This window comes from Psychroserpens sp. (assembly GCF_047633235.1).
Taxonomy (GTDB): domain Bacteria; phylum Bacteroidota; class Bacteroidia; order Flavobacteriales; family Flavobacteriaceae; genus Psychroserpens.
In genome coordinates this window covers 1-57,671 of the sequence record NZ_JBLIET010000005.1, presented here as the reverse complement: position 1 = coordinate 57,671, position 57,671 = coordinate 1, and the positions used below count along the sequence as shown (strand labels likewise).

General features: G+C 33.6%; 40 protein-coding genes and 1 pseudogene (1 of these 41 running past the window's edge). 14 read left to right on the top strand and 27 right to left on the bottom strand.

The genetic code is table 11. The annotated features are described in order from the left end of the window. On the top strand, positions 1-599 hold the 3' portion of the coding sequence (locus ACJAZK_RS02615; protein WP_415222471.1) for an arylesterase. The gene continues 157 nt to the left of window position 1, outside the view; the window shows 599 of its 756 coding nt (coding positions 158-756); its start codon lies beyond the left edge, outside the window; the stop codon is at positions 597-599. A gap of 278 nt (positions 600-877) precedes the next feature. Here the strand turns inward: ACJAZK_RS02615 and ACJAZK_RS02610 are convergent, their stop codons facing one another. From ACJAZK_RS02610 to dinB, 9 genes are all read right to left on the bottom strand, one after another. Beyond that, on the bottom strand, positions 878-2,269 hold the full coding sequence (locus ACJAZK_RS02610) for an FAD-binding oxidoreductase (protein ID WP_415222470.1): 1,392 nt from the start codon (positions 2,267-2,269) through the stop codon (positions 878-880). Between the two features lie 134 nt (positions 2,270-2,403). Beyond that, a complete protein-coding gene (locus ACJAZK_RS02605) occupies positions 2,404-2,904 on the bottom strand; it encodes a YybH family protein (protein WP_415222469.1) in 501 nt (166 codons plus the stop codon). A gap of 129 nt (positions 2,905-3,033) precedes the next feature. Next, positions 3,034-4,128 (bottom strand): nickel-binding protein, encoded by a 1,095-nt coding sequence (locus ACJAZK_RS02600; protein ID WP_415222468.1) that lies wholly within the window; start codon positions 4,126-4,128, stop codon positions 3,034-3,036. Between the two features lie 55 nt (positions 4,129-4,183). Next, a complete protein-coding gene (locus ACJAZK_RS02595; protein WP_415222467.1) occupies positions 4,184-5,497 on the bottom strand; it encodes a DEAD/DEAH box helicase in 1,314 nt (437 codons plus the stop codon). 1 nt (position 5,498) lies between these two features. Continuing rightward, positions 5,499-6,839 (bottom strand): DEAD/DEAH box helicase, encoded by a 1,341-nt coding sequence (locus tag ACJAZK_RS02590; RefSeq protein ID WP_415222466.1) that lies wholly within the window; start codon positions 6,837-6,839, stop codon positions 5,499-5,501. 313 nt (positions 6,840-7,152) lie between these two features. Beyond that, positions 7,153-7,758 carry a hypothetical protein gene (locus ACJAZK_RS02585; protein WP_415222465.1) on the bottom strand — a complete coding sequence of 202 codons (606 nt, stop codon included), beginning with the start codon at positions 7,756-7,758 and terminating at the stop codon, positions 7,153-7,155. A 203-nt stretch (positions 7,759-7,961) separates the two neighbouring features. After that, complete coding sequence (locus ACJAZK_RS02580; RefSeq protein WP_415222464.1) at positions 7,962-8,234, bottom strand: cold-shock protein; 273 nt, start codon at positions 8,232-8,234, stop codon at positions 7,962-7,964. Positions 8,235-8,507: 273 nt separating this feature from the next. After that, positions 8,508-11,465, bottom strand: a complete 2,958-nt coding sequence (locus ACJAZK_RS02575) for a DNA polymerase III subunit alpha (RefSeq protein ID WP_415222463.1) — start codon at positions 11,463-11,465, stop codon at positions 8,508-8,510. Further along, on the bottom strand, positions 11,465-12,679 hold the full coding sequence (dinB, locus tag ACJAZK_RS02570; RefSeq protein ID WP_415222462.1) for a DNA polymerase IV: 1,215 nt from the start codon (positions 12,677-12,679) through the stop codon (positions 11,465-11,467). The genes ACJAZK_RS02575 and dinB overlap by 1 nt, the downstream gene beginning before the upstream one ends. A gap of 52 nt (positions 12,680-12,731) precedes the next feature. On the opposite strand from dinB, the gene ACJAZK_RS02565 reads away from it, so the two are divergent. Continuing rightward, the gene (locus tag ACJAZK_RS02565; RefSeq protein WP_415222461.1) at positions 12,732-13,505 is read left to right on the top strand and encodes an XRE family transcriptional regulator; all 774 of its coding nucleotides are present in this window, start codon (positions 12,732-12,734) and stop codon (positions 13,503-13,505) included. After that, positions 13,502-14,860: an exonuclease domain-containing protein gene (locus ACJAZK_RS02560; RefSeq protein WP_415222460.1), complete on the top strand. Its 1,359-nt coding sequence runs from the start codon at positions 13,502-13,504 to the stop codon at positions 14,858-14,860. The genes ACJAZK_RS02565 and ACJAZK_RS02560 overlap by 4 nt, the downstream gene beginning before the upstream one ends. Positions 14,861-14,944: 84 nt before the next feature. Here the strand turns inward: ACJAZK_RS02560 and ACJAZK_RS02555 are convergent, their stop codons facing one another. Further along, on the bottom strand, positions 14,945-18,439 hold the full coding sequence (locus ACJAZK_RS02555; protein ID WP_415222459.1) for a T9SS type A sorting domain-containing protein: 3,495 nt from the start codon (positions 18,437-18,439) through the stop codon (positions 14,945-14,947). Positions 18,440-18,881: 442 nt separating this feature from the next. On the opposite strand from ACJAZK_RS02555, the gene ACJAZK_RS02550 reads away from it, so the two are divergent. From ACJAZK_RS02550 to ACJAZK_RS02540, 3 genes are all read left to right on the top strand, one after another. Then, a complete protein-coding gene (locus tag ACJAZK_RS02550; protein WP_415222458.1) occupies positions 18,882-19,451 on the top strand; it encodes a Crp/Fnr family transcriptional regulator in 570 nt (189 codons plus the stop codon). 259 nt (positions 19,452-19,710) lie between these two features. Beyond that, positions 19,711-20,460, top strand: a complete 750-nt coding sequence (locus tag ACJAZK_RS02545; RefSeq protein ID WP_415222457.1) for an acyl-CoA desaturase — start codon at positions 19,711-19,713, stop codon at positions 20,458-20,460. Positions 20,461-20,700: 240 nt separating this feature from the next. After that, on the top strand, positions 20,701-21,621 hold the full coding sequence (locus tag ACJAZK_RS02540; protein WP_415222456.1) for a glutaminase: 921 nt from the start codon (positions 20,701-20,703) through the stop codon (positions 21,619-21,621). Between the two features lie 128 nt (positions 21,622-21,749). On the opposite strand, the gene ACJAZK_RS02535 is transcribed toward ACJAZK_RS02540, so the two are convergent. Then, positions 21,750-21,959, bottom strand: coding sequence for a cold-shock protein (locus ACJAZK_RS02535; RefSeq protein ID WP_415222527.1), 210 nt, complete (start codon positions 21,957-21,959; stop codon positions 21,750-21,752). 268 nt (positions 21,960-22,227) lie between these two features. Here ACJAZK_RS02535 and ACJAZK_RS02530 point away from each other — a divergent pair, with 268 nt between their 5' ends. Then, positions 22,228-23,139: a peptidoglycan DD-metalloendopeptidase family protein gene (locus ACJAZK_RS02530; protein WP_415222455.1), complete on the top strand. Its 912-nt coding sequence runs from the start codon at positions 22,228-22,230 to the stop codon at positions 23,137-23,139. 3 nt (positions 23,140-23,142) lie between these two features. Here ACJAZK_RS02530 and ACJAZK_RS02525 read toward each other — a convergent pair whose 3' ends face one another. After that, complete coding sequence (locus ACJAZK_RS02525; RefSeq protein WP_415222454.1) at positions 23,143-23,772, bottom strand: hypothetical protein; 630 nt, start codon at positions 23,770-23,772, stop codon at positions 23,143-23,145. Between the two features lie 382 nt (positions 23,773-24,154). On the opposite strand from ACJAZK_RS02525, the gene ACJAZK_RS02520 reads away from it, so the two are divergent. The 6 genes from ACJAZK_RS02520 to ACJAZK_RS02495 all read left to right on the top strand — a co-directional run bounded on the left by ACJAZK_RS02520 (position 24,155) and on the right by ACJAZK_RS02495 (position 39,391). After that, positions 24,155-24,607 (top strand): hypothetical protein, encoded by a 453-nt coding sequence (locus ACJAZK_RS02520; protein ID WP_415222453.1) that lies wholly within the window; start codon positions 24,155-24,157, stop codon positions 24,605-24,607. 260 nt (positions 24,608-24,867) lie between these two features. After that, positions 24,868-26,181 carry a hypothetical protein gene (locus tag ACJAZK_RS02515; protein WP_415222452.1) on the top strand — a complete coding sequence of 438 codons (1,314 nt, stop codon included), beginning with the start codon at positions 24,868-24,870 and terminating at the stop codon, positions 26,179-26,181. Positions 26,182-26,248: 67 nt separating this feature from the next. Further along, positions 26,249-27,712: a gliding motility-associated C-terminal domain-containing protein gene (locus ACJAZK_RS02510; protein ID WP_415222451.1), complete on the top strand. Its 1,464-nt coding sequence runs from the start codon at positions 26,249-26,251 to the stop codon at positions 27,710-27,712. A gap of 1 nt (position 27,713) precedes the next feature. Continuing rightward, a complete protein-coding gene (locus ACJAZK_RS02505; RefSeq protein WP_415222450.1) occupies positions 27,714-30,071 on the top strand; it encodes a PorP/SprF family type IX secretion system membrane protein in 2,358 nt (785 codons plus the stop codon). 69 nt (positions 30,072-30,140) lie between these two features. Continuing rightward, positions 30,141-38,366, top strand: coding sequence for a T9SS type B sorting domain-containing protein (locus ACJAZK_RS02500; protein ID WP_415222449.1), 8,226 nt, complete (start codon positions 30,141-30,143; stop codon positions 38,364-38,366). 29 nt (positions 38,367-38,395) lie between these two features. Then, positions 38,396-39,391 (top strand): PorP/SprF family type IX secretion system membrane protein, encoded by a 996-nt coding sequence (locus tag ACJAZK_RS02495; protein WP_415222448.1) that lies wholly within the window; start codon positions 38,396-38,398, stop codon positions 39,389-39,391. 9 nt (positions 39,392-39,400) lie between these two features. Here the strand turns inward: ACJAZK_RS02495 and ACJAZK_RS02490 are convergent, their stop codons facing one another. The 6 genes from ACJAZK_RS02490 to ACJAZK_RS02465 form a co-directional block, all read right to left on the bottom strand. Next, on the bottom strand, positions 39,401-40,273 hold the full coding sequence (locus ACJAZK_RS02490) for a winged helix-turn-helix domain-containing protein (protein ID WP_415222447.1): 873 nt from the start codon (positions 40,271-40,273) through the stop codon (positions 39,401-39,403). A 307-nt stretch (positions 40,274-40,580) separates the two neighbouring features. After that, complete coding sequence (locus ACJAZK_RS02485; protein ID WP_415222446.1) at positions 40,581-41,210, bottom strand: hypothetical protein; 630 nt, start codon at positions 41,208-41,210, stop codon at positions 40,581-40,583. Positions 41,211-41,225: 15 nt separating this feature from the next. After that, positions 41,226-41,771 carry a DUF4251 domain-containing protein gene (locus tag ACJAZK_RS02480; RefSeq protein ID WP_415222445.1) on the bottom strand — a complete coding sequence of 182 codons (546 nt, stop codon included), beginning with the start codon at positions 41,769-41,771 and terminating at the stop codon, positions 41,226-41,228. A gap of 93 nt (positions 41,772-41,864) precedes the next feature. After that, positions 41,865-43,136, bottom strand: a complete 1,272-nt coding sequence (locus ACJAZK_RS02475; RefSeq protein ID WP_415222444.1) for an FAD-dependent oxidoreductase — start codon at positions 43,134-43,136, stop codon at positions 41,865-41,867. Positions 43,137-43,418: 282 nt separating this feature from the next. Then, entirely contained in the window at positions 43,419-44,972 is a 1,554-nt protein-coding gene (locus tag ACJAZK_RS02470) for a DEAD/DEAH box helicase (RefSeq protein WP_415222443.1), read from the bottom strand. Positions 44,973-45,217: 245 nt separating this feature from the next. Next, positions 45,218-46,339, bottom strand: a complete 1,122-nt coding sequence (locus ACJAZK_RS02465) for a DEAD/DEAH box helicase (protein ID WP_415222442.1) — start codon at positions 46,337-46,339, stop codon at positions 45,218-45,220. A gap of 81 nt (positions 46,340-46,420) precedes the next feature. On the opposite strand from ACJAZK_RS02465, the gene ACJAZK_RS02460 reads away from it, so the two are divergent. Further along, on the top strand, positions 46,421-47,233 hold the full coding sequence (locus ACJAZK_RS02460; protein ID WP_415222441.1) for a DUF1853 family protein: 813 nt from the start codon (positions 46,421-46,423) through the stop codon (positions 47,231-47,233). A gap of 356 nt (positions 47,234-47,589) precedes the next feature. Here ACJAZK_RS02460 and bshA read toward each other — a convergent pair whose 3' ends face one another. The 9 genes and pseudogenes from bshA to ACJAZK_RS02415 all read right to left on the bottom strand — a co-directional run. Beyond that, a complete protein-coding gene (gene bshA / locus ACJAZK_RS02455; RefSeq protein WP_415222440.1) occupies positions 47,590-48,726 on the bottom strand; it encodes an N-acetyl-alpha-D-glucosaminyl L-malate synthase BshA in 1,137 nt (378 codons plus the stop codon). Positions 48,727-48,833: 107 nt separating this feature from the next. Next, a complete protein-coding gene (locus ACJAZK_RS02450; protein WP_415222439.1) occupies positions 48,834-51,788 on the bottom strand; it encodes a glycoside hydrolase family 3 N-terminal domain-containing protein in 2,955 nt (984 codons plus the stop codon). A 287-nt stretch (positions 51,789-52,075) separates the two neighbouring features. Beyond that, a complete protein-coding gene (gene serB, locus ACJAZK_RS02445) occupies positions 52,076-53,299 on the bottom strand; it encodes a phosphoserine phosphatase SerB (protein ID WP_415222526.1) in 1,224 nt (407 codons plus the stop codon). Between the two features lie 68 nt (positions 53,300-53,367). Beyond that, the gene (locus ACJAZK_RS02440; protein WP_415222438.1) at positions 53,368-53,853 is read right to left on the bottom strand and encodes an ABC transporter ATPase; all 486 of its coding nucleotides are present in this window, start codon (positions 53,851-53,853) and stop codon (positions 53,368-53,370) included. Positions 53,854-53,998: 145 nt separating this feature from the next. Then, positions 53,999-55,492 carry a PH domain-containing protein gene (locus ACJAZK_RS02435; protein WP_415222437.1) on the bottom strand — a complete coding sequence of 498 codons (1,494 nt, stop codon included), beginning with the start codon at positions 55,490-55,492 and terminating at the stop codon, positions 53,999-54,001. Next, positions 55,479-55,994 carry a PH domain-containing protein gene (locus tag ACJAZK_RS02430; protein ID WP_415222436.1) on the bottom strand — a complete coding sequence of 172 codons (516 nt, stop codon included), beginning with the start codon at positions 55,992-55,994 and terminating at the stop codon, positions 55,479-55,481. The genes ACJAZK_RS02435 and ACJAZK_RS02430 overlap by 14 nt, the downstream gene beginning before the upstream one ends. Positions 55,995-56,313: 319 nt before the next feature. Continuing rightward, complete coding sequence (locus ACJAZK_RS02425) at positions 56,314-57,105, bottom strand: (Fe-S)-binding protein (RefSeq protein WP_028870824.1); 792 nt, start codon at positions 57,103-57,105, stop codon at positions 56,314-56,316. Between the two features lie 75 nt (positions 57,106-57,180). Then, entirely contained in the window at positions 57,181-57,522 is a 342-nt protein-coding gene (locus ACJAZK_RS02420; RefSeq protein ID WP_415222435.1) for a hypothetical protein, read from the bottom strand. Continuing rightward, positions 57,523-57,671, bottom strand: a pseudogene (locus ACJAZK_RS02415) (Fe-S oxidoreductase); the annotation flags it as partial.

Genomic DNA, 57,671 nt, shown 5'->3' with positions numbered 1-57,671 from the left:
ATTCTGCGCAAACGGAACAAATACCAGTGACGATCAATAAAATCAAGACCATTTTGTGTTTTGGAGATAGTATAACTGCGGGTTATGGATTGGATGATACTAATAATGCTTTTCCTGCCTTGCTGCAACAAAAAATAGATTCTTTAGGAGTTAATTACACAGTGATTAATTCTGGTTTAAGTGGCGAAACAAGTGCAGGTGGAAAAAGTAGAATTGATTGGATTTTAAAACAGGATATTGCTATTTTCGTCTTAGAGCTTGGAGCTAATGACGGCTTACGCGGTGTGGCGTTATCTGAAACACGCTCTAATTTACAATTCATTATAGATGTAGTACAAGAAAAAAGCGAAGACACCACTATTGTGCTTGCTGGTATGGAATTACCGCCTAATATGGGACAAGCATATACGAAAGAATTTAGACAGATATATGCAGAATTAGCGCAAGAAAATCAGTTGGAGTTCATTCCATTTATCTTAAAAGACGTTGGAGGCATTGCGTTACTCAACCAAAGCGATGGCATTCATCCAACAGTAGAAGGGCATCAAATTGTAGCCAATACGGTTTGGGAAGTTTTGAAGCCTTTGGTTAAGGAGTAGTTTATTCTTTGAATTTTATCAATTTCCGAAAAAAAAAGGTCAAACTATTAGCCAAAACAGCTGAACAAAGCGTGAATATGCTTTTTTTATTTGCTTAAGTTATTCTTAAATAGTGATCATAGCGCACTAAACAATAGATTAGAATTATTGTATCTAGAGATATAGTGCCTTAGTGTATAAGCAATAAAGATAGATTGCCCACACCCTATCATTTTATAAAAATAACTATACTACACTGTAATGCAATTAAATATCATATTAATGCGGTGAAAAGCGTATTAATTTTTAGGTCTTATATTCTGATTCACTCTAAATAAATTTTTAGGATCGTAGGTTGATTTGATGGAAACTAATCTTTGATAATTGTGTTTATAACTAGCTTTTATGCGGTCTTCTCCCTCTTCCATCATGAAATTAGAATAAGCACCACCTGCCGAATACGGGTGTAAAGCGTCCCAATAATCCTTACACCAGCTGGTGATTTTATCAGCATTTTTAGGATCAGGGTCAACACCAACTATTACACCAGCATAATTGGAATCTCTATAGGCCCATGGTGTCTCTTTTGGTCCAACTCTGCTTGCTGCACCACTAATTGGGTATAAGTGCATTTGAGATAATGGTGTTGGAATCTTTGAACCAAATTTTAAATGTTGTGCTCTCACTTCAGGCCCTAACGCTTTAAAGAAATCAGCTCTCCAATACCATTGTAAACCACGCGGCATCAAACCATCAAATAATGTTTGAATGGATGGATAAGGCATTGTACCAACATGTTCAAATAAAGGGTTTAAATCTCTAACGGGCTTAAAGAGTTTATCAAATTTAATAGGATCACCAACATAGCACCAAACTATTCCACAAAATTGCTTGTTGTGCAACTGTTCTGGAAATGGAGGTCCCGGTATAATCATAGTGGCTATAAACCCATTTAATTCGTCTGGAGCATTAAGAAGGAATTCATGATACCATTCCATAATTTCTTCTGTTTTTTCAACAGGCCACAAGGTTGGTCCTCCAATAACATTTTTAACTGAATGTGCTTGGAATTTAAATGAAGTTACGATACCGTAGTTTCCACCACCACCTCGAATAGCCCAAAATAAATCGGTGTTTTGTTGTGCATTTACCGTTAGAAACGAACCATCTGCTAATACCATATCTGCTTCTAATAAATTATCTATGGTTAATCCGTATTTCCTTGATAAATGTCCAACACCTCCGCCAAGTGTTAGTCCTCCAACGCCTGTTGTAGAAATTATTCCAGCTGGAACAGCTAATCCAAAAGGATAGGTAGCATGATCTACTTCTCCCCAAAGGTTTCCTCCACCTACTCTAACAGTATTATTTGAAGTCTCTACTCTTATAAATTTAATTCCGGATAAGTCTATAACTAAGCCATCATTACAAAGTCCTAAGCCGCCTCCGTTATGACCTCCACCTCTTATAGCAATTAGTAAATTATTTTCTCGTCCAAAATTTACAGATGCTATAACATCCGCAACATCGACACATATGACAAATAATCCTGGTTTTTTATCAATCATCGCGTTATACACCTTTCGTGTTTCGTCGTAGTCCGCATCTGATGGTAAAATAAGCCTGCCTCTTAATTGTGATTTGAAAGTGTTAATAATGTCTGGAGCAATATCTTTTATTAAATTTTTCATGTTTTAAATTTTTTAGTTTTTCAATAAATAATTGAATATGACAAATTATAAATGCAGAAAGCAATACAATTATTTAGTGAATTACTGATATTGTATTCTGCATTACACTCATAGTAAGTCTTACAAATTACTTCTTAATTCAAAGGTGAATGGTGTTCGTGAACCATTTTCCAACCATCACTAGTCTTCACAAATAATAGCGTTATTTGGTCATTTACAACCACTAAATCATCTCCAAATCTTAATTGAAAATCAGAGTGAAAGGTTAAATTAGCAACATCACCATACACCGCAATTTTTAAATCGTTTGCATCAAACTTAACGACTTCGGTTACAGAACCAAAAACACTTCGTTCGTGAAGTTCGTTTGCTTCACTACCATTTCTTGGTTCTCCATTTTTAAATTCAGTAAACTTCGAACTATAAGCGTGGAACGAAATGAGTTGATCCATATCGCCATCCATAATACTTTGTGCAATAGCACCGAATGTTTCCGTCACCTCTTGTTTTGCTTCAGGAAACTCATTGTTTATTAAATCGATTTGAATGTCATTTGTTTCTTGAGCTTGTTTGTCACACCCAGGGACTACGATTGTAAAAATCATAATCAATACGACCGTTAAATTTGTCTTCATAATTTTATATGTATTTGGTTTTTATCAAATGTAGAATAGAATATTTTTCTATTATTCTACATTTAGACCAAATAAAAGGACTTTTAGACCAAGAGGGAATTTACTTATAACTAGCTTTAATACAGTCTTTTAATTGTTGTAAACAAAAGTAGAAGGTAGAATACCATATTTTTTATGGAAACATTTTGAAAAATAAGCCGGACTACTAAAACCTGTTTGATACGCCACTTCAGAAATATTACAGTTTTGTTCTTCTAGTAATTTTAAGGCTTCATTTAAACGATACTCTTTTAAGAATGTATTGGGGGATTTATCAATAAGATTCATCATAGTGCGGTACAATTTAGATTTACTATAACCTAGATTTTCTTGAAAATCATTAACAGTTGTAGACGTATGTGACCATATCCTTTCAGTATATTCCATTAATTGCATCAAAAACTCTTCATTTTGACTATTTAAAACAGTAATTCCATCCTTTTCATGTAATGGCTTATTTTGGTTTTCTCCTTCGAAGAGATTATTGACTTTTGCAGTAATAGAAAAATCACCTTTAGCGATATCACTTAGATAATCAGAAGTTTTTATAGTGTCCTCAAAAATACTATCTTTTTCAGAAACAGGAATCCCAGCACTTATTCCTATCTTAAGTCCTAAATCTGGGATAATACCAGAATGATATGATTCTTGAATTTTTATACCACATAAAATGGCATCTGTAACCGAGACAAATGATATTAAAAATCTGGAAACGGCCTGCTCAACGATACGTCCATTGTATTGAGAGGCCAAATTACTAATAGATACGGAATAGCTTCTAATGGCGGCTTTTACTGTGTTTATATCTTTTGCTCTAAGCGTTTTATGCTTTAGCTTAACAACCATTAGGGTTCTAAAAGCTTGGTTGTTGATTATGTTGAGGCTGACGTTCTTTGATTTTTCAGGATCTTCAATACGTCCTAAAAAAGATTCCACAATTGTATCATTAACCTCAATAATACTTGTGGGAATAGCGCCATGAGCATTTTGATGTAAATCTATAAGCGCTTGTTTATTTGGCGCTTCTATTAAACAAAATGCTGTTTTTCTTTTTTCATCACACCAGTAGGTCAGTCCACGACAATTGTATTTGTGCTCAATATCTAAATCGGCTTGATGCATTTCTGCGACATGTTGCGCTGTAATACCTTCGGGAAGATCATGCAAATCTAAAAATAGTGGCATAGGATTGATTTTGAGTGTAATTTACATTAATTTTATGTAACTCACTCATTATCAATTACAGAACAGATATACGCACCTTTTTCTTTTTCAAACGACTATTATTCAATGTACCCACTAACTGATTTGCAAGTGCAAAAGGAACAGCTACAAACGCACAATCTGGTTTGAGTTCAATGGCGCCTAATTGGTCTTTTTTTAGACCTCCTATTTTAAAAAACAAACCTGCGATATCACCTTTAGAGATTTTATCTTTTCGTCCGCCGGAAATGAATAAGGTTTCCCAATATTGCTTTTTATGTGGAGCTCTTTTAGATATGTCAATTGGTGCTGAAGCTTTAATAAAGTCTGGTAGTAATTGATCTTTCCATTTTAGAACATAAGACGTGCCTGCTGCATTCACGCGAGCAGTCCTACCATTTCTATGAATAAATTCTTCTTCATGAACTGGCAATTCATAATGAATAATAAATTTCATTTCAGGAATATCAATACCTCTGGCTGCTAAATCTGTAGCGACTAATAACTGACATGTTCCGTTTCTAAACTTTATGAGTGCACGTTCTCTATCTTTTTGTTCCATACCTCCAGAAAAGCAGGCATGGCCAATATTCTGTTTGTTTAAAAACACACTCACTTGATCAATGCTCTCTCTAAAATTACAGAAAATAATACCGGGTTCATTACCAATATGTTTTACTAATTCTATCAAGGTAACAAGTTTGTTTTTGTCTGGAGAAACAACAAGTTTCAAAGCTAGTCTAGATTCGGTTTTATCTTTTAAATAGTTAATCGTAGTTGGCGCGTTGAATTCCACAAATTCTGGTATATCAACTGCTTGTGTTGCAGAGGTTAGAATGCGGTTACTTAAATTAGGTAAATAATGTAAAATAGCCTTCATTTCCTCTTCAAAACCATTTTCTAAAGACTTATCAAACTCGTCTAAAATGAGCGTTTTGATATGGGTTTTTGAGAATCTATCGTTGTCAAAATGATCGAGTAGTCGCCCTGGAGTTCCAACTAAAATAGCTGGATTATGTTTGAGCTCAATTTTATCTTTAGACATAGGTCGACCTCCATAAACCGCATTCACTTTATAACCAGAACCCATAGAACGAATCACTTGTTCAATTTGAATGGCTAATTCTCGTGAGGGCACTATGATTAAGGCTTGTATTTCTGAAGATTCAGAATCTAACAAATCTAAAAGCGGTAATGAAAACGCTAGGGTTTTCCCTGTACCAGTTGGCGATAAAATAACAGTATTTGTATTAGCTTCAATAAGTAGAACTGCTTCTTCCTGCATAGGATTTAAAGCTTCAATATTCAATTTAGCCAGGATATCCTGCTGATTTTTTATATCATTTGCCATGTTATTTCGTTTTAGCCTTTTTTGAATCTTCAGATTTTGCTTTATCTGTGCTGTTTTGAGCTAGATAATCAGCGAGTATTTTATCAACGAGTTCTTCTTTTGTTAGATGATGAAAGATTGTTTTGATTTGAGATTTAAAATCTTCAGAAATAGCACGATTTGGTTTCGCTTTAAATATCTTTTTGGCCCATATGAGGCCATTATTTTCTTCAATACTTTGAGCATCTGCTTTTTTGAATTCAGTAAAAACAAGACCTAATTCAGCTTCAAATTCAGGAATTTCTTCTACTTCTTCTTTCTGGATGACACTTAACGATAGGCCCTTTGCTCCTGCTCTAGCTGTTCGTCCACTTCTATGTACATACGCATCATAGGTGTCAGGTAAGTGATAATTAACGACGTACGACACGTCTTTGACATCAATACCACGGGCTGCCAAATCTGTAGCGACCAAAATATCGATATAACCTTCTCTAAATTGCCCCATGATACGATCACGAATCCCTTGTGTTAAACTACCGTGTATGGCACCAGATGAGAATTTATTAATGGCTAGTTTTTTTGCCAATTTATTAACTGCTGCTTTGGTTTTACAAAATATAATGCCGCGTTCTCCTTCTTTAGAATTTAAAAAATGAAGTAACACTTCTAGTTTTTCTATGGGTTCTACAACTACATATTGATGATCGATGCCTTGATGACCAACTGTTTTCATATCGGCTTCTAGATGCATCACCTGATTTGACATGTAATTTTGAACGACTTGTTTGATGGTTCCAGACATCGTTGCTGTAAATAATAATGTACGTCTCGTTTTTGGAATGCCCTTTATAATGGAATCTACTTCGTCTTTTAAAGCAGTGACCATTTCATCAGCTTCATCCAATACTAAATACTTTAAGTTTTTAATATCAACAGCGCCGCGTTTCACTAAGTCGACCAAACGTCCAGGCGTTGCGACCACAATATGTGTCGTCACTTTTAGACGTTCCATTTGAGGTTTTATAGGAATCCCTCCACATACAGATGCGATAGAAATATTAGGACTGTACTTAGAGAATTCTACTAAATTGCTGTAAATTTGTTGTCCTAGTTCTCTTGTTGGTGCTAATATTAAACCTTGAATAGTAGTGTTATCTAAATCAACCAACTGCAATAAAGGCAAGCCAAAAGCTGCAGTTTTTCCTGTACCGGTTTTAGCTAAAACGACAAGGTCTTCAGTTTGATTGAGGACTACAGGTATAGCCTTTTCTTGAATATCTGTAGGCAAAGAGATTTGTAAGTCTGCTAAAGCCTGTTGTAACTCTTCGTTAATTCCTAATTCTAGAAAACGTTTTGACATAAAAAATAATTTTGGCAAAGGTAAGAATACTGCGCTTGGGAACCCGATAAATCGTTGCCATTACTATTCAGACAAGAAACTGATTTTAGAAGAGGTGAATTTCTACTTATAAATCAATAAAAAGAACTGTTTTTTCTGGATTAAACACAAGCAATATCGAAGCTTTGGTATTAAATTTTACTCATTATTTTATTTTTAAAAATTTGTTTTTCTAATGATCGAGATAAAAATTTAGCGCCTTTCTGAAAATGACCAAATCTTTTTGTTAGTGCGGGTTTATCCTTTACCTTATAGAGGTTGTCGCTGCAAATTTTTAATTCCGTACGATGTATTTTGATTCTTTTGCTTGATTTTCTAAAACATGTAATATCTCTGGGTGTTCCAATAAATTATTTAGTTCAAACGTTCCATTTCTAACTCGTGTATAATCTTTCTCGTAATCATTTTGTCCCTTATAAGTCAATTCATAAAGCTCATTATTGATAATATCAAAAAGAGCGAATGTGTGACTTGCTTTATCGGTTGAATCATCACCAGCCATATACTCAAAGTGAACGTATTTGGTTTTTTCAGTATTCAGGAATTTTAATTCTTTATAAACTTGTCCATATTCAAACTTCTTTTGATTAACAGGTTGCCAGGTGTCTGCAAAATTTAAATAAGTAACAATAAGATTAGCAGCTCCATTGGGTTCTCCGAAAAAAAACGCCACCAACATTGTTCGGTCATGGTGTTTAAATTCGTAACTCATTTCAGGATTTGCATTTGTGAAAGTCACCTTTTCCCAGATGTAAGTCTCACTATTCCTAACTTCATTTTCATAAGTTAATTCCAAGTTTGGGAATTCAGTCGAAATCATCTCTTGTGAGAACAGAAGATTAATTTTAAAAAATAGTAGTATTAATAATAAGTATTTCATAATGTATAGCGCTTTTTATTCCTTTTGATTTCACAACAATAATATAGTCCAAATTGTTACTATTACAAGCAACTTGATAGCCTTATTGTTCTTTCTTTTTTACCTAAATATAATGAATTTTTTCCATAAAAAAAGCCCCCAAATAGTGTCTAACTTTTTGGGAGCAGTTCAATTAAGAAGGCTTTTTATGCTATTGGGATGTCCTATTTTTTGACTACACGAACGTTTGTAGCAATGGGTCCTTTATCACTTTGTTCGATATTGAAAGTGACTTTATTTTTATCCTTAATCTTGCTTTTGAGGTTTGTTTTATGAACAAAGATCTCTTCTTCAGAATCTTTAAGCGTTATAAATCCAAATCCTTTTCTAACATTAAAAAATTTCACGGTACCTTCTTGTGCTCCTTTTGAACTCGCTCCTTTGCTTGAACTCGAACCTTCGCTAGATCCAAATAAGCTTTTTATCCATTTAATCATTACTTCTGTTTTGTGTTTGTACTATCTGCTACACTAATTTATTAGCTTAATGTATTACTACAGCTCATTAATAGTACAAAAATAACAAATAAAAGAGTTTGTGAAAATTGTAGGACCTTTTAGTTGATTTTAAATGTCATTTTTTAAGCAGTTGGATTTTTTATTGTTTTTATTTCTACTTCGGAAATAGGCTAAACACCTACGTTATCGAAGTGTTTTAGTCATTGAGTTCATCAACTTAAAAACCTAATAATTAGCTAATTAAATCATAAATCAAGCCACCCTCGGATTCTCTAAAACCTTAACCTTTCTACTTTTAGAAATAATCATACTACAAAACCCAAACTTTTCAGTAATAAAACCTAAGCACTTATAAACGCCTAAACCATGGATTGGATATTGGTGAACCGTATCTGTAAAATGAACCGCATCAAAGTAATGACCCTGCTTATCCACAAAGGTGCTGAGTCGCATTAATTTACCTTGAGAGGTTTTGTTATGTCTAGTATTGACCAAATTACCGAACATAATCACTTCTTTTTTAACATGTTCACACATTTGCTTAGCGGTGATATCATGTGATATCTGTTCATCGATTAACTCAAAATAACCACATATTGGAAACCCTAGTAACTCGAGTTCATCAAAAGCATTTTCAACGGCATTGGTTGTTAATTCTGGTAATTCAAAATGTTTGTGTTTGGGTTTGAACAATTTAGGTTGCTTGTTTTTATCTTTAGTCGCATTGAGTTTAAAGATAGCGTGCCATAACAATTGCGTTTTTGATTTTTTCGTAAAGCGAAAACAACCTATTCTAACCAAAATGGTGAGTTGTTCAATGCTAATCGTCACGCGATCTATAAAATCTTCTAGCGATGCATAAGGACCATTTAACTGACGTTCACTTAGAAACCGCTGAATCACTAGTTTTTCTAAATTTCGTAGATAGCCAAACCCTAAGTAAATAGCTGTTCCTTCCACTCTGTTGGGATGATCACTGGTATTAATACAGGGCAACTCAATAGTAGCACCTTGCATTTTAGCTTCATGAATATAATGCTCTGCGCTGTAAAAACCACCTCCATTATTCAATACTGCGACCATGAATTCTATAGGGAAATAGCATTTTAAAAACAGACTTTGATAACTTTCAACTGCGTAAGAAGCCGAGTGTCCTTTAGCAAATGCATAACCCGCAAAACTTTTAATCTGGTTCCAAACTTCAAATATCAAATCCTCTGTGTAGCCCTTTTTCTTGCAATTAGAAATGAATTTTTGCTCAACCGCCTCAAACTCTTTGCGAGATCTAAACTTACCACTCATACCACGTCGCAATACATCAGCTTCTCCCAAGGTTAAATCTGCAAATTGACTGGCGACTTTCATCACATCTTCTTGATACACCATCACACCGTACGTATCTGGCATAATTTCTAAAAGAATAGGATGTGCGTCTTTTCTATGCTCTGGAAAACGGTGTCGTTTTATGAATTCTTCTTTCATACCTGAGCCAGAAACACCTGGTCGTATAATAGAACTTGCAGCGACCAAGCCTAAATAATCTTGGGTTTGTAGTTTGGTCATTAAGCCTCGCATGGCAGGAGACTCTACATAATAAGCACCAATAGCACCACCACTTTTAAGTAGATTATTAACATTTTTATCAGTTTTAAAGCGTGCTAAATCATGAATATCGATTGGAGGTAATTCTGGTCTGTTTTCTGCGATAATATCTAAAGCATCTTTGATTTTCGCTAAACCGCGCTGTCCTAGAATATCGAATTTAAATACACCTACATCATCAGCAATAATCATATCAAACTGCACTGTTGGAAATCCCTTTGGTGGCATAAATGTTGCCGAATACTTATGAATAGCGGCATCGAGAATGAGTATTCCTGCAGAATGCACGCTCACATAATTCGGGAATCCGTCAATTAATTGTCCATATTTTAAGACCAATTGCGCCACATCATCTAGCTGATTGTGTGGTACATTTCCTTTACTCAACTTATCAATCTCTTCTTTTGGTAAGCCGAATACTTTTCCTAATTCTCTAACAACTGCGCGATATTTGAAGGTATTATAAGTGGCCAAAAGTGCTGTGTTTTTAAATCTTCGGAAAATATAATTAGTCATATCCTCTCGGTCTTTCCATGAGAAATCGATATCAAAATCTGGTGGTGAGGCTCTAAATGGATTTATAAATCTCTCAAAGTAAAGGTCTAATTCAATAGGGTCAACATCTGTAATTCCAACAATATAGGCGACAATACTATTAGCGCCACTCCCACGACCAACATGAAAATAACCTTGACTTTTGGCATAGGATACAATATCGTGATTGATGAGAAAGAAACTCACAAAATTTAAGTCTTCTATTGTATCCAATTCTCGTTGTAAACGCTCATAAACTTTCGCTGTCGGATGTTTATAGCGTTTTGGCAAACCTTCTTTGCAGAGTTGTTTCAGGAGTTGTAAATCGTTTTCGGCAGAATTGGTGTACAACTTCAAGTTTTGTGATTGTCGCTCATTTCCGAAGTTAAAATGAATCTCACATTGTGACATCAAATCAAGGGTATTGTTTATGATATGAGGGAAATCAGCGAACGCAAGTTTCAAGTCTGCTTTAGATAGCATTTTCTCGTCTTGTTTGCACTCTTCAGATTTTGGGAGCTTGCTCAACAAACAGTTGTTATCGATGGCTCTTAATAATCGATGTGCATTAAAATCGCGCTTGTTTCTAATAGTAACGCTTTGGAGAATGACAAGTTTACCTTCAAGTTCTTTTAATTTCGAAAAGCGGAGTTTTCTGATTTCCGCAGTAGAAATACCTATAAATTCGTAATCCTCAAAAACCTCTATTTCAAGTTCTAAAACTTGTTCAAACGGATAAATAATAAATGAGTTTAATAGTTTTGGAGCTTTATCTGGAATCTTAATCTTATGTTCTAAATGCTGTGATAAAAATCCATTTAACTCTGTAAAACCGTCATTACTCTTAGCGATACCTACAAACTGTTGTTTGGCACCATTTCTAAAGTCAATACCAATTATGGGTTTGATATCCTGTTTTTGGGACTGTCTAATAAAATTTAAGCATGCAGAGGTGTTATTTATATCTGTCAAGACCAAACAAGACATGCCATTGTCTTTGGCAAGTTCCAGGAGGTCTAATTCTGAAAACGTCCCATAACGCAATGAATAATATGTGTGACAATTGAGATACATTATTGTTTTCTGTGTGCTAATAAAACTGGGGGTTCACCGTTAAAAGGATTTTGAAAACGCCCTATCGTTTTTGCTCCCATTGAAGAAGCTCTCATGATACTTAACTCACCATATTTTTCTCTCACATGATCCATTGCGCTGTATAGGTTTAAGAGTTCTTCAGTATCATCAAATAGGTTGATTTGGTAGTTCCCACTAACGATATCTGTAAATTTCACACCAACCAATCGCACCAATAACCGTCGGTTATACAGTTTTTCAAATAACTCTAACGCTTTTGGAATAATAGTGTGATCTGCACTAGAATAGGTGATTTTAACCTGTTTGCTATAGGTATTGAAATCTGAATATCTGATTTTTATACTTAGTGTTCCTGCTAATTTATCTGCTCTTCGTAATTGAAATGCTAGATTTTCTGCCATGGCAAAGACGGTCGTTCTAAGTAGTGTTGTATCGATAGTATCTTTATTAAAAGTGCGTTCTGTCGAAATTGATTTCCGTTCGTGAAACGGGATTAATGGTGCATTGTCAATACCTTGAGATCGTTTCCAGATTGTCATCCCGTTAGCACCCAAGGCACTTACCATTAGTTCTACTGGCATTTGCTGAACGACACTCACTGTATCAACCCCTAAATTTCTAAGAATTTGATATGTTTTTTCTCCTACGGAAGGAATTTTACGAATAGATAAAGGTGCTAAAAATGACTTTTCAAATCCGGAATCTATCTTTAATTGGTTGTTTGGTTTTGCTTCTCCTGTCGCGACTTTAGAAACAATTTTATTACAAGACAACCCAAAAGAAATAGGAAGCCCAGAATCTTTCATGATTTTTTGTCTTAGCTCTGACGCATATTTATAAGTGCCATGAAATTTATCCATACCTGTTAAATCTGCATAAAATTCATCAACACTTGCTTTTTCAAATACTGGCACATGCTCTTTAATGATTTCAGTAACCAAATGGGAGTATTTAGTATAAATTCCAGAGTTGCCTTTGATGACTACTGCTTGCGGACATAAACGTCTTGCAACGGTCATGGACATGCCAGAATGAACGCCATATAGACGCGTTTCATAACTACAAGCAGCGACAACACCTCTATCTCCTGTGCCACCAACTAATAGCGGTCTATTTTGTAATCGACTATCAATGAGTCGTTCACAAGAGACAAAGAAGGTGTCTAGATCAAGATGTAAAATATTTTTTTGCATTTGGTAAATTTAACTCAAAATTGTAGCTTTGTTAACTCAAAATTTTAGTTTTATGTCAATTGTTCAAAAAAATATTCAATTCATAAGAAGCCAAAAAGGATTTTCTCAAAGTCAGTTTGCTGACGAGTTAGGTTGGTCTAAGTCTCAAATAGGTGCTTACGAAGAAAACAGAGCATTACCGTCTATTGAAAAATTGATTCAGCTATCTGATTATTCAAAAATACCTGTTGATATTTTGATTCGGCACGATTTAAAAAAGTCTGGTAGCTCCTCTTTTATTGAAATTGGAAATCAGCGGGTTTTGTTTCCAATTATGGTTGACAGTGATAATGAGAATCTTATTGAGGTAGTACCTGTAAAAGCTTCTGCTGGTTATTTGTCTGGTTATGATGATCCAGAATATATTGAACAACTCCAAAAAATAAAACTTCCTTTTTTACCCACAGGAAAACATCGCGCATTCCCCATCAGGGGAGATTCTATGTTGCCTATGAAAGATGGTTCGTTTGTGATTGGACGCTTTATTGAAGACAGAAGAGATATTAAAACAGGTAAAACCTATATTTTGCTAACGCTAAATGATGGTATGGTTTATAAACGCGTGTATAATAATATTGAATTGAATAACTCGCTTTTATTGATGTCTGACAATAAAACCTATCATGATTATAGCGTTCCAATAGATGAGATTTTAGAATTATGGGAGTTTACATGTAGTATTAATACTCAAGAATACAGTGAAGAAGAACTAAAATTGAGTAGCATCATGACTATGTTTAATGAATTAGGTATTGAGTTGAAATCCTTAGAAAAAATAATGAAATGATGTATACAATTATTGATGTTGAAACTACAGGCAGAGAAAATCGTATGACTGAAATATCCATTTTTAAGTACGATGGAGATGAAGTCATTGATGAATTCACAACGCTTGTCAACCCAGAAAGCCCAATACCTGGTCATATTACTGCGCTCACAGGAATCGATAATCAACTCGTTGCTGATGCGCCCGTTTTTGCTGATGTCGCACAAGATATTCTCAACATAACTGAAGACGCCATCTTTGTAGCTCACAACGTGAATTTTGATTATAACGTTATTGGAGGTGAGTTTAAAAGAATTGGGATTGATTTTAAAAGAAAGAAGCTCTGTACAGTAAGACTTTCGCGACACTTATTATTAGGACATAGATCGTATAGCTTAGGCAAGCTTTGTAAAGATTTAAAGATTGATTTAGTAGGTAGACACAGAGCGAGAGGTGATGCAGAAGCGACTGTAATTTTATTTGAATTATTACTAAAGCAACCTAAAGCGACAGAAGTGTTCAGTGATTTTTTGAATAAAAATTCTAGAGAAGCGACCTTACCTCCAAATTTACCTAAAGCCACTTTTGAAGCGCTACCAAATACGCCTGGTATTTACTATTTTAAGGATAAAAAAGGGGCTATTATTTATGTAGGTAAAGCAAAAGACATTAAAAAAAGAGTGTTGAGCCATTTTTATAGTAAAACTACAAAATCGCTCGATATGGTTAGGGAAACGCGAGATATTGATTTTGAATTGTCAGGTAGTGAACTTATTGCACTATTAATGGAAGATGCTGCTATAAAACACAACTTTCCTATTTATAATAAGGTATCGAAAAGAACCATCCAGTCCTACTCTATTTTCTCTTATGAAGATAGAAATGGAATTATTCATCTTGCGATGAACAAAGGCCGTTTGGTTCCCAACCCTATTATTACGTTTTTCAATATAAGAGATGTACGCTTATATATGGAAAACATTTGCTCTACATATAATCTATGTCCGAAATATTGTCACCTACAAGAAGTGGTTTGGGAATGTTCTCATTATAATATCACAGATTGCAAAGGGATTTGCAGAAATGAAGAAACTAGAGATCACTATAATAAAAGAGTACTAAAAGCCATCCAAGATATTTCTGAAGATAAGAAAGATATTATTTTAAAAGAAAAAGGTAGAATCTCAAATGAAGAAGCATTTATCTGGATTAAAGATAATGTGTATTTAGGATATGGATTTATTGATAAACAAGAACAAGTCAATCATCAAGAAGAATTAAACAATTACCTCATTCCGCAGAAAGATAATATAGATATTCAAAAGATTTTGAGAACACGACTTCTCAAAGAGAAATCGTTACTAGTAACAAATTAATTTAGCTTTTCCGTTATGATATAAAATTAAGGAAGCCACAAATAGTGAATATTTGTGGCTTTTTTAATGTATCGAGATTAGTAATTATTCCCTATTGGCTACAATTATTTTACCTTTTTGAATTTTATCACTTGATCTAATACTATATAAATAGACGCCTGTACTTAAATTCCAAGGTGCTAAAGGAATTGGTGTATTTAATTGTGTAAATCTAGTACCTACCAGTTTACCTTGAATACTAAATAGTTTAAATTCTATATCATCCTCTAAATTATTCTTAACTGTTAGGGCTCCACTAGAAGATACAGGGTTTGGAAATACGGTTAAGGTATTTAAAATAGTTTCTTCTACTCCTAAAGTACTGCCAAGATTAATATTATCCACATATACTGCCTGTCCGTATCCGTTTATATTTCTAAAAGCAATAAATACAGAGTCTGATCCAATATAAGCTGAAAGATCTATACTTTCTGTACGCCATTGATCTGCAGTTGGCAAAAATTGTTCCGTCGTATTTGGGGCTGTTGCCAAATCTGCTCCTAGTTTATTATAAACTGAGGTATAGGTTTCGCCGCAATCTGTAGAGACCAATACTTCAAGTGCATCTGCATAATTATCTGCATACAAAGCGTAAGCCACATCAAACGTTAAAGTGCTATTTGAAGTACTTGTGTTGGATAAATTTATAGGTATGATGGCATCACAATACGCGCCAACGTCTGACACTACAAAATTATTGACTGACATTGAGTTTGTTGTTGTTCCAAATCCTCCAACGGTGTTATTATATGTCCAAGTAAAATTCCCTGTCGTGTTTAGTGTCCAGTTTTGAGGTACAAATTCAGTTTCAAAATCTTCCATAACTGCCGTAGACTCTATCGCTAAGACATCAATAGTTATTGAATCACTAGATTGAATACCAGCAGCATTTGTAACTGTAAGTGTCACTACATGACTTCCTGTTGTTGTAAATGTGACTTGAGGATTTCTAAGATTTGATGTAGGGGTAGTTCCATTGTCAAAGGTCCAAGCCCAAGTTGCTCCATCATGATTAAGCATAGAATAATCGTCAAAATAAAAGATTTCATTAATACAATTAGCGGCTAACTTATCTACCATGATTTTAGCTACAGGACGACTAGGCGTCTCAAATAAAGGGCTTTCCCAAATACCCTTACCATAACTCGCTAGTCTTATTTTTCCATCGCGATAAAAAGGTCTGATACCTTGACTTCCAATAGTTGCAGGTAGATTAGCATTATCAATTATCCAAGAGCTCATCGTATTATTTTTATAATATACTGAAGCACTTGTACCAATGTAAACACCGCCATCAGTTCCACCAATAGTCGTCATATCTTGAATATTTTGAGCATCTAACTCGCTAGAGGTTTCATTAGCCCATGACGCACCTCCGTTAATAGACTTAAATATTTTATTACCATCATTACCTCTTGGATACGCTAACCAAATAATTTGATCATTTTCTGGATCCATACTAATTATCGCTAGTGGCCCAAAATTAGAACCTGTTGGCAACGATACTGTACTTGAAGTTTCCCAATCGTTTGTTGTCTTCATAAGTATTGGTGTACTTCCTGGAATACGCTCTACAACATACATAGTATTTGTGTTTGTGCGAGAAATTTCTATACCTAAAACTTCATTACTTGGAGAGGCTGATGTATACACTGCACTATAATTAGCACCACCGTCGATACTTTTAAAAAGCTGATTTGCATTACCAAGATACACATGGTTATAACAACTTGGGTGAAATTCCATTTCTGAAGATTCTGCAAACCAAGGACTCTCTGTAGGTATTAGACCCATTGGAGCATTGATGACTGCACCAGTTATAGATTGCGGAATAATTTTACTCCCAATATTTTCAGAGTAAATTCGTAAATCATTACCAGGATTAACATAACCTGAAGCAGGTTCTCCACCTCCTAAATCTAAAAAAGTACCATTAGGAAATCCTTCATAATAAACATCAACACCATTATGAAACGTACCTCCAATTAATAAGTCATTGTTCCAACCAGAACCAAAGCCCCAAAAATCAACACCATGTACGCCATTCATTTTAAATTCTGGTTGCGAGTTAAATAAATCTAAAGATTTATAAATACCACCATCGGTACTTGCCCAATATTCGTTTCCAAAAGCTCTAAAATCTTGCATATCTACGTGCATCGGGTTATAATCTCCACAACCATAATTAAAGATACATTGAAACGATTGTCCGCCATCACTAGAGCGCCACATGCCAATACCTCCAACTAAAAGCTCGTCTGCATTGGTATTTGAAGCCATTATAGCACAATTATAAAAACCTTGGTTAAAGCTAAAATTATTAGTTACAGGTGTAGAAGATATAAGATTTGGATGTTCTGGATCTGTGTAAGGAGCACCATCATAAGTCATCGTGTTAGTCCAACTTGTACCACCATCGTCACTTCTATAAATACCAATAAAACCATTATCCTCAGGTTTGGAATCACCAATTAAATACGCATAAACTCTTTGGTTATCAGCATTTGTAACTGCTATTCTTGCTCCTACAACGCTACGGTTTGGATTTGTAGACGTATACCAACCTGTTGTTTGAGCTGTCCAAGTTAAACCAGCATCAGTAGATCTCAAAAACTGGTGTATAGTATTGTTATTGTTACGCCTTATGGTATAGAGTGTATTTGGGTTTCCAGGTTGGGCTTTTACGTCAAAACACTCAAAATTAAGCACCTGTGACCAAGAAGCTCCTCCCGAGGTTGATCTATGCATACCGGCTTTACTAGCAACTAGTACAATTTGAGAATTATTTGGGTTGATAAAAATTTCTGCCGGATTTTCGATATATCCAGATAAAGTAATAGCGCTATCAAACACAACATTCCAATTGATCCCGCCATCTATAGTCTTAAAAATCTCACTACCAGAACCTATATACACAATATCAGGATTTGTAGGATGAACAGTTAACGCAGCTATACCAGCGTTTGCTAAAACAACTTGAGGCGCAAGTGCTGTTAATAAATTAAGTGATACATTAACCCAAGAATCTCCTCCGTTTAAGGTTTTATAAACCTCTCCATTCTCCGTCCCACAATACATGACACTTGGAATAGTAGCACATTGGCCAATACTATACACATTAGCTTGTGCACCACTTGAAACGACACCTCCCTCTTTAAAATTTTGAAAAGGACCTAGAACAGACCAATTTCCCAACCTTCTCTGTGCATCTTGGTCATTATTAGCTTCTCTTTCATAGAGAATATCTCTAAGTTTAAGTTTCTTTGAAGAATCATAAAAACCATCCTCTCCTATGAAATTATTAATAGCTTTACGCCACCGCTTATAGTACTGTGTATGGAATGTTTTTTTAAAAGAGGCACTTCGGAAATACGCCTTATACAAGTTATCTACATTATCAACATTAGGATTATCTGTGTACATAAGTTTTGCCCATTCTGGGGCAGTTTTATATAAATCACCCGATTTGTTTGGAGCTGAAGATTGTGAAAAAACTAAACACGATATAAAAAACAGGAATAGAATGGATATTTTTTTCATAGTATTTGTTTTTATTTCAAATATAATTAAATAACTGTAGGATACATGGAGTAACGATTATAGATGAGTAGCAATTGGCCTATTTTCAGGATAATTATAAATCATTATTTAATTCTATGTCTCCACAAATAGTGTTTCGTAAGCTTCACTAAAGTATATGTTGTGGCTTTCTCTATCACTATTAACCTACTTAACAACGCAAATCGTCACAAGTAAATTGAGGTGTTAATATTGAAAGGTTTCTAAAATTAAGATCTATAGTGTTTTTCTACCTCAGTATTACCAACATCTGATGAGCAGTTTAACTTAGTTAGATCTTATAAAATAAATATTTTAATCTTTTATGACATACGGATAATAGGCGCTTTTATCAGCATTAATTATTTTATCTAGTGATAGGAATCCTTATCTTGCTCACTTAATATTTACGACTATCATAAACGTGAAACAAATCAAAGCTTATCTAGATCAAATTGCGACTATCTCTAACTCAGATTGGCAGTTTTTCATGTCCAAATTGCAACGTCGTGAAATTCCGAAGAAAACTATCTTTTTAAAGTTAAATGAGATTGAAGACCATATTTCATTTATAGAATCTGGTGTGGTGCGATTATTTATTCCAAAGGAAGATTCGGAAAAAGAAATCACCTTTGGTTTTAGTTTTAAAGATCAGTTTATTAGTGCTTATGATTCGTTTCTAACTCAAACACCATCTGCTTATCAACTGCAAGCATTAACCGGTACAACAATTCTCAGTATTACTTATAAAGATTTACAAGACGTTTACAACAATACAAAAATGGGAAATCTTATTGGTAGGCTAACCGCAGAACGTCTCTTTTTACTAAAATCTAAACGTGAACAAAACTTATTGAATTTATCTGCAGAAGAACGCTATTTGAGTCTTTTCAAAGAACGACCAGAATTATTAAAAGTAATCCCACTAAAATATATTAGCTCCTATATTGGCGTAACACCTCAAGCGTTAAGCAGAATTAGAAAGCGTATTTAATCTTTTGAAATTGAATTTAAAATGGAAATGAAGCTAAAATTATATATAGTATTTGGTCATTTTTATTCTTAAATAATGCGAGCTAGTTTTGGCACTTTGCGGATACGAATGTTCACAATTTTTTCTAATTAAAGATTGAGAAGCTTATTCTCCTTATTATTTGAAGCTTTTTTATTGAAATATTAACAACCGGTGGCTTTTTATTGATTTAGGTTCATTGTTTCGAACAAAACATCAATTTATCTTTGTAAAAAAAGATATGACTATTATTATTTTCGTTTTAGTGCTTTGGTATGGTGGCTTATTTTTCCAATCATTCTTCTTACATCGTTATGCTGCCCATCAGGTCTTTACGATGTCAAAAACTATGGAGCGTATTACTTTTGTTCTCACTTGGATTTTTCAAGGTTCTAGTTATTTAAGTGCGTATGGTTATGGGATCATGCACCGTATGCATCATGCTTACACAGACACTGAAAAAGATCCGCATTCACCTTCTCACGATGATAATGTATTTGCTATGATGTGGAAAACGAAAACCATCTATCAAGACATCAATACACAGCGTATTGCAGTTGATGACCGTTTTACTAAAAATGTACCACAGTGGAAAGCTTTTGATGCGTTTGCTAGTTCTCGCTGGTCTAGAGTGCTTTGGATTGGTTTGTACATTTTATTCTTTGCGTTATTTGTAACAGCTTGGTGGCAATGGTTATTATTGCCAATTACGTTTTTAATGGCCCCTATTCACGGTGTGATTATTAATTGGTTTGGTCATATTTATGGCTACGTAAATTTCAAAATGAAAAATACGAGTAAAAATCTTTTTCGTTTTGACTTTTTAATGATGGGTGAAGGTTATCACAATAATCATCATAAACATTCCAGCCGTGCTAACTTTGGTGTAAAATGGTATGAAATTGATGTGACGTATGTTATCATAAAGATACTCGATGGATTTGGTTTTATTCAGTTAAAACCTATCCCTGTAAAAAGTAATAAGCACTAAGCTTTTTTCGGAAACATCAACTAAACGCATATAAGTAAAAGGTAATAGACTTATTTTATTCTAAATCTACTATTACATTATCTACTATTAAAAGCCAATGCATATTTTATAATGCATTGGCTTTTTTATATCATGATTATACGGAGAGAAAAACGATTTAATTATATAATAAATTACATGCCAATAATTTATTTTGATTTGAAATAAAAGTTACCTTTCTAGAACTAGAACGTTAAATAAATGAATTCAAACTACCAAAATATTATAGAAAACGCTTATAATCTATCTAATTCATTAGAGAACAAAGGCAAATTAGCCACATACATTCCTGAATTAGCCAATGTAGACCCTTCTAAATTTGGAGTTCACATGACTAAAGTTGATGGTACTCACTTTGGAATGGGAGATCATTTAGAAAAATTCTCAATTCAAAGTATAGCCAAAGTACTTTCACTTGCTCTAGCTTATAAAATCGTTGGTGAAAAACTATGGGAACGTGTAGATGTAGAACCGTCAGGAACAAAATTTGACTCGCTATTATTATTAGAAAACTATAGGGGAATACCTAGAAATCCGTTTATAAATTCTGGAGCTATCGTTATTTGTGATATTCTAATTTCGAATTTGGATAATGCAAGTATAGATTTTCTGGAGTTTGTAAGAGATTTAAGTGGCATACCTGATCTTACCTATTCTGATCAAATAGCAGATTCTGAGAAAGCGACTGGTTATAGAAACGTAGCCTTATGTAATTTTATTAAATCCTTCGGAAATATTAAAAATGAACCAAACGAGGTCCTTGATTTTTATTTTGATATGTGTTCTATAGAAATGACATGCCAACAGTTGTCCTATACATTCGGTTTTTTAGCTAATGGCGGACGTCAATTAGTTGATGGACAAAAGATTATTTCAAAAAGTAAATCTAAGCGGATAAATTCGCTCATGCTGACCTGTGGTTTCTACGATGAGTCTGGAGAATTTGCTTTTAAAGTTGGATTACCGGGAAAAAGTGGTGTTGGTGGTGGTATTGTTGCACTATATCCTCATAACTATACGATAGCTGTTTGGAGTCCGAAATTAAATCCTAGTGGGAATTCTTTTAAAGGTATGAAATTACTTGAAGAAGTTACAACGCATTCAGAGTTGAGTATCTTTTAAGTAAATAGTTCCTATTAATAGAGGCATAATAAGGATAGAGAAGCGTTTACGTGCTCTAATGTCTGAGTTAAAACGCTCTATTGCATCAAAAGAACAAAAAAAGCCCATCAATAATGATGCGCCTTTCACTAACTAAACTGTAAGCGTTGCGATATAACTTTAACGTTTAATCCTTTTTTTTCATCTGTAAGATCTAATTCAACCTCATCGTTTTCACGAATTTCATTGATTAATCCAGAAATGTGAACAAAATGTTCTGTGTTTGCCCCCTTTTTAGTGATGAATCCAAAACCTTTGCTGTCATTGAAGAATTTTACTGTTCCTTTACTTAGAGTAATATAATTTATTTATTAGTGTTAGCAAACAATGGCGCCAAGGTTAAGACACCCTATTTAACTTAATAAAGCGTGGAAATAGTAGTCTAAAAATCGGACTGTTTGAAATAGTATTTTTTAATCTTAGCAGACCTTTAATTTAAAACGGTGTCAATGGGACTGATAATCTAAAAAATATTAATTCCTCAAAACTCTAACAATACATTAACACAAGAAAACGTTTTATTTTTTAAATTCGAATTTCAAAAACTTAACGATTTTATTTCAACCTATGAAATCTATATATATTTGTGTTTTAATGGTGCTATCTTTATGTGCTTATGCCCAAAAAGATCCAAAACTTCAATTAATTGATTTTTCAGAATTTAATTTTGAAATAGTTAAATCCGATTTTATAGAAACTAAAACTATAAAGGAAACAATTAAGCCATTAGACATCAAAGCCAATTATTGGGATCATACTGTTTATAATCCATACAAAGATGTTATCGTTAAATTCCCTTTACAACTTCAATTTAAAGACTCTACATATCACTCTCCTATAGAAAAAAGTAAAGTAGTTACCTCGCGATATGGTTGGCGACGAGGACGAGCTCATAAAGGTATTGATATTGATTTGGTAACTGGAGACAGTTTATATACGATGTTTGATGGCATTGTTAGAATGTCACGCTATAGCAGTGGACATGGTAAAACCGTAGTTGTTAGACATTATAATGGATTAGAAACTGTTTATGCACATCTATCGGAATATGGCGTAAAAGAAAACGATACCATTGCAAAAGGTCATTATATAGGTAAAGGTGGTGTTTCTGGCAATGCCAGAGGAAGTCACCTGCATTTGGTGGTCAACTATAAAGGTATCTCTATAAACCCTGAGTATCTATTTGACTTTAATGAACACAATTTAATTAGAGCCAATGAACTTTGGATTACTAAAAAATGGACACGTCCAACTAGTCATAACTCTAAAAGACAAAGTAAAATTGATCTTCTGTTTTCCGAAGAACAAGCCCTTGCAAGTCTAATAAAACAGAAATTCTTCTATGTTGTTAAGTCTGGAGATACATTATCACGAATTTCAAAACGCAATAATGTGTCTATTAATTCATTATGCAAAACAAATACTATAGGACGAAACGCCGTACTTAAAATAGGCCAACGATTAGTGATTGAGCAATAGAGCTTATTTGGATACTACCGTAATAGATTCTAAAACAATATTCTTTTCAACAACTAATAAACCAGCTTTTTGTATAGGTTTCAAAATTCGAGTAGGATCACCTTTCTTGTTTATTTTTTTACGACATAACGTCGTTAATAAAGGGTCTTCGTCAAACAAAAAAGACTCTAAATTATACGATTGTTTAAGAGGCTCTTTTATCGCTGGAAACAACTGTTGTAATTGGTTGTAACGTCTATCGTTTCCAGGTACAAAAGTATAAAACGTATAACGACCGTCTGCGTTGGTTTTTATCCAACCTCTGTGATGTGCGTAGCGCTTATCGTTAAGTTTTCTCAAATCAAAATCACCATCTTCATCCGCTTGTTCAATGTATAATATGACACCTTCTGCAGGTGTAATACCATCGCTTTGATATATCGTACCTGTAATTTTAAGTTTTTGTCGTTTCAACTCAAAATCAGGAATACTGTCTGATGCGCTTAATTGAAGTTTGTTATAATCATAAATAGGATGGCGTTCTAAGTAGGCCTCCTTTTGTTTATCTAAAACAGCTGCAGTTTCTTGGGCGTTAAGGGAGTTATTAAATGTTATGATAAAAGTGAAACAAAAAAGAATAATGAAATTTTTCATGAGGTTAAGCATTATATTCATTCAAAAATGATTGAAATTTTTCATAAAACCTTAAAAACCATATGAATGTACAAATTTTACGATAAATGAACTCTAGTTGTATAATTTGACGATAAACAGTAAATTAAATTTGAATATATTTTTATTTATGAACAAAACACATTTTTAAAATATGGATAATCAGTATTTACATCTGTTTTTTAGGTTTCATCACGCAAAGTGTTTCATCGAATAAAAACGCATTTTACCTACTATTTAAGCACTTAAACCATGAAATATGCATTTCATATGATAAAAAAAAAGCAAAAAAAGATGAAATAAAGTTGGTTTTTTTAATATTTTTTATAGATTTGTCTCACCTGGATCTATAAAAAACTAAAAAATGAAAACAAAATCTACAGTATGTATTGCCATTTTCTTTATGATGGTAAGTTTAACATTCGCTCAAAAAAAGAATAATGAAGTTACTATAATTGATGGTAAAGTAAATATCAGTAAATATCATAACCATGATCAATTGGGTAAAATGTCTAAAGGAGAATTACTACAGTTATATAGTGAACGTATTCAAGTAATTGTAAATATATTACCCAATATTGCTTTTGCAACTAAACCAGGCGTTACTATGGCTTCTCTTGGAATTCCAGAAACAAAAGAAAACAAAAAAGCTTTAGAAACGAATAGAGAGGCCTCTGTAGAATATTTTGACAGTACTATTGAATTTCAAAAGAAAATATTACCCTATTCTGATACACGTGATTTAATTGCTGCCATATTATTTTATGAAGAAACATTAAAGTCTTTACATACATATAATGACTTTAAAATGGATTAATATTAATTAGTCTGAATAATACTATTTTAGCCTCAGTATGTCGTACTGAGGCTTTTTTGTACCATCATGTTTTAGTTTTTAAGTTTTGATTTTTTAAGATCAACATAATTAACTGTAAAATAAATTTTTGTAGGAATTAACTCCAATTAATATGTTAATTTACGTATTTCATCGATATTATTTGCACTTAATAAGTATTTTTCCTATTATTGTACGTATAAATTAGTACCCTCAATTCTAAATAAACGAATAACCTAATCATGAAAAAAACGACCTTCATCGCATTGATCACATTATTAGTGTGTGGCAATATGTTTGCACAGCAAGAAAAAGGAATTATTGGCTATAATAATTGGCTAAACCCTTGGACAGAATTTAAACCAAACAAGGCTAACTATAGTAAGCCAACTCAAATTCTTAGTGGAAATATTACTAAAAACACCAAGTTATTTAAAAGAGATATCTATCTTTTACTGGGTGATGTTTTTGTAACAGATAGTACAACACTTACTATTGAACCTGGTACTATTATTATCGGTGATTTCAAAACCAAAGGATCTCTCGTCATTAGCAATGGTTCAAAAATTATTGCTGAAGGAACCTCTACAGATCCCATCATATTTACATCTAGTAGGAGTGTCAAAAAACCTGGTGATTGGGGTGGATTATTTATTCTTGGAAATGCGCCTATTAATACATTTGGTAGTGAAGCTGCTTTGAATTATGGCTTAAGATCATCAGTTGCAAACGCAATAAGTTATGGTGGAAAGAATCCTGATAGCAACTCTGGTATTTTAAAATATGTAAGAATAGAATTTGCAGGAAAACGAACAAAAGATTATGGCTATTTCAATGCGCTTACGCTAGCTGCAGTAGGGCAAGAAACAATTGTAGAAAATATAATGGTAAGCTATTGTCAAGGCAACTCATTTAATATTGTAGGAGGGAAACTTATTTTAGATCAAATGGTATCTTACAAATCTAGTGGTAATGATTACAAGTTTAATCACGGTACTCAGGTTTGGATTTCGAATTCTTTAGCAATTAGATCTCCATACGTATCTGGCGCTGATATTTCAAGATGTTTATTTGTTTCTGATTATGATGTGAAAGACGATACAGATTTTGATAGAGAACAAACTTTTGTTACCGCAACAAACTTAACGCTTATAAATTTAAGTTCAGATTTAAAAAATGACACCAAACTAGGTTTGGTAAATGAAGCAATTTATCTTGGTGAAGATGTCTCATTTTCTATTGATACAAGCGTAATTTCCGGTTTTAATCCTGCTGTTATTCTTGATGATAAAATCATCATCAACAATGAGAGTTTGAGTCAAATGAAATTCACAAGAACATATTTTAATAATTGCATAGGAAATATTTTTAGAAAAGACTTTTCTAATAATGATGATTTAGAAAACTGGTATGGGAGTAGATCCTTTGACAATGTATATTCTAAAGGCCCAGATTCCGAAACGTTTATCAACGCTAACGACAACTCACGTCCAGATTTTAGACTAAGAATTAATAGAATAATTGCTTCAAACGATCTTATAGATGATGAAGATTAAACGATAACTAGTAAAAATCCAAATAAGAAACAGCGACTTAGAGTATAAAAATCACTCCCTAATCCTAATGGACAACCCTAAATTTGCATACAAAATTTTTATCGGACTTTGTGTTTTTCTACTTTTTACTACGGAAAAGCTAAAAGCCCAGATTGTTATTGGTTCACCCAATTTGGGCTTTAGTCAAGCTTGCGCAAGTGGTACATTTAATACGTATAATACAACTTTTGTTTTTTCTCCGGAAGATGGCCTCAATGCATCAAATCAGTTCACAATAGAGCTGTCTGATGCGGATGGTGATTTTACAAATGCAATAGCTGTTTTTACATCTAATCCTGGAGCAGTGACAATGTCACCTGCAACGTTAGGTTTTTCATTACCGACAACAACAGCTGGAGAAAATTATAGAATACGAATGAAAAGTAGTGCTCCTGCGGCAACCAGTTCTGGATCTGCAACGTTTGCAGCCTATTATAAAATACAGGATTCACCTTTTACTATTAATAATTTAGTGTCTACAGGAGTCTATTGCTCTGGTGGAAGTTATCTAATAACCATAGATAATCCTGGAACTGGGTCGAATGATTCACCACTAAACTACCCTTTACTAACCTATAAATGGTATAAGGAAACTGGACCAACAACGTCTGTTTTTGTTTCAGATGGTTCTTCTCTCACAGTAAATGAACCAGGTACTTTCTTCGTAGAAACCAATTATGGTACTTGTACGTCAAATTCTTTTTCAAATCGCGTAACAATTAGTGAAGTAACATCTGGTAATGCAGATGCTGGTATTTCTTCAAGCTTAGGTAATCCGTTTTGTCCAGGTAATGAATTCACAACCTTAAGTACTATTAGTGGTGATTCTTACCAGTGGTTTAAGGATGGCAATATAATTGCTCAAGCAACGACGCAAATGTATCAAACGAATGCATCTGGTAACTATACAGTTCAAGTAAACCTAGGAAATTGTATGGCTGCCGGCGAAATTGAGCTCATTAGTGAATTATTTGATGCCTCTATAAATGTTTCTGAGATTAATACTATTGAATATGGTGAAACACTTTTAGTAGAAGTGACAACCAATGCTAATAACCCAGAATTTGAATGGTATTTAAATGAAGTATTAATCGCTACCATTTCCGAAGAAAATTATAATATATCACAATTTGGTACCTATAAAGTTATCGTAACAGAAACCTCTGGTTGTATAGGTTCTAGAGAATTTGTATTTGAATTAGAAGAAGTTTTTGATGTCTTTCCTGATGTAGAAAAAATCCCAAATGTAATTAGTCCAAATGGTGATGGTATTAATGATACATGGACAATTCCAATGACCTACATAAGTGGTGCAAATACGAACGTCATGATTATGACTAGCGCAGGGGAAGTCGTATTACAAACTAATAACTACCTCAACAACTGGCCAGAAAATGATTTGAATTTGAATAGTATTAATCAAGTATTTTATTATATGATCACAACGAATGATAACGAGACCAAAAAGGGTTCTATAACAGTAGTTAAATAATATGAAAACATATCTTTTTGTTTTAGTATTATATATCTGTTCTATACAGATGTCCTATTCTCAAGAAGATAATGGAGTGGTGTCTTTGAGCCTACCTGTTAGGAATTCATTAACCTTTAATCGTTATGCAATAAACCCTACATTCAGTTTTGTTAGAGAACAAACTAAATACATTAGTGTTTTTAACAAAAGAGAATGGGTGGGTTTTGAAAATGCACCACTCACCTATTTAGTCAGTTATTCTGGTAGATTTGGTGAAAATATTGGAGCAGGAATAGGCGTTTTTCAACAAAATTATGGTGTATTAACGACATTTGGTGGTACTCTAAATTTCGCTTACAACGTACAATTACAAAAAGATAGCAACTTAACATTTGGTCTTAATATTTCGGCTTATAAAAGCGGTGTTAATACAGGGTATGTAATTACGAATTTTGACGATCCTGCACTGCAAAATATACCTGAAAATTTCTTATTAACTGTAAATCCAGGTATTAATTATGGTACAGGATTTTTTGATTTTGGCGTCTCTATAAATAATTTAGCACTCTATAATTTTGAATCGTCTATGCTTATTGAGGATAACCCTCAACAAGGAATTCAAGGACACATTATGTATACGGGATATATGATGTCAAGTCGAGGTTTTTTCGATGAAAGTAAGTTTACAGGCTTATTAAGATCAGAATTTCAAAAGGACGATACTATTGTTTCAGCTATAGCAATGCTAACTGTTCCAAAAGGGATATGGGCACAGATAGGGTATAATACCCGTTTTGGTGTATCTGGCGGACTAGGAATCAATATAACGTCACAAGTTGCATTAGAATATAATTATGAAAAAGCAATTGGTGATTTATCAACTTTTGGGTCTTCTCATGATTTCACACTGGCTTATAGATTTAAGAGCAATAATAGATATGATTATAGTAGTGGTGACGAGGTTAGCGGATTACTAATTTCTGATGATAAAAGAAAACCTAAAATCATTAAAGCTTCTAAACCTAAAAACACAACAGTTACTGAAGTTTCTTCGGAAAGCAAAGCTGAAACGACCATTGAGATAGCTAATGAAGACAAAGTTAAAGCGGATAAAGAAGCTGCATTAGTAGCAGAACAAAAAGCTAAAGAACAAGTTGACGCTCAAGCTAAATTAGTAGCAGAACAAAAAGCTAAAGAACAGGTTGACGCCCAAGCTAAACTAGTAGCAGAACAAAAAGCTAAAGAACAAGTTGACGCTCAAGCTAAATTAGTAGCAGAACAAAAAGCTAAAGAACAGGCAGATGCTCAAGCTAAATTAGTAGCAGAACAAAAAGCTAAAGAACAGGTTGACGCTCAAGCTAAACTAGTAGCAGAACAAAAAGCTAAAGAACAGGTTGACGCTCAAGCTAAACTAGTAGCAGAACAAAAAGCTAAAGAACAGGTTGACGCTCAAGCTAAATTAGTAGCAGAACAAAAAGCTAAAGAAGATCTAATCTCTAATGCTAAAGATAAACTTGGTAAATCTATGTATGAGATTACAAAGCAAGCAGAAGACTCTAAAACGATTCAATCTAAATTATTACTAGACCTTAATGCTATTATTGAAATAAAAGATAAGGACCTTAAAGATTTAAAAGAAGAAAATGATTTAAGTGAAAAAGGAATTATTGTTGGACCTAAACCTTTTAAAAGTATAACAGCTGAGAATAATAAATTGGAGGTTATAAAATCTCAGTTAGGTGGTGTTATTAAAAATAGAAATGAAAAAATTAAAGAACTTAAAGCATTATATGACGACAAATTTGAGGCAGATACTATAATTAACGATGACGTTTATCTTTATTATCAAAAAACATTAAAGCGTTTAGAATCTGAGCAATTAACAGCAATTGAAGCTAGAACAACTTTAGAAATAAGATTAGAAGATATTAAAGTGTCCACAGAGTTTGAAAGAAGACGTCGTATTAAAAAGGCTGCCTTTGATAACGAAGAAGAACGTTATTCTCAAGACAGAGCAGCCTTACAAAATATAAAACAAACGACGCCTTTGAGCAGTGTTTCAATCACAGTTGAGGATTTTGATTTTGGAGAAAAACAAAGTGATAATATTCAAATTTTACAGAATGTACAAAACATAGATAATGGTTACTATTTGGTGATAGCAGTTCATACAGAAGTTAGTAAGAGAAATGCTTTCATCACTAAAGTAGTCGCTTCTGGACGTACAAATGTTGATTTCTTTTATGATGTTAACACAAGTAAATATTATATCTATTACGATGAATTTGAAAGTATTGAAGAAGCTAATCAAGCTCTAGAACTAAAAGGAAATCGACCGTACAATAAAAAACTATCTCTTGTGAAAATAGAGAATTAAATTAATATTAAGGCCTTATACTTGAGTCGGCACGCCCTTGTTGACTTGGGAATAAAAAAAACATACACCATGAAAAAACCTACTTTTTCAAGACTTATAGTCATTGTTTCACTACTACTAATGATTGGCCTACAATCTTATGCTCAAAACTATGAACCTTTTGCACCTCGATTTAATCAAGATCTAAAAGGAGACATTGTTTTAATAGGGAATAATATTCTCGGACCAGACAATACTGCTTTTAATGACAACACGGTATATAATCATAATGTTGATATGCAATATATTGATATTGATGGTGATGGTTCAACGTTTAGTTCATCTAGTGCAGATTTAGACATTCCAAATCCAAATTGCTATCGAATAATATATGCAGGTTTATATTGGGGAGCAGTTAATCCTGGTGACGAGCCCATAATTGATGTAAAATTTAAAGGTCCTTCAGGAGGATATAACAATATTCAAGGAACTATTATTTATGACGCCAATGGAACAACAGTAGATGGAGGTGATAGTTTTTCATATGCATGTTTTGCAGATGTAACTGCTTTAGTAACTAGTTTTGGTTCCGGTACTGATTTGGGCACCTATACAGTTGCAAATGTGTCTTCAGGAGTTGGAGAAACATCAAATTTTAATCCTTATAACGGCACTGGTCAATCAGCTGGTTGGTCATTATTTATTGTTTATGAAGACCCTACACTTCCTGGAAAATCAATTACGAGTTTTGACGGATTTAGCGCTATAAGTATCGCTGGAAGTAATACAGAGTTAGATATTCCTGTAAATGGATTTAGAACGGTACCTGCTCCTGCACCTGTAAGAGCAAATTTTGCATTTGCGACGCTAGAAGGCGATAGTCCAATTCTGGGAGATCGTTTACGTTTGAATGGCGTTAGTCTCTCTACTGTTGATCGTCCTGTTGCAAACTTCTTTAATAGTTCGGTAACCCAATTAGATGCGACGCCAGTAAATACAAGAGTTCCAAATAGCACCAATACTTTAGGTTTTGATACAGGAGTTATGGCTGTTCCTAATCCAGGAAATGCTGTGATTGCTAATGATGCAACGGCTGCTACTATTAGATTAGAAACAAGTGGAGACACTTATTTTCCGTATTTCTTTGCTTTTGCAGTTGAAATTATCGAACCAAATATAGTCCTCACTAAAATTGTGGAGGATGACGCAGGTAATGATATTGGCGGACAAACAGTTGGTCTAGGTTCTTCGTTAAATTATGTCATTGGTTTTCAAAATACAGGGAATGATAATGCTACTAATTTTCAAATTAGAGATATACTTCCTATAAATATTATATATAATCATCCTACAGATTTAGTGCTACCTCCTGGAGTTACTGTAGCAAGTTATAATGCTACAACGCGTGAGTTAATTCTAAATATTGATGACTCTCTAGTTGAAGAGAATGACCCTGTTTATGAAATCCGTATAGAAGTACAGGTGGTCGATGAATGTAATCAGCTCGCAGATGCATGTTCTAATATTATCAATAATCAGGCATTTGCATCCTATAATGGATTCTTTAATCCTACGTTTCTAATTACAGATGATCCAAGTTTAAATAGTAATACAGGTTGTTTACTATCGCCTCAAGCAACTAATTTTTTAGCAGATCTTGATTGTGTGTTTTCAGAGAATATCATTCTTTGTGGGACGAGTGTAGATTTAACTGCTGCAAATGGGTACGATTTATATTCGTGGTCAACAAGTTCAACAGGAACTCCTGTAATTGGAAGCTCTCAAACTATTACTGTTACAGCAACGGGTACTTACTATTCTTTTAATACAGCAGTCGCGCCTTGTCAATCCATAGTGCAAGAGTATGTCGTAGAACTTTTTGGAGGTGACATTGAAAACCCTGTTATTCCATATGCTGATGAAATAGTGACTTGTCCCAATGACGGTAAATTACTACCAAATATCTTTTTATGTGGTGTCAATGATTCTAGAGATATACAAACAAGTATATCTGGAGCATCATCAATCATCTGGGAAAAGTTAGATGAGTCTAGTTGTGATGCTGTTTCAAATCCTGATTGTGCCAATGAAGAGGATACCTGTACGTGGAATGAGGTTGCTACTGGTCCAAACTTTTTAGCAGATACGTCTGGTCAATATAGATTAACGATTAACTATTCTGGTGGCTGTTTCGTACAGTTTTATTTTAATGTCTATCAAAACCTATTAAATCCATCAGTTATTGCAACAGATATTATTTGTACAACACTTGGAAGTATTACAGTTTTAGACGTCCCATCAGGTTATGAATACAGTCTAGACGGCACAAATTACCAAACAAGTAATGTGTTTTCTATTACTACTGCAGGAACGTACACGATTTATGTAAGACAAATTGGTGTTACTACAAATCCTTGTGTGTTTAGTGTACAAGAAATTCAAATTAGAGATCGCGATTTTACGGTATCTACAACCATATTACAACCTTTATGTAATGGTGGAAAAGGCAGTATTCAACTTGCTGCTAATGATGTAGATCCACAATATTATTACACCTTGAGTGAGGGCGGGACTTTAGTAAATAGTGTTGGACCAATTTTAGAAAATACTTATATTTTTGAAAATTTAAATCCAGGAACTTATACAGCGACAGTAGAAACTGAAAATGGCTGTTTTTATTCCGAAGAAATTATAATTATTGAACCGCCATTATTAACGGTTACCGCGGCAATTACAATTCCATTAACATGTGAGGACGGAGAAATTACAGTATATCCTGTTGGAGGAACACCTCCTTATTTCTATTTTGTAAATGCTGCAACAGATTTTCAAACGGTTGCAGAAATAGTAGTCACAACCGCGGGAGTATATAACATCTTAGTTGTAGATTCTAACAATTGTAGTGCAGAAACAACAATTACTATTGACGCTATTGATCAACCAGAATTCACGATTGATACCACAGATATTGCTTGTGGTGGATCTGGAGACACGGGTACAATAACAATAAATGTTACCGCTACAAATGGTAATAGTCTTTTATATAGTGTTGATGGCGGACTTACATTCACCAGCTCACCGGTTTTCACAGGTCTTGTTGAAGGAGATTACGTTGTGGTCGTAGAATACTCTATGGGTGCATCTATTTGTGAAACAGTGGCACAAACGGTAACTATTATTGCTAATGATGCGATCTCTGGAACAGCAGAGTTAACAGCACCATTTACGTGTACAACCAACGGAATCATAACAGTAACTGAAGTTACAGGAGGAGATGCTCCTTACTCTTATAGTATTGATGGTGTGAACTTTCAAACAAGTAATGTTTTTAACGGTTTAACAACAGGTGTTTATACAATTACAATACAAGATGCAAATAGTTGTACCGTCATTACTAATGAAATAACAATAGAAGCTTTAAATCCTCCAAGCGATTTAGAGTTTAGCATTGCTCCAATAACATGCCCTACAAATACAACAACAATTACTATTACAAACACAGTTGGTGGTATAGGTGTTTTAGAATATCAAATTATAGCACCAACTGCAAGTGCGACTCCATACCAAACCTCAAATAGTTTTACAGGTTTAGAAGCTGGCACGTATACATTTCAAGTGAGAGATGAAAATGATTGTATTTATAATGAATCTGTTACAATAGCCCCAATCCTAACACCAACAGTAACTATTGTTTTGACGTCTGGACTTGATTGTACAGCAACACCAGATGCTACTATTACAGGTGATATCACAGGAACAGCAGCATTTACATATGCCGTTTCAATTGACGGAAGTAGCTATTCAAATTTAGGAACCGCAGCAACACCATTTACATATAATACATCTACGGCAGGAACATATCAATTTCAAATTACGGATGCAAATGGTTGTATTGCAGAATCAAGTATAATTACAGTAAACCCAATAACACCTCCAGCTTTAAGTCTTGTGGTTCAATCACAACCAATATTGTGTAATGGAGATGACAATGGAGCGCTAGCTATTACAATAGATAATACAGTTGGAACACCTCCTTTTATTATTAATGTAAATAACGATACTACAAGTACAGATTTTGGTACACAAACTTCTGGATTACCAGCAGGAACCTATACTATTACTATAACAGATGCTAACCTTTGTAATGCCTCGGAAATTGTAATCATCAACCAACCAGACCCTATTGTATTAGATTTTGATACGGTTGATATTACATGTACAACTGGCGGAGTTTCACAAGGGTCTGTTATCATAAATAATGTGACTGGCGGAACAGCACCTTATAATTATTTTGTAACTGGAACGAATGGTTACTCAAATTCTGAATTAAATAATACAGGATCAACTTCAATTAGTTTTGACGTTGTGGATTTTGGTTTATATGAAATCAATGTGGTTGATGCTAATGGATGTTCTGTTTTAACACAGGATGTTTTGGTGGCCTCACCTCCTACTGATTTAGATATTATAGTTTCTACAACTGTTGATTGTCTTGCTGGTGGTGAAGCAGTTGTAAGTATTGGTTCTTCATTAAGTAGTGCGGGACCATTCTATTTTGCAATTTATGAAGGTCCAACTACAGTATATCCTAATCCGGTTGGATCATGGATTCCAGAAGACACTTTTGGAAGTCAGTCCGCTACGTTTACGGGTTTAATGGCTGGTGTAACGTATACGTTTATAGTCTATGACGCGTCAACGCTTTGTAGCTATTATGAACCTGCAACTGCTCCAATACCAACAAATTCAACACTCACCCTTAGTGCTGTGAGTTCAAATAATATTAGCTGTACAGGAAGTGATGATGGTAATGTATCATTTACAATTAATAGTATCTATGGAACTAACATCAATGTCGATTATGAAATATTTGATTCTTTATCTTTAATCTCAACAGGAATTACAGGATCTGCAACAGTACCTGCAAATGGAAACTTAACCATAACAGATTTAGGACCTCTACCTTTTGGGAATTACTTTGTGTCAATTACGGAGACTACTGGTCCAAATACTGGATGTGGTGTGGTTACAGCGCCTTTTAATATTACTGAATCTGCGTTTCTTTTAGAATTACAGACTTTAGTAGATCAAAATGCTAATTGTAATGTAACCTCTGGATTGATTAGTGCCGTTGCTCAAAATGGTACGTCTCCATATCAATACCAAATTACAACTACTGCAACATCTCCATTGGATACAGATCCAAATTGGGTTTCTGCAAGTACATTCAATTTAGATGCTGGAAATTATTATGTTCATGCTATTGACGCTTATGGTTGTATTATTACAAGTCCTGTGGTCGTTTTACCAATGGATGCAATTCCTAATATTTCTGCAGTTATAAATGATTCATGTACAGTCAACGAAGGTGACTTTCAAATTGATGTCACTCTAGATGCAATGGGTATTACACCTTATAGTTTTAGTATTGATGGAGGCGCATTTCAAACACAAACAGTACCATTTACAATCTCGAATCTATTTTCAGGAACGCATACCATTGAAATTCAGGATGCAAACGGATGCGGAAACTTAGTAGCAGTAGCCATTTTAGCTCCTATTGTAATAACACCAACAATTACCGCTTTTACCACCTGTAACGATGACGATGGAGAAATAACAATTACTGAAACTGGCGGATCTGGAATGTTTACGTATAGTATTAGTCCAAATCCTGTGTCGATTTCTGAGACTGGTGGGGTGTTTTCAGGAGTGCCTTCAGGAATCTATACAATTACAATTACAGATGCGGTAACATTATGTACCGAAGACATTTCGGTTTCTTTACAAGAAGCAACACCTCCAACATTTATTACTAGTTCAACAACAGTGACTTGTTTTGGAGATAATACAGGATCATTTGAAATAAATATCAATGGCTATACAGGATCATATAATTATGAACTTTTTGATACTGGAGGAACCTCTGTCTTTGGAGTTGTAAATGCTAATACATCTACAAATCCAACAACCGTAACAGGAATGACTGCTGGAAGTTTTACAGTGGTTATTACAGAAACGGAGAGTCCCTTTTGTAATGCTACAGCGACTGTTGTGATATCGTCTCCTTTTGAAGCTTTAACACTTATCGCTTCGGAAACATCAAACGTCTCATGTGACGATAGCCAAGGTACAATTACAGCTATTGCAGATGGTGGATGGGGAAATTATGAATATGAATTAACAGGAGCGGCAACAGTCCCATTTACATCTAACGGAACATTCGCAGGTTTATCTGCTGGGACATACACTATAAATGTGGCAGATGCTGAAGGTTGCGTAGCTTCCGTAGATATAACACTTATTGCACCAACTCCAATTGATGCTACCTTCACACCAAGTGCCTCTATATTATCTTGTTTTGGAGATCAAAATGGATCAATTACAGTAACGAATGTTACAGGTGGTCAAGATGTAGAGTATATTTACACATTAAATACAATGACGCCTACATCTTCAACTTCTGGGCCTCAAACCTCTAATGTTTTTACAGATTTAGGAGCTGGAACGTATACTATATCTGTGAGTGATGGCAATGAATGTTTCTTAATTTCTTCGGAAATTGTAATAACCGAACCAACACCTATTGATGCCAATTTAGTGGTTACGACCACTCAAACCTGTGACATTGAATCTACAATTTCATTAAGTGCTTCTGGTGGTACAGGAACTTACACTTACAGTAACGATAGTTCTTTTGCGACTGTATTAGGGTCGTTTGCAACAGCAACAACATTTTCTGTTCCTGCTGGAACGTATCAATATTACATTAGAGATGCAAATGCTTGTACCGCCAATGTATCTAATGAAATAACAATAGATCCATTATTGCCTTTAACTATTAACCTAATGTCTATGGATCCAACGATTAATTGTTCTGGAGATAATACTGGAACAATCGTAGCTGATGCTCAAGGTGGATTAGGAAATTATATTTATACACTTGAAGATAACTTAGGAAATACTATTACTGCTACTCAGAATAGTCCTGGTGTATTTACAGATTTAGTGGCAGGAACGTATATTGTTACTATAGAAAGCGGTGATTGTGATACTGCCTCTGCTCCTATTACTATTACAGAACCTACATCACCCTTAACTATTGATTTTATAATTAATGATGTGACGTGCAGTGGAAACAATGATGGGGTTCTTACCATCAATGCTACTGGAGGAACAGGAATTATTAAATATGCTATTTCTCCTCAATTAGATCAATTTTTTGAAACTAATATTTTTGAGAATCTTGCTCCTGGTACCTATACAGTTATCGTACAAGATGAATTAGGATGTTATGAACTCTTTGAGTTTACAATAACTGACCCAGAACAAGTTATTCTTAGTATTGTTCCAGATTCTCTATTTGAGGAAACTTGTGAAGGGGAAGGTAATGCTGCGTTTAGTATAGATATTTATGGTGGAACACTTCCGTATAGTGTGAGCCTAGATGATTATAATGGTCCATATACAACAGGAACTGCAGTACAAACTGAATTTGACTTTACGAATCTTGGTGGAGGAGATCATGTTGTATTTGTTCGTGATGCTCAAGGCTGTGAAACAGAATGGAATATTACGTTCCCAGATTCGGTCAGCTTTGATCCAATCGTTGAGATTGAATATGCTTGCGAAAATAACGCAACTGTAAATACTGTAACAGTGATCGTAGATGGAGATAGTATTGATCTCGCAGACTTAGACTATGCGCTTAATGGAGGGGCTTTTCAAATGAATAATGTATTTACAAATGTTGTTCCAGGAATAGATCACTACATAGATGTAAGACATACAAATGGATGTATTAAAACTACCGAATTATTTAATATCACAGAATTTGAACCTTTATCTCTAATCTTACAAGAAGGAGAAAACGTTGGAGAAATTATAGCCATTGCAACTGGTGGCACAGGTGGTTATCAATACTCATTTAATGAAGAAGATTATGGAGATACCAGTATTTATGTAGTGACAGAAGAAGGTACTTATACTGTAGTGGTTACAGATAGCAGTGGTTGTCAAGCAACGGCAATTATTGAAATAGAAATCTTAGGACCCTGCATTCCAAATTGGTTTACACCAGACGGAGATGGTGTTACAGATACTTGGGCTCCAGGTTGTATTGAAGATTACCCAAACTTAACCTTTGATATTTTTGATAGATATGGTCGTAAAGTTGCCACCTATAATGTTGGTCAATTTTGGGATGGTAGATATAATGGACAAGAACTACCTACTGGTGATTATTGGTACGTCGTAAAACCAAATAGCCCATTACTAGAAAAAGATTACGTAGGACACTTTACACTTTACAGGTAATTAACCCTCAAATTAAAACAATAATTCAAATGAAAAAATTTATAATATATATCCTTTTAGTTGCCAGTTCGATTGGTTATGCACAAGAATTGAATTTACCTGTATGGACGCAATATTTGGCAGATAATGATTTTGTGATTTCTCCAACCTATGCAGGAATTGGTGATAATCTTAAGGTAAGACTTAATGGCCTAACGCAATGGGTAGGTATAAAAAATGCACCAGACAATCAAGCGTTATATGCAGATTTTAGAATAGCAAAGCAGTCTGGTGTTGGGTTGACATTATACAATGACAGAAACGGAAATACACGTCAAAAAGGTGCAAAATTATCTTTTGCACACCATATCATTCTCGATTATACCTCAAAACAATACTTGTCATTTGGATTATCTTACAATATAAATGCTTTTAGAATAGACATAGAGAATTTTCAACCTACCGAAGAAATCCCCATTGTAAATGTTGGGGACGACAGAGCTATCTCAAATAATAATTTTGATGTTGGTTTACTATATCGTTTAAATAGATATTATTTTAGCTTAAATGCTAACAATGTTTTAAATAAGAACGTTGATGATTTTGTAGGCGTTGAACCTAGAAACTTACTAAATTTCCAAGCATACACAGGCTATGTCTTCAATAGTAAAGGGAATAACAGCGTAGAATTTGAGCCATCACTGTTTTTCCAATATTTTAGCAGTGATCAAAGATCCGCTACAGATATTAATTTCAAATACAGGAAATTTAACAGAAGTGGTGATTACTACTGGGTAGGTGCTTCTTATCGTTTTCTAAACGATCAATATTTAAAGCCACTTAATTTAGGGCCAATGGCTGGTATTATGAAAAACAAGTACTATTTCGCATATTCGTATCAAATGACGATTAATGATCTTTCAGGATATAACTCAGGAACACACAGTATCACTATTGGAATAGATTTCCTACAAGGTATTAGCGATTGTCCATGTACTAAAGGAACGAGTTACAGAAAGTATAAAAACAATGGTACTAATCAATAGAAATATAGCTTAATCCATTTCTAATTTGTAGCCTATACCATGCACATTAGTGATTCTAATGGAGTCATCGTCCTTTAATATTTTTCGTAATTTAGAGATATAAGTATCTAAACTTCGACCTACGAAAACACCATTATCTTCCCATACTTTTTTAGTGAGTTCATCACGTTTTATAATTTGATTAGGATGCGCCACAAATATTTCTAAAAGTTCACATTCCTTTTTTGAGAGACTAATTTCTGTTGCTGACTTCACGAGTTTACTTTGTTCTGGATAAAACTGAAAGCTTCCGATTATAGAATAAGATAGTGTGCTTTTTTCTTCGGAAATAGGCTGTGATTTCAATTTTCGCATGAATAAAAAGAATAGGAAAAAGAACACTCCTAAAACTAAAATATAAGGTGTATGTTTCTTTCTGAATCCACTTGGGGCGACGATGTCTAAGAATTGAATATTTATAGTATAACATGCTTTAGGAAGAAACCGTCCAGCGCAGGGGATAATAGTGCGCTCCTCCTCTACATTCATTTCATAACTGTAAGCGACTTCTCCATCTGCACATTGTAATACTTCAACGCGATAGTTTTTTGATAAGCTCGCTAAAGTTAAGCTACTATCAATCACTGTAACGATATTACTGGGTTCAAACCTTAGTGGTTTTTCAAAAGAAATACTATAGAAATACGGTTCTATTTCTTTAACTGGTAAGATTAGTGAGGTTGAGTCTAAATTCCGAAGTAATAATTGATTACCCGCTTCACGTAATACAACTTTGGTCATGCCAGCAAAATGATCAGACTCCTTTTTTGTACATGACGTAATCATGAATAGAAAAGACAATACAATGATAATTATTTTAGTATAAGGGTGTTGATGTTTCATAATGAACTGTAAATAAGATGATAATTCATGACTTTTTACAACTGTTGACACTTCTTTTACATTTTTTTTACATTTTTCATCTGACCAAAATCTAGTTCTACCTTAAGGAAATTAATCGAAAACAAAACGTATAAAAACAGGGAACCTAGAATGACTAATTAGATAAAGTATGACTAAGATTGGAGATACTCAAGCAAATCTAGCTATTGAACTATCAAGAAGCTAAATTAAATGGGCTAGTAATCATACTTTTTAGTTGATCACCACAAACTTTTAATCAACAGATTTAGTAAGTTATAAAATGGTACTACTCTTCCCAACCCCAAGGTGCGTCTGGTATTTTGATTGTTTGAGTTAAGTCCATTACAACTTTAAAGACACGATCTGTACCCAAACGTCTTAAGTTATATGTAAACCTAGTCTCATCTATGGTGATCCACCACACATTTGTAGCCGCAGCAGGTATCCTTTTTTGTGTATGCTTATCTGCAGAAAATATTTGGATATCAGCTTTTCCTGTGTTGGTCGTTATTCCTCCATAAAAATTGACATCATCTTCAGTACCATCTTTATGTCTGTGATCATGTATTAATGTCATTTGGTCATTGTCATAACTCAAAATCCAAGTCCGTGATTTATCTTCTCCAACAAAAAAAGGAATCTTAATTTCTTTATCTGTGCACTTACGCACATGCATCACTAGTTGTTTGCCACCAAAATCTTTATCTTCTTTTGGTAATTCTAATTGACCTTGATAAGCTTTTCCGCAATGTGATTGTAAGGTGTTCCAGAATTGCCTAGAAGGAGTTTCTGTTTCTTGACCTATCATTGAAATTGAAAACGAAAGACATAGAAAGAGTAATTTTGTTTTGGGAGACATTATTTTAGTTTTAGAATCTCCGTAAGTTACTATAAAATTTGTCTTAAAATAAGGCATAGCTACTATTTTAACTTACTCCAAAATAGGACTCACATACCCCGTATATCTAATAGGAAATCGCTTTGCTCCTTTTAATATGATGTCACTCCTAAGGTTTGGATATAAGTGAATGGTAACATCGAAATTCTCAGAATGACTTCTAGCGTCAAACGATATCGTGTAACTGCTATTACCATTCTTTGTCACTTTATAACCTTTCATTTCTCCATCGAAACTAATACTACCGTCAGATCCATTGTATCCTGTATTAGATTGTACTTCTCCAAAATATGGTAATTTAGAAGATACAAGGTCGTTTTTTAACCTTAATTCATTCTGATTTCCAATTAAACTAATGCGACTAGCGCTATCACCAGATGCTAAAAAACCGGCATTTTGAAGCATCATTAAACTACCTGTACTTTGAGGTAACGCCCAATCAGACTCAATGACAAAAGATTGCTCAGCTACCAAATCGTCTAGTATTTTTAGTTGTTGAGGCGTAGCCTCTATTTTCTTAGCACTACAAGACATAATAATGACTGAAAATAAAAAAACGAAAGGATAATTGAGTTTCATAGTATGACTTATTTAAGTATTAAATTAAACTTTTTAAGTGACAAGAACTTAATATTTAACAAATTATAACACAAGATTAATTATAAATTAGAGCTATTTAAAAGTAAAAGAATCAATTTTCATACCACCCTCTAACGCCAGAATCAAACCCTCTGCAGCTCGCTCACCAGAGCGCATTGCTGCATTAAGAGACCCATTTAATAAATGATCTCCTGCTAGAAAAATAGTTGATTTTAATTGCGTTTCTGAAGGCGAGCAATCATTATACAAATTAGTGAGCTGTGGTAATGCTTTTTTGATGTGATAACGTTTTAAAAATGTAGTGTCTCTTATATTGCAAAAGGAATTTAAGTCGGCTTGTACCCGTCTAATTAATTCAATGTCATCTAAGTCATGCTCTTTAACTACAGTAACAGATAATAATTCTTCATCACCTTTAATTTTGGTTTCTAGCGTATTATGAAAAAATAGGTTATTGATTAGTGCATTATCATCTGCCACAAGCCCGATGATAGGCTTATTTGACGCACGTGTTTTAGTTTTAAAATAAAGATTATCACAAGACTTCCAATACGCGCTATGATTCAAGTTTTTAACTATGGTATGGGCCTCTGTAGCTATAATTGTATAATGTGTATCCAACCGTTTTCCATCGTTAGTGATGATATGATCATCATTAACTTCATTTACTTTTGTATCAAAAATAAATGTGGTATTGTTTAATTGTGATTGCAATTGTTTTGGGATTTCACCAATACCACCCTTTGGCAGTGTTGCATGACCTTCGCCAAACATTTTATATACAAATTCAAACATTCTGCTTGAAGTCTCTAGATTAGGTTCGAGAAAAATACCAGAGAAAAACGGTTTAAAAAAACCATTAATCATCTCGGCACTAAAACCCCTAGATTTTAAATAATTTAAAGTCGTCATTTCTTCAGAAGAAAAAATTGAAGAAAGGCTTTTCTTTTTTAATGCTGTATTTAGTTTTAAGACTTTTAATTTGTCACTAAAAGACCCTATTGATGCAGTCATAGTAGACAACAATAAAGAAACATCTCGCAAAGGGTCACCTATAGTTTGTGATTTACCATCTTTAAAAATAGTTGCACCTGGTGTAAACTTTTGAAGATCTAAAGCATTAAAATTAAGATGTTTTTGTGCTAACGGGTAGGCATCCAATAAGACCTGAAAGCCGTGATCTAATTGAAATCCGTCAACTACATCTGTTTTAACACGACCTCCAACCTCTTTTGTTGCTTCAATAATAAAGGGTTTATATCCTTGCGATTCTAGTATTTTTGCAGCGATAAGACCGCTAACGCCTGCTCCAATAATATGAATTTTGTAATCTTCTCTTTTCATGTTATAAAGATACGCAGTACAAAACAATTCTCAGATATTTAAAGTAGATTGAGATATTATTTTTAAAAAGATTGTCTAAGAAAAAAGTTACAAACCTCGAGCGTTTCAATGAGCTTTACTTATTTATAATATCTTGATTTATTTCAAACTCAATATTGCTGTTTTACTTTTATGTTTAAATCCAACATCTTAAAATAAATATTTAGACTAGTATCCTGCTTTTTCAATTTCTGTATTTTCTTCAGTTCTATACTCTGGTTTTACTTTATCACTCAATTGTATTTAATCTTCTGGAGGATGACCGTGAATTTGTTCAAAAACTTCATCAAAATTAACACGCAGATAACTATTCAGCTTTTTACGATAATCATCTCGTAACCAGCTTAAGAAATTATATGTACTTTTACTAATACACTTGGCATAGACATCGATTCTCACATCGATATCTCCGCCTAATAGTTTAGCTAAGGCTAAAGTATCATAAAGATCTTCACTATTCTCAATGCAAATTTTGGCATGTTGCTCGATAGAGCGTTCTAGTACTACTTTTGAAGATTCACCTTTGAAAGTCGCATCTTTATAAACCTGTTTGATGTCGAAATAAACCTCGTCAGATTTAGAAAATTCTTTACGAAGCTCTTCTGGCATCTCATGTTTAAATTGACCTTCAATGGTCTCATCATCTACCAACCTATCCATAAAATAATTTGGTGATCTGAAGATTGTTTGCCAATCAAGATCTGCTCCCCAAGGACCAAATCTATGATTATTATTACCTAAATCTATTACCGTGAATTTTGATTTGTTATTTAAGATTCGAGAACCTCTACCTATCATTTGGTAATATAATGTGAGTGATTTCGTTGCCCTATTTAGAATAATAGTATCAATTGTAGGCTCATCAAAACCTGTGGTCAAAATACTTACAGAGCTCAAAATAGCATCTGGCGTATCTTTAAACCATTTTAATATTTGTTTACGCTGCTTTTTTGTAGCCGTATTATCAAGGTGCATAATTGGTAACCCAGCCTCCCTAAAAGTGTGGTACACCATAATTGATGTGTTGATACCATTATTAAAAATCAAGGTTTTCTTGCCGTCAGAGTGTTTTTTATAAGCCTCTAATAATTTATCTAACATGGCAGGACTCGAGTATAAGTCTTCAGAAGATTTAACCGTATAATCACCATTACTCCCAATTTCTAAGGATGTTAACCCCATATCATATTGAAAGACGTCTGCATGAGCCAAAAACTCATTCTCAATTAAAGATTCAATAGTCTCGCCAGCAATAAGCTCACTATAATTATCTTTCATTGGTAAATCCTTATTAGAACTTAATGGTGTAGCAGTAACACCTAATATAAAAGAGTTTTCAAAAAACTTAAATAATTTAGTAAATGAATTATAATGCGCCTCATCAATAATGACCAAACCAACATCAGAGATATCCAATATACCGTCATTAAGTCTATTGTTTAGCGTTTCAACCATAGCCACGTAACAACTATAATCTTCTTGATCATCCAAGTTCGCTTTGCTATCAACGACCTTATTAGTTACACCGAAGCTTGTGAGCATCACAGAGGTTTGTTTACACAACTCAATTCTATGAGTCATTACTAACACTTTTCTCTTATGCGTCTTTAGATATTGACGAACCATTTCAGAAAAAATAACCGTTTTCCCTCCTCCTGTTGGAAGCTGGTAAAGTAGATGATAATCATCAGGAGCTGTTTCAAATTTTTCAAAAATTTGATCAATTGCTCCTTTTTGATAACTGTATAATTCTTTATCGGTTTTTTTATCTTGAAGTTCTAGGTTATCTCGGTTCATACTTTGTTTTAAGAATTGCAAAATTAAAGCCTTTATGAGTTTTTATCGAACATTTTTATCGAAAATATTATTGAAAAACTAAATTACCTAGATGCTATAAAAAAGCGAACTCCTTAGTGACCATACTAAGGAGTTCTAGTTTGTGTAATACCTAAACACGTATTGCTACTTATTTAAGTGACTCCAAAAGTAGTCTAATTATATGAGTATATTCGCAATTTCGAAAATAAGATTATAGTAATTTTTTATAATGTTATTTGTTTAAACTTAATATCTAAATCTTTTTGAATTTTTTGGATATCTTTCTCTTCTCCAGATATGATAAGTGCTATAGATTCTCCGGTTTTTCCTGCTCTAGCTGTTCTTCCGCTTCTATGTGTGTAGTATTCTAATTGATCTGGTAATTGGTGATGAATGATGAAAGCCAAGTTATTAACATCAATTCCTCTTGCAGAAACATCTGTTGAAATCAAATACTGAAGTGACCCATTCTTAAAAGCTCTCATGACTTTATCACGTTCTTTTTGTTGCATATCTCCTTGAAGCGCATCAACTGAAAACCCTTCTGCTTTCAGCGCTTCAGTCAATTGTACAGTTCCTAATTTAGTTCTGCAAAAAATAATCCCTCTATCATCATCATACTTGTCTAATAATCTGGCGACTATATTAGTTTTCTCTTTAATAGATGTAACTATATAATGGTGGCTAATATTAGCATTCACCAAACTATTTTTATCTATTTCAACACGAACAGCATCTTTAGCCATATACGTTTTTACCATACTCTGAATTCCCTCAGGCATGGTCGCCGAAAACAACCAAGTATGCCTTGACCCTTCTGTATATGCCAATATTTTATTCAAATCTTGTTGAAAACCCATACTCAACATTTCATCAGCTTCATCTAGAACTAAGGTATTAATATTTTTGATATCTATTTCACCACGCTCTATAAAATCTAACAGACGACCAGGAGTAGCTACAATAATATGAGTGGCACGTTGTAAACGTTTTAACTGAACATCCATTTTTTCGCCACCATAAACACCCTCTGCAAAAATCTTGTGATCACTATATTTAGTAAACTTAAAAAGCTGTTTTTGTATTTGTTGTACTAATTCTCGTGTAGGCGCCAAAATTAAAGCTTGTATATGATCCTTTTTAGGATTAATATTCTGTAATATTGGTAATCCGAAAGCAGCAGTTTTTCCAGTCCCTGTTTGTGCTAATCCAATAAAATCCTTATTATTTTTTAATAATATAGGTATCGCCTCTTTTTGTATTTGAGAGGGCGTTTTTATATTGAGCTCTTTTAGTCCTTTAATAAGCGATTTAGAAATTCCTAAGTCGAAAAATGTGGTATCCATAGTCTGTTATAATTGACTACAAAGGTATTGTTATTAAACTAATTTTATAATTAATTTGTTATTATGTAATTTCGAATTTAAATGAATTTAAGTCCGCAACATCTCCAAGCATTATATCAAGCCTATTGTGAAACACATGTGCTCTGGAAAAGTGCCGATATCAGCACTCTAAAGCAATTAGAAATTCCTATTTGCTATGACTCCCTTTTTCTTCGGAAATTGGAGCGACAACTGCGACTAGGTCAATTAGCAGAACAGTTTGTCTTCAATCATCTAGAAGCTTGCAAGTCTATAAAAATACTTGCCGAAAATATTCAAATCCAAAAAAACAAACTGACTTTAGGAGAATTAGATGCCCTATTACTTGTCGACAATCTACCCATACATTTAGAAATCATCTATAAATTTTACGTCTATGATTCTACTTTAGGAAAAACAGAAATTGAGCGATGGATTGGCCCAAACAGAAAAGACAGTCTTATAGAGAAACTCAATAAGCTAAATCAGAAACAGTTACCACTACTCTATTCTCAAGATTGTAAGTTTACATTAAAGCAGTTAGATTTAGAACATTATAAATTTGAACAACGTGTCTTATTCAAAGCGCAATTGTTTGTACCATACCAACAAAAAGTGACTATTGAACTTTTAAATACAGATTGCGTTTGTGGTTTTTACATCAATACAACACAACTAGAAACGTTTAAAAACCATTTGTTTCATATTCCAACAAAGTTGGATTGGTTTTTAAAACCTCATACCGATATTGATTGGTTGGAGTATTCAAATTTTAGAAGTGAGTCTAAAGCGTTTTTAGATAATAATCAATCTCCTTTATTTTGGATGTTATCTAAGACAGGTGAATTGACTAAGTCTTTTTTAGTTTGGTGGTAGAATTTTGATTTGAGGTTTTGTTGGTGTAAAACACCAACAAAGGCCATGGTTTTATAGTCCGATAAAGAATTCAAAATAATTATCTTTCTGTTCTTTTATTTTGGGAGTTTTCAAATAGCTAAATCTATTATATTAATTTTTCTCAAACACGAAAAGATCAGAGTCTTTTTTGCATATTGAATCACTAACTTTTAAAAATCTCATCTCTAATTGTTCCAAATAAAAATAATCAGATTCGTTTGAGCAAACTATAGCTGCATGCCCTTCTTTTATTTCGGTTACTATTCCATTTAGATTTTTAATATAAAAACTTTATTTATTTATATAATAGCTTTATTCTAAATAAAAAGCGAACACTAGGAAACCAAACTCCGCTTCAAAGTCTCCTCATAAATGGCTTCGTATTGAGGCACAATCTCATGGATGCCAAATTTTGCAGATACCTTTTTTGCATTCAGTTTAAACAAAGCTAATATTTTTTCATCCTTTAAAATATGAAGCGCATTTTTAGACATGTCTTCTACATCGTTAATCTCACTCAAATAACCTGAAACTCCATGTACATTAACTTCTGGGATTCCGCCAGTATTACTTGAGATTACTGGTACTCCAGAGGCCATAGCTTCTAATGCAGATAAACCAAAGCTTTCGGTCAAGGATGGCAATAGGAATAAATCACTAAAACAGAGAATTTTGTCTATTTCATTACTATTTCCAAAGAAAACAACTTTAGAGCTAATTCCTAATTCTTCACATAAAAACTCACCAGCTTCACGCTCTGGTCCTTCTCCAACCATCATCAATTTAGCGGGTATTTCCTTTTGAATGTTATAAAATATTTTAATAACGTCTGGTATTTGTTTGACCTCTCTAAAATTAGAAATGTGGGTAATGATTTTTTCATCATCTGTTGCCATCATAGCACGTTGGCAATCTGTAAATTTAGTGGCGTATTTATCTAAATCTATAAAATTTGGTACCACATAAATATCTTTCCTGATATTAAATAAACGTAAGGTATCTTCTTTTAAGCTTTTCGACACCGAAGTCACAGCGTCAGATTTATTGATACTAAATGTCACCGCAGGCTTATAAAACGGATGACTTCCAACGAGCGTAATATCGGTACCGTGGAGCGTCGTTACAATTGGAATATTAATACCGTCTTCTAATAACATCTGCTTTGCCATATATGCTGCATATGCATGAGGAATGGCGTAGTGCACGTGTAAAACCTCAATCTTATGAAGCTTCACCATATCTACTAATTTACTTGATAACGCCAACTCGTATGGTTGATACAAGAATAACGGGTACTCAGGAACAGTAACTTCGTGATAATGCACATTGTGACTCAGTAATTCTAATCGTACTGGCTGACTATAAGTAATAAAATGAATTTCGTGACCTCGCTTGGATAATTCTAATCCTAACTCTGTAGCTACAACTCCACTTCCACCAAATGTTGGATAACAAACAATTCCTATTCGCATTTCTATTTTAGATAAAAGAAAAAAGACAAAAGAAAAAAGATAGCTTTAGATACATCATAATTATTTTTTTGATTACTTATCTAAACCACTCCTCTTTATTCTATTTTCTAATTTATATTATTAATTACTTCACTCTCAACGCCATCAACAATAATTGCCTCGTAAATTAATCGCTGTATTTCTGTTCTTATGTCTTCTTTTAGCAATCTATTTTCTCCTGCATTAGGATAGGTTCTGTTGGCTAGAAAGATATATACTATTTCTTCTTCTGGATCTGCCCAAGCATAGGTTCCTGTAAATCCAGAATGTCCAAAACTCTTCATAGATAAGCAACCACAGGTTGGTCCTGCATCTCCTAATTGTGGTTTGTCGAAACCAATGCCTCGCCTTACATTTTTATCGCAATAATAACAAAAATTAAACTTGTTTATAGTTTCTGTTTTTAAATAGCGTTTACCACCATAAAATCCTTTTTGAAGATACATCTGCATGATTTTGGCTACATCATTGGCATTACTAAAAACACCTGCATGACCTCCAACTCCGTTTTGCATGGCTGCTCCCATATCATGCACATAACCACGAACTTCCTTAAACCTAAAATAATCATCTACTTCTGTAGGGATTAAATTTCGATCTGAAAATTTAGAAGATGGATTATAGGTCGTGTAATTAGCACCTAAAGATTGGTAAAAGTGTTCTTGTGCTAACTCATCTAATGGCTTTTTATAATAACCTTCTATATACTTTTTCAATATATAATAAGGCAAATCGCTGTAACGGTAACGTTGTGTTGAAAGTAATTCTGTATCTCTAATTATCTTTTGAATTGAATCTGGATAATCCTTACGTAAATACATTTGTTCTGAAACTTTAATATTAAATTGTGGTGATGCAGTACGTCTATAATATTTTGGATCAGGTTTTTTCGTTATTGAATCCAAGGTCGCTGCATAGAAAGGAATCCAAGGTTTCAGTCTGGCATAATGCGATAACATCTGCTTAATGGTAATGTTTTTTTTGTTTGTTTTACCATATTCTGGAAGCATTCGAGATAGCTTTGTATTTAATGATACTGCATTCTTTTCTTCAAGTTCCATTAACAAAGGAAGTGTCGCTAAAATTTTTGTAAGCGAAGCAACATCATACATGTCCTCAAACTTCACTTCTTCCTCGCCTTCATAAGTATGTTTTCCAAAGTTTTTATTATAAATTACTTTGCCTTTACGAGCAACTAATAATTGAATACCTGGTGTCATTTTTTGGTCTACAGCATATTGAGCAATAGAATCTAAACGTTTTAATTTTTTAGAACTCATCCCTACGCTTTCTGGTAAACCATAGCTTAATGATTGCAAAGCTAGGCACTGAATACCATCACCAGCCTTAAAATGTTCACCTAAAGATACTGGAATTGTCCCTTTTGATGCAAGTGCTCCAAAAATAGTTTGAGCAGATTTTTGCTGAGCAATAGCGCTATTTTGATAACTCATGACAATACCTTCAATGTTTTCAATAGTTGCTACGTCTATAAGCGAATAAGGTCTCGCGAAGACATCAAGAATTACGGTGTTAGTTCTCGCTATTTCGTAAAGCCAAACGAGCTCTCGATCTTCAAATTTATAGTCTTGCCAAGGGTTGTCATTCATTTTATGGAAACCAATAATAACCGTATTATAATTTTGAAGTTTTATAATCAATTCATCTAATTTCTCAGCTTCAACGAGATGAATTTTAGTGTATTTTTTTAATTCATTATAAAATATAGAGCCTGAACTATCACCTAATTCAACGTAAGCTATTTTCTTGGTTTCTAAATTTCGCAGTGGTAAAAGCGATTCTTCGTTTTTAAGAATAGTTGTAGAGGCTTCCATCAATTCTTCATAGAGTAAATCATCTTCTAAACGATTTAAATCATCTAATAACGTAGTTGTACCGATAGGTTCATAAGTATTTAAACCTACTTTAAATTTTGCCATCAATATTTTTTTAACGGAGTGCGCTAAGCGCTCTTCGGTAACTTCTTTGCTGTTATAAGCTTCAATAATTTTTTCAATAGCTTTAGGTACGTCTTCAGAAATGAGCAAAACATCATTCCCAGCTTGTAAAGCGGCTAAGTCAATCTCACCAGGAGTGCTATAATTTGAAACCCCTTTCATTTCTAAGGCATCGGTGAAGATAAGACCTCTAAATCCTAGCGAATCTTTTAATATATCTGTAACGATATGCTTTGATAATGATGATGGAAATCCGTCACGTGGTTCTAAACTCGGAACATTTAAATGTGCCACCATAACACTAGATAATCCCTCTTTTATTAATTCTCTATACGGATATAACTCTATAGAATCAATACGTTTTTCATTGAAGTTTATGGTTGGTAAAGTTTTATGAGAATCACTATCTGTATCGCCGTGACCAGGAAAATGTTTAGCATTCGCTAAAACTCCAGCATCTTGCATTCCTTTCATAAAGGCCAACGCTTTATCGGTTACATTATCTCTATCTTCTCCAAAAGAACGATTACCAATGATAGGATTTTTTGGATTTGTATTGATATCTACTACTGGAGCAAAATTAAAATGAACACCAATTCGTTTACAATGTTCGCCAATATGATAACCAGTTCGTTCTACTAATCTATTATCGGCTATAGCACCTAAAGTCATATTCCAAGGAAAAGCATAAGTAGAATCTAAACGCATGCTTAAACCCCATTCTGCATCCATTCCAATTAATAATGGCGTTTTAGAAATGGCCTGATACAAATTGCTTTGTCTGGCTTGTGCAACAGGACCACCAGTAGAAAATATAAGACCTCCAATGTGATAGTTGTTGATCAGCTCAGTAACAAACTTTTGATTAGATTTTTCACTATCTGAAAATGCTCTAATCATAAATAACTGTCCAACTTTTTCTTCAAGTGACATGTCATTATAGACGCTATCTACCCATATTTGCTGCGCTTGTAAATCTTTATGCGCTAACGGATGACTGGCATCTTGAGCAACTAATGAGGGTAATAGGCCAAAACAAAAAATGAGGGACAATATATATTGCATAAAATAAAGATCTTTGAGAGTTGTTCTTAATTATAGATAGAACTAAAAACTATGCCAAAATAGTATTTTTGTGATGAAGTATAAAAGACTTTGTGATAGATTTATAAAGAAGTTTGTAAACAAAATGGTCCTTTATGTATTATTTAAATACTGCCTTAATCTTACTTCGAACAGATTGTGACTCCAATGTGGCATCATTAGAAGCGTAAAAAATGTTCTTATCTGTGTTTTCAAGAGCGTCTTAGGTCGCTTCTATATTCTCTGTAACTTGAATATATATATTGGTTTTATTCCATTAAATCTATATGTCTATCGTGATAGCCTAGGAGATAAAGCACACCATCTAATCCAACGCTAGAGATAGAGCTTTGCGCACTATCCTTTACCTTTGGCTTCGCATGAAATGCAATTCCTAATCCCGCTAAATTAAGCATAGGTAAATCATTGGCGCCATCGCCAACAGCTATGGTTTGGCCAATATTTATGCCTTCTTTATCTGCAATTTCTTTGAGGTATTCAGCCTTTTTGTTACCATCTACAATATCACCAATATAACCCCCTGTTAGAAGACCATCTTTAATTTCTAATTGATTAGCATACACATAATCCATACCTAATTCTTGTTGTAGATAATGACCAAAATAAGTAAATCCACCTGACAGGATTGCAGTTTTGAATCCATATTTTTTTAGGGTGTCAATAAGTCGTTTAGCGCCTTTTGTGATTGGTAAATTTACAGCGACCTCGTGAAGTACGTCTTCACTCAAGCCTTTTAAGAGTTTCATACGTTGTTTAAAACTCTCATTAAAATCTATGTCGCCTTGCATTGCAGACTCTGTAATTGCTTTTACTTCTTCTCCAACGCCTGCGAGCTCTGCTAATCTATCAATAACTTCAGCTTGAATAAGCGTAGAATCCATGTCAAAACAAACTAAACGTCTATTTCTTCTATAAATATTATCTTCTTGAAAAGCAATATCGACATCTAAGTCTCTAGAGATTTGCATGAATTTTTTAGTCACTTCTTCCTTACAGTTAATTTTACCTCTAATAGATAACTGTATTGATGAGTGAGGATATTCTTCTCTATTTATAAGTGATGTACGTCCTGTTAATCTTTTAATTGCGTCAATATTTAAATTAATTTCAGAAATTACTTTGGTTACTTCTGAAATTTGCTCGGCAGATAGTTTTTCTCCTAAAATGGTAACAATGTATTTATCTTTTCCTTGTTGTTTTACCCAACTTTCATAATTTTCTGAAGTGATTGGACTAAACTTTGCAGTAATACCTAATTCATAAGATTTAAATAATAAATCCTTTAACACTGAAGCTGAGCTTGCTCCAGATTGAATTTCAAATAGAATTCCTAAAGATAATGTATCGTGAATATTTGCTTGTCCGATATCCAATATCTTAGCATCATACTGTGCTAAAACGCTAGTTATGCTAGACGTTAACCCTGGTTTATCCTGTCCCGAAATATTTAATAAGAAAATTTCATTTGACATGATATTCTCCTCTAACTCTTTTAAAACAGCGTCTTTATTTTTATTCATGCCTAATGACTTAGAGGTATTTATTTTAAAAATCTACTATGCCAGCTTTCACTTGCAGGAACTTCCCAATTTTCTTTAAACTCTGCAATATTATGGACCATATTATTGAATACAATTGTGTTTTTAGAAACCGCTTTTTCTTTTGCCATTTTCTTAAAATCAAGTAATGTTTTATGGGCGACATACTCACCTTGCTTGTAAGACACGTTCATTTTGTCCATCAAATCAACACTATAATCTTTTTCTAATTGCTGAATGAAATGTACAGAAGCATCGATACTACAACCCGTAGCATTGCTTATGCTTTGGTTTAAAGCTATAACTATAAAGCGCTTGTATTCAATCGTATAACCCGATTGCAAATTGCTGCCGTGAGCAGTCCAATTCTCAATAAAGATATTTAGTTTTTCTTTTATTTCTGTAATTTCTTCCTCAGAAAATGATCTATTGGATTGATAAATCCAAACTCGAGACTCCTCGGGAAGTGTATTAAAATCAACTAGCATAATTTATTTTTTTGTGTATTTATATCTTAACGAAATAATCAAAACCAGGAAAAATAGCTATAAAAAACAGACTATTTAAACATCCCTATATTTACCTAAATTTAAGTTGGAAGGTTCTTTCGCTCCAGAAAACAAAAATACAATTTTACATCCAATCTCTATTCTGTGACTCCACCTTAAATAACAAGTAATCATAAATTGATTTTGCTTCAGTTTCTGAAACATATGGTATTTTAACAGATTTAGAGGCTGTCGATATAATTACAGATGAAATTTGTATGCGTTTTTGAAAGATGGTTTGTTTTAATTTGACCGCTTGAATTTTATGAATTTCTAAAATGTCTGTAGTGGTGTCTATAAATCCGCTTCCTATGGTTAAAAATTGGTCATCAATTTTATAAAAAGCTTTTCTGTAAGTTACTGTCACGTATAAAACTGAAAATAATACCAACGCGATATTGATATACCACATCATATTTCCGAAGATAATAAATCCAGGAACATTGATAATTGATGCTAACGCGAACATGTTTAAGGCCAAGATACGTTTATAATACCCTTTTGGGTTTGATCTCTCAATAGCACTCGTATAATTAACTAAAAGCTTATCAACTAAATGTTTTAATTGCTCTTTTTCTAAGGCAATGATAACAAAGTTTTTTCGCTGCTTAACATTCACCATAGCTTGTTTAACAGAGAGTGTATGTAAATCAAAATAGCGTTTGATACGATTTGTTTTTATAACTATATTTTGAATTCTACTTGGTGTTAAACTCAGTGATACTTTATTAAATAGACCTTTATTAATCTCAATAGTTTTTTGGTTTTCTACAACTTCTAAATTAAAATTAGTTACTACCGTTTTAAGAACTGAAAATAGGAGAGAAATGAGTATTGCGACAAGAATAAATACAGTATTTATTATTATGATATTTAGAAGACTTTCTTTATCTAAATGAATGAGCTCCTCTAGACCTTGTTTGAGTTTTAAATCTCGAAAATAATCTTTAAATTCATAATATAAACCAAAAACAAAAGAGGTGATGATAAGAAAACTACGCAGATGATTTTGAGAAATTCCTTCTAAAAAAAGACGTTTTAATGATACTCGAAAGAAAACATTTCTAGATTCGACCGCATCTGTTAGTGTTTCTGTACTATTTGATTTTGTAAATAGTTCTTTCTTTAATTTTAAAGCTGTGGGTTTATCTAATGCTTTTATAGAGATTTCAGATTTGTTGTCACCCGCTGTTTCTATATTTAAGGATACCACATTGATGATCTGCTGCAAAAAATTCTGTTTGATATAGACGTTTTGAATTTTTGACTTTGAAATAATTGTATTATCCTTATTTATGATCCCGGTCGATAAGTGAAAGTCATCCTTACTTAAATAAAATTTAAAATTTAAATACTTAAGTATTGCTAGAACAAGTAATAGTATAAGGATACCTACAATAACCAAGAAAATTACTGTAGGTGTAACATGGGCAAATGTTTTTTTCTTAGTTAGTGAGATTCCAAAAGCAATAAACAAGACAAAAAAACGGCGTACAAAATTATAAGCATTTAATGCAAATATGATGATAATACCTTTTGATGATTGCCTAATTGGTTTTGAGAAATCAGATGCTTTCATTCACTCGAGTACTTAAAAAATCATTTATTTTTCTCGCTTCTTCAAGTGGTAAACCATCAATTTTTAAATCACTGCCAGATTCTCCTGCTGTGAAAATTTTTAAGGTTGCGAGGCTTAACTTTCGTGCCAACCAACTGCGAGATTCTTCTATATGTTGAATTCTAGATATTGGCACAGTAGTAATAGAATTAACAAGAAGTCCTTTAGAATAAATAACGTCTTTATCTCTAATAGCATATTTTCTTTTCTTAAAGGCTAAAAGGGATAAAAGAAAATTCAATAGACACCCAATTATAACCAGAACAATAATGTAGATAAAATTATCTTGGAACCCTTCTTCTTGTATTTTGAATTTACCAGTAATTAATAGACCTATGACTATTGTGTAAAGGACTGCTTTATTTAAAATTATAATCTTAAAATAATTTTTTGAAATAGGCTTGAGTTCAACAGACGAGATCTCAGGAAGGTTATTAATCTCAATTTGTTGGTTTATGAACATTTTATAGATTTAATTTTAGTTCTGTACTAGTTCAATATAGGTAATTACTTTCTTCTTTACATAGCGACTTTTACTTAAATCATAAAAGTTATCTTCTGTAAAGTGATTTTTATAATTATCGCTTTTTATTATGCTTTTTAAAATTTCTATAGGTTAAAAAACTATACATTACCAGACCAAAAATAAAGTAAAATAGAACTCTTGACCAGGAAAATCCTTTTCCAAAAAAGTAATCAAATAGAGCAACTACTATTGAAAATATAGTACCTCCAACGAGACCTGCAGTAAGAATTCTTTTTTTGTTTATTTCCGGCATATTTTATAAATCTTGAGCGTTTGCAATCAATTCTGCAATATCCATAACTTGAATATCTCCTTCTTTCTCCTTGTTTTTAACACCGTCTGTCATCATCGTATTACAAAAAGGACAACCCGCAGCAATAATTTCTGGTTTTACATCTAAAGCTTGCTCTGTTCTTTCGATGTTAACTTCTTTATTTCCTGGCTCTGCATCTTTAAACATCTGTGCTCCTCCTGCTCCACAGCACAAGCCTCTAGATTTACAGCTTTTCATTTCTACAAGCTCAGCATCCAATTTTCTAATTAAATCTCTTGGTGCTTCATAAACGTCATTTGCACGTCCTAAATAACAGGGGTCATGAAATGTAATTCGTTTGCCTTTGTATTGTCCGCCTTCTATAGTAAGGCGACCTTCAGTCAATAATGACTTTAGAAATTGAGTGTGGTGCATCACTTCATAATTACCACCTAATCCTGGATATTCATTTTTGATGGTATTAAAACAATGCGGACAAGCAGTAACAATCTTCTTTATTTCATAAGCGTTCATGACCTCAATATTGGTAACGGCTTGCATTTGAAATAAAAACTCATTTCCAGAACGCTTTGCAGGATCACCTGTACAGCTTTCTTCTGTACCGAGTACAGCAAATTCTACATTCGCTTTATTAAGTATTTTAACGAATGCTTTTGTGATTTTTTTTGCTCTGTCATCAAAGCTACCTGCGCAACCTACCCAGAATAATACTTCAGGTTTTTTACCAGCTGCCATAAATTCTGCCATAGTTGGCACTTTGAGTAATTCGCTCATAATTATTTTTTTATTTTCTTATTTAACAACACTACTTTCGGTTTTTTTAAAAAGAAACTATTGTAATTAAATTTATTATTCATCTTCTTTAATTGCTGCAAAATCTTTCTTAGCAATTCTTATATAAATAGCGAGTTTTTTATCGCCTTCTTTTAATCTATTTTTTCCGTCAAAGCTCTCAATTTTAGCTCTTCTTGTCGCTTCAATACCTATGACTTCTTTTTGAATACTTGTACAATAATCACAGATTACTCTTAATAACTTCACGCTTTTAACTGCACTGCCACGATATTCTATAAGCGTATATGATTTAATTTGTAACGAATCTTTTTTATAAGATTGCGCTCCCAAAAAACTAGAACTTATTAAAAAGACTAACGTGCATAAACGTTGATATTTCCGAAGAAAACAGCTCATTTATTCATCTTTCCAATTTAAACGGTCCATCTGATTGTAAGGCCAAGGTGCACCATTATTTTCAATATTGGTCATCATATTATTGAGCTCCATTGGTGCAGCACTTTGTTCCATAACCAAGTATTGACGCATTTGCATAATGATATTTA

What these genes read in the sequence shown, in the direction of transcription:
- ACJAZK_RS02610 (WP_415222470.1), bottom strand. Translation starts at nt 2,269, where the DNA reads ATGAAAAATTTAATAAAAGATATTGCTCCAGACATTATTAACACTTTC.
- ACJAZK_RS02605 (WP_415222469.1), bottom strand. Translation starts at nt 2,904, where the DNA reads ATGAAGACAAATTTAACGGTCGTATTGATTATGATTTTTACAATCGTA.
- ACJAZK_RS02600 (WP_415222468.1), bottom strand. Translation starts at nt 4,128, where the DNA reads ATGCCACTATTTTTAGATTTGCATGATCTTCCCGAAGGTATTACAGCG.
- ACJAZK_RS02595 (WP_415222467.1), bottom strand. Translation starts at nt 5,497, where the DNA reads ATGGCAAATGATATAAAAAATCAGCAGGATATCCTGGCTAAATTGAAT.
- ACJAZK_RS02590 (WP_415222466.1), bottom strand. Translation starts at nt 6,839, where the DNA reads ATGTCAAAACGTTTTCTAGAATTAGGAATTAACGAAGAGTTACAACAG.
- ACJAZK_RS02585 (WP_415222465.1), bottom strand. Translation starts at nt 7,758, where the DNA reads ATGAAATACTTATTATTAATACTACTATTTTTTAAAATTAATCTTCTG.
- ACJAZK_RS02580 (WP_415222464.1), bottom strand. Translation starts at nt 8,234, where the DNA reads ATGATTAAATGGATAAAAAGCTTATTTGGATCTAGCGAAGGTTCGAGT.
- ACJAZK_RS02575 (WP_415222463.1), bottom strand. Translation starts at nt 11,465, where the DNA reads ATGTATCTCAATTGTCACACATATTATTCATTGCGTTATGGGACGTTT.
- dinB (WP_415222462.1), bottom strand. Translation starts at nt 12,679, where the DNA reads ATGCAAAAAAATATTTTACATCTTGATCTAGACACCTTCTTTGTCTCT.
- ACJAZK_RS02565 (WP_415222461.1), top strand. Translation starts at nt 12,732, where the DNA reads ATGTCAATTGTTCAAAAAAATATTCAATTCATAAGAAGCCAAAAAGGA.
- ACJAZK_RS02560 (WP_415222460.1), top strand. Translation starts at nt 13,502, where the DNA reads ATGATGTATACAATTATTGATGTTGAAACTACAGGCAGAGAAAATCGT.
- ACJAZK_RS02555 (WP_415222459.1), bottom strand. Translation starts at nt 18,439, where the DNA reads ATGAAAAAAATATCCATTCTATTCCTGTTTTTTATATCGTGTTTAGTT.
- ACJAZK_RS02545 (WP_415222457.1), top strand. Translation starts at nt 19,711, where the DNA reads ATGACTATTATTATTTTCGTTTTAGTGCTTTGGTATGGTGGCTTATTT.
- ACJAZK_RS02540 (WP_415222456.1), top strand. Translation starts at nt 20,701, where the DNA reads ATGAATTCAAACTACCAAAATATTATAGAAAACGCTTATAATCTATCT.
- ACJAZK_RS02530 (WP_415222455.1), top strand. Translation starts at nt 22,228, where the DNA reads ATGAAATCTATATATATTTGTGTTTTAATGGTGCTATCTTTATGTGCT.
- ACJAZK_RS02525 (WP_415222454.1), bottom strand. Translation starts at nt 23,772, where the DNA reads ATGAAAAATTTCATTATTCTTTTTTGTTTCACTTTTATCATAACATTT.
- ACJAZK_RS02520 (WP_415222453.1), top strand. Translation starts at nt 24,155, where the DNA reads ATGAAAACAAAATCTACAGTATGTATTGCCATTTTCTTTATGATGGTA.
- ACJAZK_RS02515 (WP_415222452.1), top strand. Translation starts at nt 24,868, where the DNA reads ATGAAAAAAACGACCTTCATCGCATTGATCACATTATTAGTGTGTGGC.
- ACJAZK_RS02510 (WP_415222451.1), top strand. Translation starts at nt 26,249, where the DNA reads ATGGACAACCCTAAATTTGCATACAAAATTTTTATCGGACTTTGTGTT.
- ACJAZK_RS02505 (WP_415222450.1), top strand. Translation starts at nt 27,714, where the DNA reads ATGAAAACATATCTTTTTGTTTTAGTATTATATATCTGTTCTATACAG.
- ACJAZK_RS02500 (WP_415222449.1), top strand. Translation starts at nt 30,141, where the DNA reads ATGAAAAAACCTACTTTTTCAAGACTTATAGTCATTGTTTCACTACTA.
- ACJAZK_RS02495 (WP_415222448.1), top strand. Translation starts at nt 38,396, where the DNA reads ATGAAAAAATTTATAATATATATCCTTTTAGTTGCCAGTTCGATTGGT.
- ACJAZK_RS02490 (WP_415222447.1), bottom strand. Translation starts at nt 40,273, where the DNA reads ATGAAACATCAACACCCTTATACTAAAATAATTATCATTGTATTGTCT.
- ACJAZK_RS02485 (WP_415222446.1), bottom strand. Translation starts at nt 41,210, where the DNA reads ATGCCTTATTTTAAGACAAATTTTATAGTAACTTACGGAGATTCTAAA.
- ACJAZK_RS02480 (WP_415222445.1), bottom strand. Translation starts at nt 41,771, where the DNA reads ATGAAACTCAATTATCCTTTCGTTTTTTTATTTTCAGTCATTATTATG.
- ACJAZK_RS02475 (WP_415222444.1), bottom strand. Translation starts at nt 43,136, where the DNA reads ATGAAAAGAGAAGATTACAAAATTCATATTATTGGAGCAGGCGTTAGC.
- ACJAZK_RS02470 (WP_415222443.1), bottom strand. Translation starts at nt 44,972, where the DNA reads ATGAACCGAGATAACCTAGAACTTCAAGATAAAAAAACCGATAAAGAA.
- ACJAZK_RS02465 (WP_415222442.1), bottom strand. Translation starts at nt 46,339, where the DNA reads ATGGATACCACATTTTTCGACTTAGGAATTTCTAAATCGCTTATTAAA.
- ACJAZK_RS02460 (WP_415222441.1), top strand. Translation starts at nt 46,421, where the DNA reads ATGAATTTAAGTCCGCAACATCTCCAAGCATTATATCAAGCCTATTGT.
- bshA (WP_415222440.1), bottom strand. Translation starts at nt 48,726, where the DNA reads ATGCGAATAGGAATTGTTTGTTATCCAACATTTGGTGGAAGTGGAGTT.
- ACJAZK_RS02450 (WP_415222439.1), bottom strand. Translation starts at nt 51,788, where the DNA reads ATGCAATATATATTGTCCCTCATTTTTTGTTTTGGCCTATTACCCTCA.
- serB (WP_415222526.1), bottom strand. Translation starts at nt 53,299, where the DNA reads ATGTCAAATGAAATTTTCTTATTAAATATTTCGGGACAGGATAAACCA.
- ACJAZK_RS02440 (WP_415222438.1), bottom strand. Translation starts at nt 53,853, where the DNA reads ATGCTAGTTGATTTTAATACACTTCCCGAGGAGTCTCGAGTTTGGATT.
- ACJAZK_RS02435 (WP_415222437.1), bottom strand. Translation starts at nt 55,492, where the DNA reads ATGAAAGCATCTGATTTCTCAAAACCAATTAGGCAATCATCAAAAGGT.
- ACJAZK_RS02430 (WP_415222436.1), bottom strand. Translation starts at nt 55,994, where the DNA reads ATGTTCATAAACCAACAAATTGAGATTAATAACCTTCCTGAGATCTCG.
- ACJAZK_RS02425 (WP_028870824.1), bottom strand. Translation starts at nt 57,105, where the DNA reads ATGAGCGAATTACTCAAAGTGCCAACTATGGCAGAATTTATGGCAGCT.
- ACJAZK_RS02420 (WP_415222435.1), bottom strand. Translation starts at nt 57,522, where the DNA reads ATGAGCTGTTTTCTTCGGAAATATCAACGTTTATGCACGTTAGTCTTT.